The 56,429-nt window shown below is 72.3% G+C and carries 50 protein-coding genes and 2 pseudogenes (1 of these 52 running past the window's edge); 34 read left to right on the top strand and 18 right to left on the bottom strand.

Annotated elements, in window-relative coordinates; genetic code table 11:
- The 6 genes from ACZ4Z3_RS27315 to ACZ4Z3_RS27340 all read left to right on the top strand — a co-directional run.
- A partial coding sequence (locus tag ACZ4Z3_RS27315) for an SDR family oxidoreductase (RefSeq protein WP_319667028.1) occupies positions 1–90 on the top strand: 90 nt, incomplete at its 5' end.
- On the top strand, positions 87–719 hold the full coding sequence (locus tag ACZ4Z3_RS27320; protein ID WP_468503494.1) for a bifunctional 4-hydroxy-2-oxoglutarate aldolase/2-dehydro-3-deoxy-phosphogluconate aldolase: 633 nt from the start codon (positions 87–89) through the stop codon (positions 717–719). The genes ACZ4Z3_RS27315 and ACZ4Z3_RS27320, both read left to right, overlap by 4 nt.
- The gene (locus tag ACZ4Z3_RS27325; protein WP_468503495.1) at positions 716–1,753 is read left to right on the top strand and encodes a PfkB family carbohydrate kinase; all 1,038 of its coding nucleotides are present in this window, start codon (positions 716–718) and stop codon (positions 1,751–1,753) included. The genes ACZ4Z3_RS27320 and ACZ4Z3_RS27325 overlap by 4 nt, the downstream gene beginning before the upstream one ends.
- Before the next feature lie 43 nt (positions 1,754–1,796).
- Positions 1,797–2,843 (top strand): aldo/keto reductase, encoded by a 1,047-nt coding sequence (locus ACZ4Z3_RS27330; protein WP_468503496.1) that lies wholly within the window; start codon positions 1,797–1,799, stop codon positions 2,841–2,843.
- The gene (locus ACZ4Z3_RS27335; protein ID WP_468503497.1) at positions 2,818–3,549 is read left to right on the top strand and encodes a FadR/GntR family transcriptional regulator; all 732 of its coding nucleotides are present in this window, start codon (positions 2,818–2,820) and stop codon (positions 3,547–3,549) included. Before ACZ4Z3_RS27330 ends, ACZ4Z3_RS27335 begins: the two co-directional genes overlap by 26 nt.
- A gap of 316 nt (positions 3,550–3,865) precedes the next feature.
- Positions 3,866–6,145 (top strand): M4 family metallopeptidase, encoded by a 2,280-nt coding sequence (locus ACZ4Z3_RS27340; RefSeq protein ID WP_468503498.1) that lies wholly within the window; start codon positions 3,866–3,868, stop codon positions 6,143–6,145.
- Between the two features lie 31 nt (positions 6,146–6,176).
- On the opposite strand, the gene ACZ4Z3_RS27345 is transcribed toward ACZ4Z3_RS27340, so the two are convergent.
- Positions 6,177–8,483, bottom strand: a complete 2,307-nt coding sequence (locus ACZ4Z3_RS27345) for an MMPL family transporter (RefSeq protein WP_468503499.1) — start codon at positions 8,481–8,483, stop codon at positions 6,177–6,179.
- 143 nt (positions 8,484–8,626) lie between these two features.
- Between ACZ4Z3_RS27345 and ACZ4Z3_RS27350 the strand changes: the two genes are divergently transcribed.
- Positions 8,627–8,992, top strand: a complete 366-nt coding sequence (locus ACZ4Z3_RS27350) for a cupin domain-containing protein (RefSeq protein WP_055541631.1) — start codon at positions 8,627–8,629, stop codon at positions 8,990–8,992.
- 72 nt (positions 8,993–9,064) lie between these two features.
- On the opposite strand, the gene ACZ4Z3_RS27355 is transcribed toward ACZ4Z3_RS27350, so the two are convergent.
- On the bottom strand, positions 9,065–10,021 hold the full coding sequence (locus ACZ4Z3_RS27355) for a hypothetical protein (RefSeq protein ID WP_468503500.1): 957 nt from the start codon (positions 10,019–10,021) through the stop codon (positions 9,065–9,067).
- Positions 10,022–10,118: 97 nt separating this feature from the next.
- Between ACZ4Z3_RS27355 and ACZ4Z3_RS27360 the strand changes: the two genes are divergently transcribed.
- Entirely contained in the window at positions 10,119–10,583 is a 465-nt protein-coding gene (locus tag ACZ4Z3_RS27360; protein ID WP_468503501.1) for an SRPBCC family protein, read from the top strand.
- A 49-nt stretch (positions 10,584–10,632) separates the two neighbouring features.
- Here ACZ4Z3_RS27360 and ACZ4Z3_RS27365 read toward each other — a convergent pair whose 3' ends face one another.
- Positions 10,633–12,222: a hypothetical protein gene (locus ACZ4Z3_RS27365; RefSeq protein ID WP_468503502.1), complete on the bottom strand. Its 1,590-nt coding sequence runs from the start codon at positions 12,220–12,222 to the stop codon at positions 10,633–10,635.
- A 446-nt stretch (positions 12,223–12,668) separates the two neighbouring features.
- Complete coding sequence (locus tag ACZ4Z3_RS27370; RefSeq protein WP_468503503.1) at positions 12,669–14,891, bottom strand: DUF1996 domain-containing protein; 2,223 nt, start codon at positions 14,889–14,891, stop codon at positions 12,669–12,671.
- Positions 14,892–15,128: 237 nt separating this feature from the next.
- Between ACZ4Z3_RS27370 and ACZ4Z3_RS27375 the strand changes: the two genes are divergently transcribed.
- The 3 genes from ACZ4Z3_RS27375 to ACZ4Z3_RS27385 all read left to right on the top strand — a co-directional run bounded on the left by ACZ4Z3_RS27375 (position 15,129) and on the right by ACZ4Z3_RS27385 (position 19,786).
- Positions 15,129–17,894, top strand: a complete 2,766-nt coding sequence (locus ACZ4Z3_RS27375) for a SpoIIE family protein phosphatase (protein WP_468503504.1) — start codon at positions 15,129–15,131, stop codon at positions 17,892–17,894.
- 84 nt (positions 17,895–17,978) lie between these two features.
- Entirely contained in the window at positions 17,979–18,866 is an 888-nt protein-coding gene (locus ACZ4Z3_RS27380) for a Gfo/Idh/MocA family protein (protein ID WP_468503505.1), read from the top strand.
- Between the two features lie 131 nt (positions 18,867–18,997).
- The gene (locus ACZ4Z3_RS27385; protein WP_468503506.1) at positions 18,998–19,786 is read left to right on the top strand and encodes a hypothetical protein; all 789 of its coding nucleotides are present in this window, start codon (positions 18,998–19,000) and stop codon (positions 19,784–19,786) included.
- A gap of 58 nt (positions 19,787–19,844) precedes the next feature.
- Here ACZ4Z3_RS27385 and ACZ4Z3_RS27390 read toward each other — a convergent pair whose 3' ends face one another.
- On the bottom strand, positions 19,845–20,627 hold the full coding sequence (locus tag ACZ4Z3_RS27390; protein WP_468503507.1) for an alpha/beta fold hydrolase: 783 nt from the start codon (positions 20,625–20,627) through the stop codon (positions 19,845–19,847).
- A 536-nt stretch (positions 20,628–21,163) separates the two neighbouring features.
- Between ACZ4Z3_RS27390 and ACZ4Z3_RS27395 the strand changes: the two genes are divergently transcribed.
- Together ACZ4Z3_RS27395 and ACZ4Z3_RS27400 are read left to right on the top strand one after the other, a co-directional pair.
- Positions 21,164–21,307 (top strand): hypothetical protein, encoded by a 144-nt coding sequence (locus ACZ4Z3_RS27395; protein ID WP_468503508.1) that lies wholly within the window; start codon positions 21,164–21,166, stop codon positions 21,305–21,307.
- Positions 21,308–21,336: 29 nt separating this feature from the next.
- Positions 21,337–22,320, top strand: coding sequence for an aldo/keto reductase (locus ACZ4Z3_RS27400; RefSeq protein WP_468503509.1), 984 nt, complete (start codon positions 21,337–21,339; stop codon positions 22,318–22,320).
- A gap of 107 nt (positions 22,321–22,427) precedes the next feature.
- Here the strand turns inward: ACZ4Z3_RS27400 and ACZ4Z3_RS27405 are convergent, their stop codons facing one another.
- The gene (locus ACZ4Z3_RS27405) at positions 22,428–22,892 is read right to left on the bottom strand and encodes a hypothetical protein (protein ID WP_468503510.1); all 465 of its coding nucleotides are present in this window, start codon (positions 22,890–22,892) and stop codon (positions 22,428–22,430) included.
- A 206-nt stretch (positions 22,893–23,098) separates the two neighbouring features.
- On the opposite strand from ACZ4Z3_RS27405, the gene ACZ4Z3_RS27410 reads away from it, so the two are divergent.
- From ACZ4Z3_RS27410 to ACZ4Z3_RS27420, 3 genes are all read left to right on the top strand, one after another.
- Positions 23,099–24,463 (top strand): FAD-dependent oxidoreductase, encoded by a 1,365-nt coding sequence (locus tag ACZ4Z3_RS27410; protein WP_468503511.1) that lies wholly within the window; start codon positions 23,099–23,101, stop codon positions 24,461–24,463.
- Between the two features lie 226 nt (positions 24,464–24,689).
- Complete coding sequence (locus ACZ4Z3_RS27415; protein ID WP_468503805.1) at positions 24,690–25,151, top strand: GNAT family N-acetyltransferase; 462 nt, start codon at positions 24,690–24,692, stop codon at positions 25,149–25,151.
- A 29-nt stretch (positions 25,152–25,180) separates the two neighbouring features.
- Entirely contained in the window at positions 25,181–25,801 is a 621-nt protein-coding gene (locus ACZ4Z3_RS27420) for an L-threonylcarbamoyladenylate synthase (protein WP_468503512.1), read from the top strand.
- A 36-nt stretch (positions 25,802–25,837) separates the two neighbouring features.
- Here ACZ4Z3_RS27420 and ACZ4Z3_RS27425 read toward each other — a convergent pair whose 3' ends face one another.
- Positions 25,838–26,947 (bottom strand): DUF6745 domain-containing protein, encoded by a 1,110-nt coding sequence (locus ACZ4Z3_RS27425; protein WP_468503513.1) that lies wholly within the window; start codon positions 26,945–26,947, stop codon positions 25,838–25,840.
- Between the two features lie 46 nt (positions 26,948–26,993).
- The gene (locus tag ACZ4Z3_RS27430) at positions 26,994–27,320 is read right to left on the bottom strand and encodes a hypothetical protein (protein ID WP_468503514.1); all 327 of its coding nucleotides are present in this window, start codon (positions 27,318–27,320) and stop codon (positions 26,994–26,996) included.
- A gap of 285 nt (positions 27,321–27,605) precedes the next feature.
- Here ACZ4Z3_RS27430 and ACZ4Z3_RS27435 point away from each other — a divergent pair, with 285 nt between their 5' ends.
- From ACZ4Z3_RS27435 to ACZ4Z3_RS27460, 6 genes are all read left to right on the top strand, one after another.
- Positions 27,606–28,820, top strand: coding sequence for an IS110 family RNA-guided transposase (locus ACZ4Z3_RS27435; protein WP_468503515.1), 1,215 nt, complete (start codon positions 27,606–27,608; stop codon positions 28,818–28,820).
- A gap of 216 nt (positions 28,821–29,036) precedes the next feature.
- Positions 29,037–30,005 (top strand): STM4015 family protein, encoded by a 969-nt coding sequence (locus ACZ4Z3_RS27440; RefSeq protein WP_468503516.1) that lies wholly within the window; start codon positions 29,037–29,039, stop codon positions 30,003–30,005.
- 47 nt (positions 30,006–30,052) lie between these two features.
- On the top strand, positions 30,053–31,219 hold the full coding sequence (locus ACZ4Z3_RS27445) for an STM4014 family protein (protein WP_468503517.1): 1,167 nt from the start codon (positions 30,053–30,055) through the stop codon (positions 31,217–31,219).
- A gap of 82 nt (positions 31,220–31,301) precedes the next feature.
- Positions 31,302–32,108, top strand: a complete 807-nt coding sequence (locus tag ACZ4Z3_RS27450; protein WP_468503806.1) for an STM4013/SEN3800 family hydrolase — start codon at positions 31,302–31,304, stop codon at positions 32,106–32,108.
- On the top strand, positions 32,105–33,445 hold the full coding sequence (locus ACZ4Z3_RS27455; RefSeq protein WP_468503518.1) for an STM4012 family radical SAM protein: 1,341 nt from the start codon (positions 32,105–32,107) through the stop codon (positions 33,443–33,445). Before ACZ4Z3_RS27450 ends, ACZ4Z3_RS27455 begins: the two co-directional genes overlap by 4 nt.
- A gap of 8 nt (positions 33,446–33,453) precedes the next feature.
- Positions 33,454–34,314, top strand: coding sequence for an STM4011 family radical SAM protein (locus ACZ4Z3_RS27460; RefSeq protein ID WP_468503519.1), 861 nt, complete (start codon positions 33,454–33,456; stop codon positions 34,312–34,314).
- A gap of 80 nt (positions 34,315–34,394) precedes the next feature.
- Here the strand turns inward: ACZ4Z3_RS27460 and ACZ4Z3_RS27465 are convergent.
- Together ACZ4Z3_RS27465 and ACZ4Z3_RS27470 are read right to left on the bottom strand one after the other, a co-directional pair.
- Positions 34,395–34,785 (bottom strand): annotated as a pseudogene (locus ACZ4Z3_RS27465) (response regulator); the annotation flags it as partial.
- A gap of 42 nt (positions 34,786–34,827) precedes the next feature.
- The gene (locus ACZ4Z3_RS27470) at positions 34,828–35,352 is read right to left on the bottom strand and encodes a hypothetical protein (protein WP_055710778.1); all 525 of its coding nucleotides are present in this window, start codon (positions 35,350–35,352) and stop codon (positions 34,828–34,830) included.
- Positions 35,353–35,695: 343 nt separating this feature from the next.
- On the opposite strand from ACZ4Z3_RS27470, the gene ACZ4Z3_RS27475 reads away from it, so the two are divergent.
- Complete coding sequence (locus ACZ4Z3_RS27475; RefSeq protein ID WP_468503520.1) at positions 35,696–37,612, top strand: AMP-dependent synthetase/ligase; 1,917 nt, start codon at positions 35,696–35,698, stop codon at positions 37,610–37,612.
- Between the two features lie 134 nt (positions 37,613–37,746).
- A complete protein-coding gene (locus ACZ4Z3_RS27480) occupies positions 37,747–38,994 on the top strand; it encodes a DUF4032 domain-containing protein (RefSeq protein WP_468503521.1) in 1,248 nt (415 codons plus the stop codon).
- A 10-nt stretch (positions 38,995–39,004) separates the two neighbouring features.
- On the opposite strand, the gene ACZ4Z3_RS27485 is transcribed toward ACZ4Z3_RS27480, so the two are convergent.
- Positions 39,005–39,892: a universal stress protein gene (locus tag ACZ4Z3_RS27485; RefSeq protein WP_468503522.1), complete on the bottom strand. Its 888-nt coding sequence runs from the start codon at positions 39,890–39,892 to the stop codon at positions 39,005–39,007.
- A gap of 58 nt (positions 39,893–39,950) precedes the next feature.
- On the opposite strand from ACZ4Z3_RS27485, the gene ACZ4Z3_RS27490 reads away from it, so the two are divergent.
- The 4 genes from ACZ4Z3_RS27490 (at position 39,951) to ACZ4Z3_RS27505 (ending at position 43,977) form a co-directional block, all read left to right on the top strand.
- A complete protein-coding gene (locus ACZ4Z3_RS27490) occupies positions 39,951–40,304 on the top strand; it encodes a VOC family protein (protein ID WP_468503523.1) in 354 nt (117 codons plus the stop codon).
- 97 nt (positions 40,305–40,401) lie between these two features.
- A complete protein-coding gene (locus ACZ4Z3_RS27495) occupies positions 40,402–42,078 on the top strand; it encodes an NAD(P)/FAD-dependent oxidoreductase (RefSeq protein ID WP_468503524.1) in 1,677 nt (558 codons plus the stop codon).
- Between the two features lie 28 nt (positions 42,079–42,106).
- The gene (locus ACZ4Z3_RS27500; protein WP_468503525.1) at positions 42,107–43,630 is read left to right on the top strand and encodes an ATP-binding protein; all 1,524 of its coding nucleotides are present in this window, start codon (positions 42,107–42,109) and stop codon (positions 43,628–43,630) included.
- Positions 43,627–43,977 (top strand): UBP-type zinc finger domain-containing protein, encoded by a 351-nt coding sequence (locus ACZ4Z3_RS27505; RefSeq protein WP_468503526.1) that lies wholly within the window; start codon positions 43,627–43,629, stop codon positions 43,975–43,977. Before ACZ4Z3_RS27500 ends, ACZ4Z3_RS27505 begins: the two co-directional genes overlap by 4 nt.
- 24 nt (positions 43,978–44,001) lie before the next feature.
- Here ACZ4Z3_RS27505 and ACZ4Z3_RS27510 read toward each other — a convergent pair whose 3' ends face one another.
- Entirely contained in the window at positions 44,002–45,120 is a 1,119-nt protein-coding gene (locus tag ACZ4Z3_RS27510; protein WP_468503527.1) for a sensor histidine kinase, read from the bottom strand.
- Positions 45,117–45,785, bottom strand: a complete 669-nt coding sequence (locus ACZ4Z3_RS27515; RefSeq protein WP_468503528.1) for a response regulator — start codon at positions 45,783–45,785, stop codon at positions 45,117–45,119. The genes ACZ4Z3_RS27510 and ACZ4Z3_RS27515 overlap by 4 nt, the downstream gene beginning before the upstream one ends.
- 499 nt (positions 45,786–46,284) lie before the next feature.
- On the opposite strand from ACZ4Z3_RS27515, the gene ACZ4Z3_RS27520 reads away from it, so the two are divergent.
- Entirely contained in the window at positions 46,285–47,553 is a 1,269-nt protein-coding gene (locus ACZ4Z3_RS27520) for a DUF418 domain-containing protein (RefSeq protein ID WP_468503529.1), read from the top strand.
- A gap of 79 nt (positions 47,554–47,632) precedes the next feature.
- On the opposite strand, the gene ACZ4Z3_RS27525 is transcribed toward ACZ4Z3_RS27520, so the two are convergent.
- On the bottom strand, positions 47,633–47,926 hold the full coding sequence (locus tag ACZ4Z3_RS27525; protein ID WP_468503530.1) for a DUF4291 family protein: 294 nt from the start codon (positions 47,924–47,926) through the stop codon (positions 47,633–47,635).
- Positions 47,927–48,138: 212 nt separating this feature from the next.
- On the opposite strand from ACZ4Z3_RS27525, the gene ACZ4Z3_RS27530 reads away from it, so the two are divergent.
- A complete protein-coding gene (locus ACZ4Z3_RS27530; RefSeq protein WP_468503807.1) occupies positions 48,139–49,122 on the top strand; it encodes a pyridoxal-phosphate dependent enzyme in 984 nt (327 codons plus the stop codon).
- 80 nt (positions 49,123–49,202) lie between these two features.
- Here ACZ4Z3_RS27530 and ACZ4Z3_RS27535 read toward each other — a convergent pair whose 3' ends face one another.
- On the bottom strand, positions 49,203–52,406 hold the full coding sequence (locus ACZ4Z3_RS27535; RefSeq protein ID WP_468503531.1) for an amidohydrolase family protein: 3,204 nt from the start codon (positions 52,404–52,406) through the stop codon (positions 49,203–49,205).
- A 65-nt stretch (positions 52,407–52,471) separates the two neighbouring features.
- Entirely contained in the window at positions 52,472–52,972 is a 501-nt protein-coding gene (locus ACZ4Z3_RS27540) for a DUF6328 family protein (protein ID WP_468503532.1), read from the bottom strand.
- Positions 52,973–53,266: 294 nt separating this feature from the next.
- Here ACZ4Z3_RS27540 and ACZ4Z3_RS27545 point away from each other — a divergent pair, with 294 nt between their 5' ends.
- Together ACZ4Z3_RS27545 and ACZ4Z3_RS27550 are read left to right on the top strand one after the other, a co-directional pair.
- The gene (locus ACZ4Z3_RS27545; RefSeq protein ID WP_468503533.1) at positions 53,267–53,422 is read left to right on the top strand and encodes a hypothetical protein; all 156 of its coding nucleotides are present in this window, start codon (positions 53,267–53,269) and stop codon (positions 53,420–53,422) included.
- Positions 53,377–53,712 (top strand): annotated as a pseudogene (locus tag ACZ4Z3_RS27550) (cholesterol oxidase substrate-binding domain-containing protein); the annotation flags it as partial. The gene ACZ4Z3_RS27545 and the pseudogene ACZ4Z3_RS27550, both read left to right, overlap by 46 nt.
- Positions 53,713–53,747: 35 nt before the next feature.
- Here the strand turns inward: ACZ4Z3_RS27550 and ACZ4Z3_RS27555 are convergent.
- Together ACZ4Z3_RS27555 and ACZ4Z3_RS27560 are read right to left on the bottom strand one after the other, a co-directional pair.
- Positions 53,748–54,578 (bottom strand): DUF1206 domain-containing protein, encoded by an 831-nt coding sequence (locus ACZ4Z3_RS27555; protein WP_468503534.1) that lies wholly within the window; start codon positions 54,576–54,578, stop codon positions 53,748–53,750.
- The gene (locus ACZ4Z3_RS27560) at positions 54,578–54,961 is read right to left on the bottom strand and encodes a hypothetical protein (protein ID WP_107467551.1); all 384 of its coding nucleotides are present in this window, start codon (positions 54,959–54,961) and stop codon (positions 54,578–54,580) included. The genes ACZ4Z3_RS27555 and ACZ4Z3_RS27560 overlap by 1 nt, the downstream gene beginning before the upstream one ends.
- 219 nt (positions 54,962–55,180) lie before the next feature.
- Here ACZ4Z3_RS27560 and ACZ4Z3_RS27565 point away from each other — a divergent pair, with 219 nt between their 5' ends.
- Together ACZ4Z3_RS27565 and ACZ4Z3_RS27570 are read left to right on the top strand one after the other, a co-directional pair.
- Entirely contained in the window at positions 55,181–56,104 is a 924-nt protein-coding gene (locus tag ACZ4Z3_RS27565) for a MurR/RpiR family transcriptional regulator (protein WP_055522164.1), read from the top strand.
- Between the two features lie 268 nt (positions 56,105–56,372).
- Positions 56,373–56,429: the beginning of a hypothetical protein gene (locus ACZ4Z3_RS27570; protein WP_468503535.1), read on the top strand. 327 nt of this gene lie beyond the right edge of the window; 57 of the gene's 384 nt are visible here — the first part of the coding sequence; the start codon lies at positions 56,373–56,375; its stop codon lies beyond the right edge, outside the window.

The following is a 56,429-nucleotide window of genomic DNA, read 5'->3' on the forward strand; positions in this document are numbered from 1 at the left end:
GCCGGCGCCACCGTCTTCCTCGCCTCCGACGCCGCCGCCTACATCCACGGCACCACCCTGCCCGTCGACGGCGGATGGCTCGGCCGATGACCGGCACCGACCTCGCGGGCGTGCTCGACGGCTGCCGCATCCTTCCGGTGCTGACCGTGCCCGACCCCGGCACGGCCGCCCCGCTCGCCGACGCGCTCGCCGCGGGCGGCGCGCGGTGCGCGGAGGTCACCTTCCGCACGCCGGACGCCGCGCAGGTCCTGAAGACCATGGCCGCGCACGGTGGCCTGGTCGTCGGTGCCGGGACCGTGCTCACCGCCGAGCAGGCGGAACGGGCGGTGGCGGCGGGCGCACGCTTCGTCGTCTCCCCCGGCTACGACGGGGACGTCGTCGCGCGCTGCCGCGAGCTGGGGGTGCCCGTCGTGCCGGGCATCGCCACCGCGACCGAGCTGATGCGCGCCCTCGCGGCGGGCCTCGACACCGTCAAGCTCTTCCCCGCGGAGCCGCTCGGCGGAGGCGCACTGCTGCGGGCGCTGGCCGCACCCTTCGCCAGGGCGCGTTTCGTGCCGACCGGCGGCATCGGCCTCGACCGGATGCCCGGCTATCTCGCCCATCCGGCGGTCCTCGCCGTCGGCGGCAGTTGGATGGCCACGCCGGGCCATCTGGAGCGCGGCGACTTCGCCGGGATCCGCCGACTGACCGCCGAGGCCGTGGAGAGGAGTGCCCGGTGATCGACGTGCTGGCCCTGGGTGAGGTGATGCTCCGCTTCGACCCTGGTGAGGGGCGCATCCGCACCACCCGCACCTTCCAGGTGTGGGAGGGCGGCGGCGAGTACAACGTCGTACGCGGACTGCGCCGCTGCTTCGGACTGCGTACGGCCGTCGTCACCGCCCTCGCCGACAACGCGGTGGGCCGGCTCGTCGAGGACCTGATCCTCCAGGGCGGCGTCGACACCTCGCTGATCCGCTGGGTGCCCGACGACGGCATCGGCCGCACCGCCCGCAACGGCCTGAACTTCGTCGAGCGCGGCTACGGCATCCGCGGCGCCCTCGGCGTCAGCGACCGCGCGCACACCGCCGTCTCCCAGCTGCGCAAGGGCGACATCGACTGGGACACGCTGTTCGCGCCCGGGACCCGCTGGTTCCACACCGGGGGCATCTTCGCCGGCCTGTCCGACACCACCGTCGACGTCGCCGACGAGGCCATGGCCGCCGCCCGCCGCCACGGCGTCACCGTCTCCTACGACCCCAACTACCGCCCGAGCCTCTGGGCCGGCCGAGGCGGTGCCGACCGGGCCCGCGAGGTCGACCTGCGGCTCGCCCGGCACGCCGACGTCGTAGTGGGCGCCCTCGGCCTGGCCGGACCGTATCCGGGAGCGGTGCGGGTCGGCCGGGACGAGGTGCCCGACGCGCTCGCCGAGGTCGCCGGCCTGCTGCCGTCGGCGCGGGTGCTGGCGACGACGCTGCGCGCGGTGCCGTCTGCGGGCGTGAACGACTGGTCCTCGGCGGCCTGGTCGCCGTCGGACGGTTTCCTCGCGGGCCCCGACCTCCCCGGACTGCAGGTCCTGGACCGCATCGGCTCCGGCGACGCGTTCGCCGCCGGTCTCATCCACGGGCTGCTCACCGGTACCGGCCTCAAGCGCGCCCTCGCCTACGGCACGGCGCACGGGGCGCTCGCCATGACCACACCGGGCGACGTCTCCATGGCGTCGCTCGCGGAGGTCGAGGCGCTCGTGGCCGGTGGCTCGGCCGCCGTCCGGCGCTGACCGGCGCCCCGTCCCCTCCGCAACCCCGCCCCAGGAGCACGTCGTGCGCAACCGCAAGATCGCGAACACCTCCGTCGAGGTCACCGAGCTGGGCTTCGGTGCCTCCGTCATCGGCAACCTCTACCGGGTCACGCCGGTCCAGGACGCGGCGGCCGCCGTCGAGACCGCCCTGGACGCGGGCCTCCGCTACTTCGACACCGCGCCCCACTACGGGCTCGGACTGTCCGAGCGGCGCCTGGGCGCCGCTCTGCGGGACCTGCCCCGCGAGCGGTACGTCGTCTCCTCCAAGGTCGGCCGCCTCCTCGTGCCCAACGAGCGGCCGCGGGGTGTCGACACCGAGGGGTTCGTCGTCCGGGACGACCTGCGCCGCGAGTGGGACTTCAGCCGCGACGGCGTCCTGCGCTCCATCGACGCCACCCTGGAGCGGACCGGCCTCGACCGGCTCGACATCGTCTACCTCCACGACCCCGACGACCACTGGCGCCAGGCCGCCGAGGAGGCCATGCCCGCCCTCGCCGACCTGCGCGACCAGGGAGTCGTCGGAGCGATCGGCGCCGGTATGAACCAGTCGGCCATGCTCGCCCGCTTCCTGCGCGAGACCGCCGCCGACGTGGTGATGCTCGCCGGCCGCTACACGCTCCTCGACCAGTCCGCCCTCGACGACGTCCTGCCCGCCGCCGTCGACCACGGCAGGAGCGTGGTCGCCGTCGGCGTGTTCAACTCGGGTCTGCTGTCACGGGACCGCCCGGCCCCCGGCATGAAGTACGACTACGCGGACGCCCCGCCGCACCTCGTCGACCGGGCGCGGGAGATCGCCGAGGTCTGTGAACGCCACGGGACGACCCTGCCCGCCGCAGCGATCGCCTTCCCCTTCAGCCATCCCAGTATCATCAACGTCACCCTGGGAATGAGGAACGAGCAGCAGGTCAGGCGGAATGTGGACCTGTACCGTCGGGGGGTGCCCGAAGACCTCTGGGACGACCTTCGTACCAGGGGGCTGATCAGACCGGACGTACCCACGCGGAACAGCGCGGAGCACACTCCGGAGACGGAAGGGGTGGGCGTTGTCTCTGACGGACCGGGCCATTGAGCAGATCCGCGAGCTGATCCGCACCGGCGCGCTGCCGCCGGGCTCCAAGCTCCCGCCGGAACCTGAGCTGGCCGCGCAGCTGGGCCTGTCGCGCAACCTGGCGCGCGAGGCCGTCAAGGCGCTCGCCGTCGCCCGTGTCCTGGAGGTGCGGCGGGGCGACGGCACCTATGTGACCAGCCTCCAGCCCAGCCTGCTGCTCGAAGGTCTCGGTGGCGCGGTGGAGCTGCTGCAGGGCGACACGGTGGCGTTGCTGGACCTGATGGAAGTGCGCCGGCTCCTCGAACCGGTCGCCACCTCCCTCGCCGCCACCCGGATCACCGACGAGCAACTGGCGGAGGTGAAGCGGCATCTGGACGCCATGCGCGGGGCGCGCGACGACGTCGAGCAGCTGAACGCGCACGACGCCGCGTTCCACCGTGCCGTCGTCACGGCCACGGGCAACGAGACGCTGCTCACCCTGCTGGAGGGCATCTCGGGCCGTACGCTGCGCGCCCGTATCTGGCGCGGCCTGGTGGACGACCAGGCCTCGGGGCGCACCCTCGCGGAGCACGAGGCGATCTTCGACGCCCTGTCGTCGCGTGACGCCGTCCTCAGTCACGCCGCCGCGCTGATGCATGTGAACCACACCGAGCAGTGGCTGCGCGACCACCTCAGGAACGCCGACTCCCTGGAGGACGGCCCGCAGGCGCCTCCCGTCCACCACTGACGCTGTCGGACCCTCGGGGGCGCACCGTCGGCACTCAGGGTCGCACCGTCCGCTCCTCGAACGCCGCGTGGGCCGACTCCGGGTCCGCCGTGGTCAGCCCGTCGACGACCACTCGATAATCGAACAGTTTCCGGCCAAAGACTTGATATGCCCCTGACATAAGCGGCTCACGTCTGTCACTCTGTGCCCACTCCGTCTCACGACGGAGCACGCGCACCCGCAACGCAGCTCTCCCTGCACCACCCGGCGCCCCATCCGTGCACCGGGTCCTTCGTACGGCCGTTCGTCCAACGTCGGCCGCAGCAAAGGAGTTCGCGTGAGATCCACCCCCCACAGACGTACCACGGCCATGGCCACGCTCGTCGTCGCGGCAGCGATGCTCGCGGTGGCGGTACCGGGCGGCTCGGCCAGCGCCCGCGGTGACGGCGGCGAAGGCACCGCCCGTCCCGTGGCCGCCAAGCCCGACCGCGGGTCCCTGCCCGCGAAGCTGAGCCCCGCTCAGCGCGAGACCCTCATCCGCAAGGCCGAGAAGGCCACGGACAGCACCGCCGACCGCCTCGACCTGGGCGGCAAGGAGGAGCTGCGGGTCCGTGACGTCGTCAAGGACGCCGACGGCACCCTGCACACCCGCTACGAGCGCACCTACGCCGGACTTCCCGTCCTCGGCGGCGACCTCGTCGTCCACGCCTCGAAGTCCGGCGCGGTCGAGAGCGTCACCCGCTCCTACAAGCCGCGGCTGAAGGTGTCGGACCTCAGCGCCGCGGTCAGCAGGGCCACGGCGGAGAAGCAGGCGCTCAAGGCGGCCAAGGACGAGGGCTCGGCCAAGACCGAGGCGGACAGCGTCCGCAAGGTCGTCTGGGCCGCGAAGGGCACGCCCACCCTCGCCTACGAGACCGTCGTCAGCGGGTTCCAGCACGACGACACCCCGAGCGAGCTGCACGTCATCACCGACGCGCAGACCGGCAAGAAGCTGTTCGAGTACGAGGGTGTGCACACCGGCACGGGCAACACCCGCTACAGCGGCACGGTCACCCTCGGCACGAGCCAGTCCGGCTCGTCGTACTCGCTGACCGACGCCGACCGGGGCAACCACCGCACGTACAACCTCAACCGCGGCTCGTCCGGCACCGGCACCCTGTTCAGCGGCTCCGACGACATCTGGGGCGACGGGACCACCGGCAACCTGGAGACGGCCGGCGCGGACGCCCACTACGGCGCGGCGCTGACCTGGGACTACTACAAGAACGTGCACGGCAGGAACGGGCTGCGCAACGACGGTGTCGCCCCGTACAGCCGCGTGCACTACGGCAACAACTACGTCAACGCGTTCTGGCAGGACGCCTGCTTCTGCATGACGTACGGCGACGGGTCGGGCAACGCCAACCCGCTCACCTCGATCGACGTGGCCGCGCACGAGATGACGCACGGTCTCACCTCGGTCACCGCCAACCTCAACTACAGCGGTGAGTCCGGCGGGTTGAACGAGGCGACCTCCGACATCTTCGCCGCCGCCGTCGAGTTCGCCGCCGGCAACCCCGAGGACGTCGGGGACTACCTGGTCGGCGAGAAGATCAACATCAACGGCAACGGCACGCCGCTGCGGTACATGGACAAGCCCAGCAAGGACGGCGCCTCGCGCGACTACTGGTCCTCCTCGCTCGGCTCCATCGACGTCCACTACTCCTCCGGTCCGGCCAACCACTGGTTCTACCTGGCCTCCGAGGGCAGCGGCGCCAAGGTCGTCAACGGGGTCTCCTACGACTCCCCGACGTTCGACAACCTGCCGGTGACGCCGATAGGCCGCGAGGCCGCCGAGAAGATCTGGTTCCGGGCGCTGACCACGTACATGACGTCCACGACCAACTACGCGGGTGCCCGCACCGCCACCCTGCAGGCCGCCGCCGACCTGTACGGGCTCGGCTCGGTGACCTACAACAACACCGCCAACGCCTGGGCCGCGATCAACGTCGGTGCCCGGATCCTCGACGGTGTGACCGTCGTCCCGCCGGCGGCCCAGTACTCCCTGGTCGGTCAGGCCGTCACGCTGGACGTCCAGGCGTCCTCCACCAACCCCGGCGCCCTGTCGTACGCGGCGACCGGTCTGCCGGACGGGCTGTCCATCGACGCCTCCACGGGCCGGATCTCGGGTACGCCGACCACGGCCGGCAACTCGACGCCGACCATCACGGTGACGGACGCCGCCGGGGAGACCGGTACGGCGAGCTTCGCCTGGCGGGTGGACGAGGAGGGCAACCAGTCGGTCTTCGAGAACACCGCCGACTACCAGATCCCCGACAACTCCACCGTCGAGTCACCGATCAACGTCAACCGGGCGGGGGCCGCGTCCAACCCGCTCACCGTGGACGTGAACATCGTCCACACCTGGCGCGGTGACCTGGTCATCGACCTCGTCGCCCCGGACGGCACGGCGTACCGGCTGAAGAACTCCGCGTCCTCCGACTCGGCGGACAACGTGGTCGAGACGTACACGGTGGACGCGTCCGCGGAGACCGCCGCGGGCACCTGGAAGCTGCGCGTCCAGGACGTGGCGAGCCTCGACACCGGTTACATCAACAGCTGGAAGCTGACCTTCTGACAGAGCGACACCTCGCTCTGCGACAGACCGGTCAGGCGGTCGGTCCCTGCTTCACTGGGGCCGGCCGCTCCGCCGTCTCCCCCTCCGCGTCGATGTGCGGCAGCACGCGGTCCAGCCACCGCGGGGTCCACCAGGCGTGGCTGCCGAGCAGGGTCATCACCGCGGGGACCATCAGCAGGCGGACCACCGTCGCGTCGATCAGGACGCTCACGGCGAGGCCGAGGCCGAGCATCTTCACCACGATGTTGTCGCTCACGATGAACGCGGCGAACACGCTGACCATGATGAGCGCGGCACAGGTGATGACGCGCGCGGTGATCTCCAGGGCGTGGGCGACGGAGGCGCGGGCGTCCCCGGTGCGCTGCCAGGCCTCGTGGACACGGGAGAGGAGGAAGATCTCGTAGTCCATGCTGAGGCCGAAGATGATGGCGAACATCATCATCGGGACGTAGCTCTCGATGGGGACCTTGCCGTTGACGCCGAGTGCCGGGCCGCCCCAGCCCCACTGGAAGACGGCGACGACCACCCCGTACGAGGCGCCGATGGACAGGACGTTGAGGACCGCGGCCTTCAGCGCGACGAGCGGACCGCGGAAGACGGCGAGGATGATCAGGAAGGCGAGGGCGACGACCACGGCGATGATGACGGCCAGCCGACTCGCCACGATGTCGCGGAAGTCGACCTGGGACGCGGTGGTGCCGGTGACATAGCCCTCGGCCTTGGTACCGGAGACCGCGCCGGGCAGGGTGTCGTCGACGAGGCGGTTCACCAGGTCCGTGGTGTCGGCGTTCTGCGGGGACTGAGTGGAGTAGACCGTGCCGACCAGGACGTCCCCGTCCTGTGTGGGGGTCAGCGGGGTGACCGCGTACGCGCCCTTCACGTCGTCGAGGTCCTTCTGCACGGTGCTCTGCAGGGACTGCCGGTCGGAGGACGGGACGGACGTCTGGTCGACGACGATCGTGAGGGGCCCGTTGGAGCCGGGCCCGAAGGCGTCCGTCATCAGGTCGTAGGCGCGCCGGTCGGTGAAGGAGGTGGGGTCGGCGCCGTCACCGATGTGGCCGAGCTGCATGGAGAAGACGGGGATCGCGAGGATCGCCACGGTCACCACACCGGCCGACAGGAACCACCACGGGTGGTGCTCCACGCGCTGCGCGTAGCGGTGCCAGGTCCCGGTGATCTCCTCGCCCTCCTGGACGCCGGTCTCCGCGACGGGACGGCGCACGTGGTAGCGGTCGATGCGTCGGCCGATGAGACCGAGCAGGGCCGGGAGCAGGGTGAGGGCTCCGGCGATCGCGGAGACGACGGTCGTCGCGGCGGCGAGCCCCAGCTTGCCGATGAAGCTCACCCCGGACGCGTACAGCCCGCCGAGGGCGACGATCACCGTGCAGCCGGAGACGAGGACGGCGTGCCCGCTGGTTGAGGCGGCCCGGCCGGCGGCCCGCACCGGGTCGGCGCCGTCCATGAGGGCCTGCCGGTGACGGGTGATCAGGAACAGGGCGTAGTCGATACCGACGCCGATACCGATCATGGTGGCCAGGGTCGGGGAGACGGTGGCGAAGGCGAACGCGGCGGCCAGCAGACCGAGGCAGGCCAGACCGCCGATCACGCTGAGCAGCGCGGTCACCAGGGGCAGACCGGCCGCGATGACACTGCCGAAGCCGATCAGCAGGACGACGATCGCCACTCCGAAGCCGATGAGTTCGCTGACCCGGTCGTCGGCGGCGGGCCGGGCCAGCTCGCCGAGCGGACCGCCGTACTCGACCTCGGCGCCCGCCGACCGCAGCGGCTGCACCGCGTCGTCGACGCCGTGGAGGTAGCTGTCCTGGAGGGTGGACGGCTGTACGTCGAAGCGGATGGTGATGTACGCGGTCTTCTGGTCGGAGGACAGCGGGCCGACGTTCGGCTGCTTCGACTGGTCGGACTGGCTGGACTGGCCGGACTGGTCCGACGACTGGGAGGAGGCCGTGGTGAGCGGGTTCTGCGCCGACAGCACGTGTGACAGCTTCTGCAGGTCGTCGACCGTCTCGGACATCTGGGAGCCGAGCTGGGTCAGCGGCTTGTCCTTGTCGTGGACGACGATCTGGCTGCTGTAGCCGCCGACCTGCGGATCGTGTGCCTTCAGGACGTCCAGGCCCTTCTGGGACTGCACGCCGGGCAGGGTGAAGTTGTCCGAGTAGTCGCCGCCGAACGAGCGGTTGAGGACCTGGAGAGCCGCCAGCACCACCAGCCAGGTGACGATCACGATCACGAAGTGCCGGGCGCACCATTCGCCGAGTGCGCGCAGCCCTCCGGTGCCGCTCCTGCCGCCGCCCTTGCCGCGGGAACGCCGTGCGCTCATCTTTCTCCCTGGGGACGATCTCCGACCCTCATTAGACGGTCCTCACGGCACCCCGGCATCTCCTGCGCCGCCGGTCCCCCGGATGGCGGCACCGGCTTGACGGGCGGACGATGGGGAGGTGGGACGGAACGGAAGGAGCCGCCATGCTGGAGATCAAGACGGTCGAGAAGCCGGACGAACGCCGGGACTTCCCGCGGGGGCACCTCGAAGCCGTCCACCTCACGGGGCTCGACTTCGCCGTGGGTGTCTTCGAACCGGGATGGCGCTGGTCGGAGTCGGTCGCACCGATCGCGGGCACGGACAGCTGCGAGGTCCACCACAACGGCTACATCGCGCAGGGGCGCATGCACATCCGCATGGACGACGGCGGTGAGGGCGAGCTGGGACCGGGCGATGTCTTCGTGTGTCCGCCGGGCCACGACGCGTGGGTCGTCGGCGACGAGCAGTGCGTCGTCTACGACTTCGCCGGGCAGATGGCCAAGGACTACGCCAAGGCCGCCGGTGACTGAACCGGGTGAGGGTGAGAGGGAAGGAGGCGGGGGCGTTCGCGCCCCCGCCTCCGCCGTGCTCCGCCGTTCGCGCTACACCCCGTCGATCTCCTTGAGGTTCTCCAGCGTCGCGGTGGTGTCGGTCTTGAGCCAGTCGGTGACCTCCGCCACCTCCGGAAGACTGGCCGCGTCGTCGTCGTAGGACGACGCGTACGCGCTCCAGCTCATCTCGTACGTCACCCAGCCGTCGCGCACCGCGAGCGTGGCGGAGCGGCTGCCGCTGTCGCCCCCGGAGGTGGTGTCCTCCGTGACCAGGTACGCCTCGTCGCCGAAGCCGCTGATCTTCTCCACCTCGTAGTCGTCGTAGCGCTGGTCGTACTCGGCCCAGCGGGCGGTGAACTCGGGGCCGGGGTCGGTCTTCTTGTGCAGTTCCAGTTCCACGGAGAAGTAGGCGTCGGAGAGGGTGGAGGTCGAGGACTTCTTCAGGGAGAGGCTGCAGTAGCTCTGGTCGAGGGCCTCGTGCTCCAGGGACTGGTTCACGGGGCTCGAGTCCTCCTCCGGGTACTCGTCGTCGAACGAGGAGTGCTCCACCTCCCGGCAGAGCTCGGACTTGGCCTCGTAACCGCGCAGGTCAGCCTCGTCGTCGCGGCCGAGGAGGAAGACGCCTCCGGCCCACGCGGCGGAGGCCAGCACCGCGCCCAGCACGGCCCAGAGCACGGCGCGTCCGGCGCCGCCCGATCCGGGGACGGCGGGGGCCGTGGGGTAGCCGGCGGGCGGGTAGCCGCCGGGCTGCGGCTGCCCGTAGGGGTTGTGCTGCGTGGGCAGGGAGGCGGCCGGGGGGCCGAATCCGGCGGGCGACTGGGGGTTGGGGTACGGGTAGGCGCTCGGCGACGCCGGGAGCTGGGCCTGGGTCGGCGTCTGCGGCTGAGCGGCCGGCTGGGGCTGCGCGGGGTGCGTGGGACCGGGCTGCCCGGGCGAGCCGGGCGGGGTCGCGGACGGCTGGTCCTGCGGCTGGGGCTGGGCCGGGGCACCCTCGGGACGTTCGGTCATCGGCTTCTCCTCATTTCGGGGGTAGGGGGTGCTCCGGACGGGGGCGCCGGGCGTCGTCCTGGGGCGGTTGTCCGGGCCCGGTGCTTTCATGGGAATCATGACCAGCGCGAGTGTCGTCGTGGAGCGGCGTGTCGCCGCCTCCCAGGGGCGGGTGTGGGAGGCCCTGACGGACCTCGCCCGCATGGAGCGGATGCTGAGCGGCGTCGTCAGGGTGGAGGTCCTCACCGGCGGGGTGTTCGGGGTGGGCACGCGGTGGCGGGAGACCCGCCGCATGTTCGGCAAGAACGCCACCGAGGAGATGGGCGTGACCGTGAGCGAACCGCCCGAGCGCTATGTGGTGGAGGCCGAGTCCCATGGTTCCCACTACGTCTCCGAATGGGAGCTGCGGCCCGACGGCCCCGCGTCGACGACCATCCGGATGACGTTCACGGCGGTGCCGACCGGTGCCCTCTCCGGTCTGCTGGCCAAGGTGCTCGGCGGGGTCGGTGCCCGTGCGGTGCGCAGGGCCGTCGCGAAGGACCTCGACGACGTGGCCGGGTGGCTGGAGGGCCGCAGGGGCTGAGTCCGCCCCTGCCGGCCGTCCGGTCCGCCGCCCGACCGCGCTCGTCGTCTCACGAGTTGATGCCGAGACCCGTGGTCACGTAGGCGCACTCGGTGTAGATGTAGCCGGACTGCAGCTTGGCGGTGTCCGAGGCGGGGCTGGAGGAGGTGCCGCCCTTCGGCTTGTGCAGGAAGTACGTGGTGCCGACCGGGAGGGTGATCGTGCGCTGCGGGTACTTCTTGCCGCCGCTGCACGGCTTGAAGTTGCGGTCGAGGGTGCGGCTCCAGTCGTAGCTGGTGCAGCCGCCGCAGCCCTTCAGGGTGAAGGTGCCGGTGACCGGGCCGGTGTACATGACCTGGATCTCGTCGGGGCTGTCGTTCTTGACCGTGACGGTGATGCTGCCGCCCGTACGGGTCGTGGGCAGCTTCTTGCCCGCCGCCGGCACCTCCTGCGCGATCTCGGCGGCGATCGCGATCTTCTTCGCTCGGGGTGCGTTCTTGTGCTTCTTGTTGGCCTTGACGAAGTCGTTCATCGAGGTCACCGCGTCGGCGAACTCGCCGTCCTCGTACTGGGACACGCCGCAGGTGTAGACGCCGGTGGAGGCGGACCGGTCGGCGCGGGCGGCGTCGTCGGCGAGGGCCTTGTCGATGCCCGCCTTCTCGCCGGGCAGGCCCTTGACCTGGAGGCTGAGGGACTCCAGCTGCTGCACGGCGTTGCACGGGTCGTCGCCGCCGACGGCCTTGATCGCCTTGTCGACGGCCCTCTTGACGTCGGGCTCGACCTTCGCCGCCTGCTCGGAGTCGGGGAACTCGTTCAGCAGGTCGCGGAAGTGGTCGGTCCAGTCGCCCGTGCCGCTCGCGAGGGTGCCGGAGGCGCACTCGTACAGGGACGTCGCGAGCCGGTCATCGGGCCAGGTGGCCAGCGAGCCGACGTCCTTCTTGCTCAGGGTCTGCGGGACCGTGCGCAGGTACTCGAGCGGGGCGATCGCGTCGCAGTACTCCTGCTCCTCGTAGGGCGCGCCGACCGTCGTGTAGAACGTCTTCAGCCGGTCCGGGACCTTCTCGGCCGCCCGCGAGTCGGGGTGGTCGGTGCTGAGGTCGTCGTAGGCGCTCAGGGCCCTGCGGTACTCGGACTGGGTGGTGCTGAAGGACTCGCCGGAGGCCTTGCGCACGAGGTCGTCGGCGGTGTCGAGGCGGTCCAGGAGCATCTGCTCGGTGGCCTCGTCCCGCGCGCTCTCGTACAGCAGGGAGCCGGCGACGGGGACACCGAGGAGCAGGACGCCGAGCGCGATCGCGAGCGGGGACCGCGCGGGCCACACCAGCCGGTTGCGCAGGCCGACCATGGCGCCGTGGACGGCGGTGAGGACGACGAACAGGCCGTAGACGACGAGGGTCGTGCCGGACACGCCGTCGGGGTCGGCCGGCAGCACCGTGAAGAGCAGGATGCCGGTGGCCACCCAGCACAGCAGCGTCAGCAGGGGCCGGCGCACGAGGGCGTAACCGAGGCCGAGACCACTGAGGTTCAGCAGCCCCACACCGATGGCGCGCCAGGGGTCGGCCGGGCCGGGCGGCGGCGCGGACGGCATCGGTGGCACCACATAGCTGTGGCTCCAGCCGTCCTGGTCTCTCGTTCCGTATGGCCCGTACTGGTCTCCGGACATGTCGGATCCCCCCGTCAACTACACCCGCATGCCTACGAATTGTCAGTGTACGGCTGAAACCAGATGGCGCGACAGCCGATTCCGGTCGCTCGGCGAAGATCGATGACCTTTCGTGACCACCGGCGGGCAACGCTCCGGGGTGATCGCCCGTCGCGACCCCGTCAGCCCGGTGGCCTGCCGGAGGGTTCCGGGAGCGGGCCGCCGAGCGGAGTCGCCACGGGGTCGGGCACCTGGCCGGGGGCCCCGTGGACGACGGCCACGGTCGCCGCCGCGCAGGTCAGAAGGGCGCCGCAGGACATGAGGGCCCGCATGGGGCCGGGACCGCGGCTGCATGGCTGCCGCCGCCCGTGTCGCCCGGCGGCGGCCGCCGGGCCCACCCCTCCGCCCGACTTGGGGACTGTGTCCGGATGGCGGAGGGGTGGCGGTACGTCAGCGGCTCCGCGGCTTCAGCGGATCGCTCCGCGCCGCACACGGCGCAGCAGGACGACACCGCAGAGCGCGAGGACACCACCGAGTGCGGCCGGCCACATCTCGGCACCGGTGTCGGCGAGGTCGCCCGCGGCCGACTGGGAGCCCGTGGATCCCTCGGAACTCTGGGAGCCGGCCTGGCCCGCGCCCGCCGCCGAGGGGATGTTCCCGGCCGGGGTCTGGTCGGCGGCCCCGTCGTCCTTGCCGTCGTCCTTGCCGTCGTCCCCGCTCTGCCCGGCGTCCTGCCCGGCGTCCTTGTCACGCCCGCGCTGGGTCGCCTTGGGCGAGGCGAAGGTCTTGGGCGTGTCGGCCTTGTCCGTGGGCTCGCCCGCGTCCCCGTCCTCGCCCTGGTTCTGACCCTCCTGCCCCTTGCCCTGCCCCTTGTCCTGGCCCTGGTTCTGGTCCTGGTTATGGCCGTCCTGGTCGCCCGGCCGCTCCTGGCCCTGGTTCTGGTCCTGGTTATGGCCGTCCTGGTCGCCCGGCCGCTCCTGGCCCTGGTCCTGGTCCTGGTCCTGGCCGTCCTGGTCGCCCGGCTGCTCCTGACCCTGGTCCTGGCCACCGTCCTGGTTCTGGTCGCCGCCGTCGCCCTGGTCACCGCCAGGCTGCTCCTGATCCTGACCCTGGTCACCGCCAGGCTGCTCCTGATCCTGACCCTGGTCACCGCCGCCATTGCCCTGGTCGCCGCCGAGGTCCGCCGCGTCGCACTCGCGGCCCTCGTTGATGCAGTCGACCATCTCGCGCATCAGGCCCTCGTCGAAGACGTTGATGAAGTCGCCGTGGTCGGTGATCGGCTTGTGGACCTGCTCGGGGAAGGAGTCCACCGCGAACAGCGGGGTCGTACGGCCGCCGTCCTGGAGGCTCGGCGCGTCGACGTCGTAGACGATGCGCTGGACGAGCTGCGGAATGGCCCGGAAACCACCGGGGCAGCTGCCGTCGGCGGCGGCGAAGGCCACGTGCGTGCGGTGGTTGGCGCTGTCGATGTTGCGGCCGTCCCAGCAGCTCTGGAACTTGAAGGTGCGCACGACGTCGCTGCCGTCGGGGCAGAGCGGGTACTTGTCCTTCAGCTGCCGGTCCTCGAACCCGGTGCAGCTCCACGAGGCGTTGGCGTTGGCCGGGCCGTTGACGAACGCCTTGGCGTCACCGGTGATGATGCGCAGCAGCCGCGGCATCTCGGCGACCTCGCCCCGCGGGCTGCCCACGAAGGTCATGGTGACCTGCTTGGGGGTCACGATCTCACCGGCGTTGCCCTCGATGCCGCCGCCGGGCGAGTTGGCGTCCTGCTCGACGGTGCCGTTCTGCAGACGCAGCACCGGCCAGAAGTAGGACGACTTGTCGTCCTGGTTCTCGCAGCTGGTCTCGGCGGCCGCGAGTTCCTCGTCGCTGGCGAAGGCGTTGTTGGCCTGGTTGCCGACGTAGTCGTGGAAGTGGTGGGCGCCGTTGCTGACGCCGGGGGCGACGATGACGTTGTCCGAGTTGAACACACCGTTCGCGTTCACCCCGCAGGCGGTGGTGAAGGAGCCGCGGGAGGCGTTCTGCCCCTGGACCCGGCCCTGGTCGCCCGGCTGCACGGAGGTGATGTCGGCGAAGTCCGCGGCCACCGGACCGTTGCCGGCCTGACCACCGTTGCCCTGCTGACCCTGCTGACCCTGCTGTCCCTGCTGACCGTCCTGACCCTGCTGGTCGTCCTGGTCCTGGCCGGCGCCGTCGCCGTTCTGGTCGCCCCCGTTGTCGTTGCCGGTCTCACGCAACGTGCACGAGGCGAGCGAGTCGAGCCCCTCGGGGCGGTCACCGACGCGGTCGAGGGCGATCGCGATGCGCTCGATCGTCGCGGCCCGCTTCTCCTTCAGCGGGTTCATGATGGCGTTCTCCGCGAACCCGCCGTCCTGCTGCTGGGCCTGCGCGGAGTTCTGCAGCCGCTGGTAGGCCTCGGCTATCTGCCGGTCGAGCGCGGCGAGTTCGTTGTCCACCTCCCCCCGCGCACCCTCGGGCACGTCGGTCAGCTCACTGCCGACATCCGGGCAGTCGATCGTCGCGGCAGCGGAGTTGGCCCACTGGCCGGACTCCTCGCCACCGCCGTCCTCGGTGGCCGACGCGTAGACGTTCGCGGCCACGAGCCCGCCTCCGCCCAAGATCAGCGCGATCGCGGCGGAGGTCGCGCGCCGTGCTCCTGTCGGGCGTCTGCGCCTTGTGGTGCGTCCCACGGTGACTCCTACAACGTCGTGGTCGGTCCGGGCATATAAAACCCCGGCCTTATACGGAGCCGGAGGCCAGGGTGTTCAAGCGACTCACGGATTCACAGGAAACTCATGGGAATCGGCGTGGCGGAGGCGTTCGGGGCCCCATGGGGCGCCTTCCCGGCCGTACGGGCGGCGGCACCTCCTGTCACAGTGCGTGACCCCCTCTCGCCTCCGGGCGCGGGGCAGTGTAGACATGGGCACATGGTCCGTCTCCTGGGTCGATCCCGTGCTCAGTCGACCCGCCGCCCCCATGGTCAGCGCGAGCAGGGCCGGGACGACGGCGCCCGGCGCGTACCGCACGGATCCGCCGCCGACGGGCAGGGACCCCGCTGGCGGCCTCTCGCGGGGCTGCGGTCGGCGCTGAGCGGGCGCAGTGTCGCCGGGCAGGTGTTCCTGCTGCAGGTCGTGATCGTGCTGGTGCTGGTCGTGTCGGCCGTGGTGGCGCTGGTCCTCCAGGTACGGCACGACAGCACCAAGGAAGCCAAGAACCGTTCGCTCGCCGTCGCCGAGACGTTCGCCAACGCCCCGGGCACCCGGGAGGCGCTGAGTTCCGGCGATCCGACGGCGGTGCTCCAGCCGAGGGCGGAGGCCGCCCGGATCCAGTCCGGGGTGGACTTCATCGTCGTGATGAACACCGACGGGATCCGCTACACCCATCCGAAGCCGGACCGTATCGGCAAGCAGTTCGTCGGCACCCTGGAACCGGCGCTGGACGGCGATTCCTTCACGGAGGAGATCACGGGGACCCTCGGGCCGCTCGTCCAGGCCGTCGTGCCGGTCAAGGACCCGGACGGGAAGGTCGTGGGCCTGGTCTCGGCCGGGATCACCACGGAGAAGGTGGGCGGGGTCGCCGAGCAGCAGCTGCCGCTCGTGCTGGCCGCCGCGGCCGCCGCGCTCGCCCTCGCCACGGCGGGCACGGCGCTGGTCAGCAAGCGGCTGCTGCGGCAGACCCATGGCCTCGGCCCCTCCGAGATGACCCGCATGTACGAGCACCACGACGCCGTGCTGCACGCCGTGCGGGAGGGCGTCATGATCGTCGGCGACGGGGGCCGGCTGCTCCTCGCCAACGACGAGGCGCACCGCCTGCTGGGACTGCCGGAGAACGCGGAGGGGCAGGACGTCTCGGCCCTGGGCCTGGAGGCGCCCATGGCGGATCTGCTGGCCTCGGGTCGGATCGCCAACGACGAGGTGCATCTGGTGGGCGACCGGCTGCTCGCGGTCAACCAGCGGCCCACCGATCTCCAGGGCGGGCCGACGGGCAGTGTCGCCACGCTCCGGGACTCCACCGAGCTGCGCGCCCTGTCGGGCCGGGCGGAGTCCGCGCGGGGCCGACTGAAGCTGCTGTACGACGCCGGGGTGGGCGTCGGCACCAGCCTGGACGTGACCCGTACCGCCGAGGAGCTGGCCGAGGTGGCCGTCCCCCGGTTCGCGGACTTCGTGACGGTGGACCTGGCCCCCGAGGCCCTCAGTGGTGAGGAACCGGAGACGGTCACCACCCTGCGGCGCACGGCGCTCAGCGGGATCCGCAAGGACGCGCCCCTGTACAAGGTGGGAGAGAAGATCGACCTGGTCGCGTCCTCCCCGCAGGCCCTCAGCATCCAGAGCGGCCGATCGATCCTGGAGGCCGACCTCAGCAGGTCGCCCGGCTGGCAGGCACAGGACCTGGAGCGGTCGGCGCAGGTCGTCGAGTACGGCATCCACTCGCTGATCACCGTGCCGCTGCGCGTGGGCCACCTGGTGATGGGCGTCGCCAACTTCTGGCGCTCGCAGAAGCCGGAGCCGTTCGACCAGGAGGAGCTGGCCCTCGCCGAGGAGCTCGTCGCCCGGGCGGCGGTCTCGATCGACAACGCGCGGCGCTACACCCGCGAACACACCATGGCCGTGACGTTGCAGCGGAGCCTATTGCCGCGCAGCCTGCCCGAGCAGAGCGCGCTGGAGGTCGCCTACCGGTATCTGCCCGCGCAGGCCGGGGTGGGCGGCGACTGGTTCGACGTGCTGCCGCTGTCGGGCAGCCGGGTCGCGGTCGTCGTCGGTGACGTCGTCGGGCACGGGCTGCACGCGGCGGCCACGATGGGGCGGCTGCGGACCGCCGTGCACAACTTCTCCGCGCTGGACCTGCCGCCCGACGAAATCCTCGGGCTGCTCGACGAGATGGTCAGCCGCATCGACCAGGACGAGGCGGAGGACGGCTCGGCCCCGATCACCGGCGCCACCTGTCTGTACGCGATCTACGACCCGGTGTCGCGGTGCTGCACCGTCGCCCGGGCCGGTCACCCGCCGCTCGCGGTGGCCCGGCCCGACGGCCGCGTCGAATTCCCGGACGTACCGGCCGGTCCCCCGCTCGGGCTCGGCGGTCTGCCGTTCGAGACGGCCGAGCTGGACCTCGCCGAGGGCAGCCGGCTGGTGCTGTACACCGACGGGCTGGTCGAGGACCGGGGCCGGGACATCGACGACGGCCTGGAGCTGCTGCGCACCGCGCTGACCGGCGCCGACACCTCCCCGCAGGGCACGTGCCGGGCCGTGCTCGACGCGCTGCCGCCCAGCCGGGCGAGCGACGACATCGCGCTGATCGTCGCCCGGACGCGGGCACTGGACACCGGCCGGGTCGTCGAGTGGGAGGTGCCCGCCGAGCCGGCGGCCGTCGGCCGGTGCCGCGCGGACGCCACGCGGAAGCTCGCCGAATGGGGGCTGGACGACCTGGTGTTCACCACGGAGCTGATCCTCAGCGAACTGGTCACCAACGCCATCCGGTACGGCAGCGGCCCCATCCGCGTCCGGCTGATCCACGACCGCAACCTGATCTGCGAGGTCACGGACGGCAGTCACACCTCCCCGCACCTGCGGTACGCGGCGACGACCGACGAGGGCGGACGCGGCCTCTATCTGATCGCCCAGCTCACCCAGCGCTGGGGCACCCGCTACTCCCCCACCGGCAAGACCATCTGGACCGAGCAGGCACTGCCCTGAACGCTCCGGAGCACCGGCCTGAACGCTCCGGGGCACCGGGCGGTCGGGGGCACGGATCACATCGCGTCGAGGAGAGACAACGGCATGCGTATCGGACTGCTCGGAACAGGCCCGTGGGCGGAGATGGCGTACGCCCCCGCGCTGAGCGCGCACACGGAGCTGGACTTCGCCGGGGTGTGGGGCCGGCGCCCCGAGGCGGCCAAGGCGCTCGCCGACCGGCACGGCGCGCTGCCGGTGTACGAGGACGTGGACGCGCTGTTCGCCGATGTGGACGCGGTCGCCGTCGCCCTGCCGCCATCGGTCCAGGCGCCGCTGGCGGTGCGGGCCGCGCGGGCGGGCTGTCATCTGCTGCTCGACAAGCCGCTCGCCACGGACGTCGCCGAGGGGCGGGCCGTCGTCGAGGCCGTCGAGCGGGCCCAGGTGGCCTCGGTGGTCTTCTTCACCGCCCGCTTCCAGACCGCGATCGAGGCGTGGATCACCGAACAGGCCGGTATCGGCGGCTGGTTCACGGGCCGCGCGGAGTGGCTGGGCTCGCTGTTCGACGGCGACAGCGACAGCCCGTTCGCGGCGTCGCCGTGGCGGCGGGAGAAGGGCGCCCTGTGGGACGTGGGCCCGCACGCCCTGTCGGTGCTGCTGCCCGTGCTCGGGGACGTGGAGGAGGTCACCGCCGTGCGCGGGACGAAGGACACGGTCCATCTCGTCCTCGCCCACACCGGTGGGGCTTCGAGCACGGTGACGCTCAGTCTGTCCGCGCCACCCGCGGCGTCGGGGGCGACCGCCGAGTTCCGGGGCCGGGCCGGGACGACCGTCCTGCCGCCGTCGGACGAGGGGGGTGTCGTACCGGCTCTGGTGCGGGCCGGTGACGCCCTGCTGGCCGCGGCGCGTGGCGGCCGGCCGCATCCGTGCGACGCGGCGTTCGGTCTGCGGGTGACGGAGGTACTGGCCGCCGCCGAGGGGCGGTTGGCCCCCTGAGGGAACCTCACCTGAGGGAGCCTCACTCACCGACCGCGTTCGGGTTTATGTTCGACGACTTCCGGTCATCGTCCGGGGGCGGGCGTCTCGGGCACACCTTCGCCTGGCGCGTTTCGGTGAGGAGGTGCTCGGTGAGCACGGACGGAACCGTCACCGTGACCCTGCGGGACAGGGCGGCGACAGCACAGCGGGATCAGGACGCGCGCACGGTCATGCGGCTGCGCCTGGGGGTCGGGATCATCGGTGTCCTGCTGCCCCTGGCGCTGCCGCTCGGCAACGCGATCGCCGCGCTGCTCGACGGCCGTACCGGGGACGACGTGTGGCCCGGTTCGATGAGCGGCGCGTACCACACGAGTACCCGGGACGTCTTCGTCGGCAGTCTCTGCGCCCTCGGAACCTTCCTGATCATCTACCGCTTCAACCGGATGAACGATGTGATGGGGACGGTCGCCGGGTGCTGCGCACTCGGTGTCGCCCTCTTCCCGACGGCACCCGGTTCCGGAGCGGACTCCGGACAGCTGACGGTCTCGGTGTTCCATCTGGTGTTCGCCGTCGGGCTGTTGACCTCGATGGCCGGGTTCTGCCTGCTGATGTACTGGGCGCCCGGCATCAAGGACCGGTCGTACGTCCGGCGGCCCTATCTGGTGGCCGGTGTGCTGATCCTCCTCTTCATGGCGTTCGCGGGCGTGGCGGCCGCCACCGGGGTCGGCGAAGACTGGCCGGTCACGCCCCTCTACCTGTGCGAGTGGCTGTCGGTGTGGTCCTTCGGCTTCGCGTGGACGGGGGCGGCGCTGTCCCTCGCCGAGGACATCGGCCGGCTGTCGAGGACGAGGGCCGTGGTCGGTGCCGTACTGCGGTGGCTGCGGTCGCTCGGCGGCCTGCTGGGCCGGAGGCCGTCGCCGTCCCGTCCGGCCCTCTGAGCCCGGCCGCATGTGTGGCGGGCCTCGCCGCCCGGGGTGCGGACGGCGAGGTGCTGTGTCAGACGCGGGCGCCGGTGAGGAAGCGGTCCAGCGTGGCGGTCAGTTCGGCCGGCTTCTCGACGGGGAGCTCGTGGCCGGCGTCCAGGATGCGCACCTCGGCGTCCGGGTAGGCCTTCGCCATGCGCAGCATCTGGGAGACGGGCAGCTGGATGTCGTGGTAGCCGTGGACGAGGAGGGTGGGGACGCGGATCTCGCCGAGCCGGTCCAGGACGTCGAAGGCGCGCATGGCGCCGTACAGGGTCATGACGACCTCGCGCGGGGTCGCCGAGGATGCGCGGATGTACTCGCGGATCTCCTCGCGCGGGTAGCCGGGGGCGAAGGCGCGCTGGATGTTGGCGGCCACGAACAGCTTGAACGGCACCCTCGTCGAGACGGCCATGAGCAGGCCCCGGCCGCGGCTGTAGGTCATCCTGCTGATGGAGTTGACCAGCACCAGGCGCTCCACGCGGTCGGGATGGGCGAGGGCGATGGTCTGGGAGATCATTCCGCCCATGGAGTGGCCGACGAGGACGAACCGCTCGACGTCCAGGTGGTCGAGGAGCGCGAGGACGTCGTCGGCGAGTTCCGCGATGGTACGCACCCCGGCGCCGGTGCTGTCGCCGTGCCCGCGCAGGTCGAGCCGGATCACCCGGCGCTTCTCGGAGAAGTGGGCGAGCTGGTGGTCCCAGCGGTGGCGGTTCGCCGTCCAGCCGTGGATGAACACCAGGGGCACCCCCTCGCCGTCGCGGGGGCCCTCGTCGTCGTACGTCAGGCTCGCTCCGGCGACTTCGAGCTGCGGCATGGTGCCTCCTGGATGCGCTCCGGTTACTGCCCGGTACGGTAACCGGAGGTGCGGCCCTTCGTCACCGTCGTTCGCGGGGGAATTCCGAGGTCCGGGGTTCACCGCCGCCATCCGGCCGCCGACCGCCGTGACCGGCCGCCGGTAAATCCCGGGCCCCGGGGTTGGTGGCCCTGCCGGCTTCCCCCGGCGTTCTCCCTCCACGACCGCGCACCCTTCACCCGCCCGCGCGACGCCCGGCGTGTCCTCAGCGCCGGCGCGGCGGCGGTTTCGACGTCTACGCCGGTCCGCCGCCGACCCTCGCCCCGCGCTCGGCGGGCAAGGAGGTCCACCTCGCCACCCTCTCGTTCGCCGATCTCTTCGGCCTCGACCTGGACGTCCGGGTGGAGCAGGACGTCGCCGCCATCGGGCCCGACACCGCCTCCCGCGCGACTACTTGGCGACTTCGGGGACGTCCGCTTCACCGCGCGGACCCTTGACAGCGAACTGTTCGCCGATCCGCTGACGGCCCTGTACTTCTGTGTGGACGCGACTTCTGTGTGGACGCGGTCGGCCTCGGCCGCCGCAACCCGTATCTCGACCGGCTGGGGAAGACCGTCCTCACCCGGCAGATCGGCTCCGTCGTCGAGCGGTTCCGGGACGAACCGCCCCGGCAGCGCCGACCGCGTGCCTTCCCGCACTGAACAGGGGGAACGGATGACACACTGGCCGCATGGAAGAACGCGCATTCGGTAGGTCGGGTCAGCACGCGTCCGTGGTCGGGCTCGGTACATGGCAGCTGGGCGCCGACTGGGGAGACGTCGACGACAAGGAGGCCCTGTCGGTCCTGGAGGCCGCGGCCGAGGCGGGGGTGACCTTCTTCGACACCGCCGACGTCTACGGCGACGGGCGCAGCGAGCAGACCATCGCCACGTTCCTGCGCAGCCGGCAGGACCTCCATGTGTTCGTCGCGACGAAGATGGGCCGTCGTGTCGACCAGATCCCCGAGAACTACGTCCTCGACAACTTCCGGGCCTGGAACGACCGCTCCCGCCGCAACCTCGGCGTGGACCGTCTCGACCTGGTGCAGCTGCACTGCCCGCCCACGCCGGTCTACTCCTCCGACGAGGTGTTCGACGCGCTCGACACCCTCGTGGAGGAGGAGCGCGTCGCCGCGTACGGCGTGAGCGTGGAGACCTGCGCGGAGGCGCTGACGGCGATCGCCCGGCCGAACGTGGCGAGCGTGCAGATCATCCTCAACCCGTTCCGGATGAAGCCGCTCCTGGAGGTCCTCCCGGCCGCCGAGAAGGCGGGCGTCGCCATCATCGCCCGGGTGCCGCTGGCCTCGGGGCTGCTGTCGGGCAAGTACACCAAGGACACGGTCTTCGCGGAGAACGACCACCGCACCTACAACCGGCACGGCGAGTCCTTCGACCAGGGCGAGACCTTCTCCGGCGTCGACTACGAGACGGGCGTCGAGGCCGCGGTGGAGTTCGCCGGGCTGGCGCCCGAGGGATTCACCCCGGCCCAGCTGGCGCTGCGCTGGATCATCCAACTGCCGGGGGTCACCACCGTGATCCCGGGCGCCCGCACGCCCGAGCAGGCGCGGGCCAACGCGGCCGCCGCCGCGCTGCCGGCGCTCTCGGACGAGACGCTCACCGCGATCCGGGACCTGTACGACCGGCGGATCAAGGACCAGGTCGAGGGCCGCTGGTAGGTCCGACCGCGCGGCGCCGCGGGACAGTCACCCCGCGGGACAGTCACGCAGGCAGACGCCCGGGAGGCGGCGCTCTCGCCGCCTCCCGGGCGTCGTGCGGGTGGACGTCAGATGCGTCCGCCGGTGAGCCGGGTCAGCGGGCCGTGCACATGGCGTTCCGACCGGCGTCCGGCCAGGTAGGAGGCGGCGGTCAGCGCGGTCAGCCCCGCGCCCACACCCGCGGCGACGAGCTTGCGCTGAGCGAGGACGGTCACCGCCGTCTTGGCGGTGGCGGCCACCTGACCGGAGGCCTGGACGACCGCCTGGCGGCCCACCTCGACACCCTTGACCGCGCTGTGCACGGCGCTGTTCGCGGTGTCGGCCGCACGTCCGGCCCCGTTCTTGGCGGCTGACGCGGTGTCACCCGCCTTGTCGGCGGCCTTCTTGGCGGTCCCGGAGGCCGGGGCGGTCGCCTTGTCGGCGGTCCGGCGCGCCTTGGCGGCGGCCGTCTCGGCGGACGAGGTGCTCTCGTTGGTGTCGTTGTTGGTTCGGCTCATGGAATCCGCGTTGCCGTTCACCGCGCGGGCAAACACATCGCGTCCACATCCATGGCCAACGCCTCGGCCGGGTGCGGGCCCCGCCGACCGCCCCGCCGTCCGCCGGGGGCGCCTCCCAAGGGCGCCTGCATGCCATAAGATCAGCTTATGAGGTCATAGACCCGACCCGCGTACCAGGTAAGGGTTGCCTTAGTTTAGGGTTGCCGTCGAGTCGCTTGTCTCCGCTCGAAGGGAACCTCACCATGCCCCGCCCTCTGCGGGTAGCCATTGTCGGAGCCGGCCCGGCCGGTATCTACGCCGCCGACGCGCTGCTGAAGTCCGACGTTGCCGCCGAGCCCGGTGTCTCCATCGACCTCTTCGAGCGGATGCCCGCCCCGTTCGGACTGATCCGCTACGGCGTGGCCCCCGACCACCCCCGCATCAAGGGCATCATCACCGCCCTGCACCAGGTGCTCGACAAGCCGCAGATCCGCCTCTTCGGCAATGTCGACTACCCGTCGGACATCAACCTCGACGACCTGCGTGCCTTCTACGACGCGGTGATCTTCTCCACGGGCGCCACGGCCGACCGGGCGCTCGACATCCCCGGCATCGACCTCGACGGCTCGTACGGCGCGGCCGACTTCGTCTCCTGGTACGACGGCCACCCGGACGTGCCGCGCACCTGGCCGCTGGAGGCCGAGAAGGTCGCCGTCCTCGGCGTCGGCAACGTCGCGCTCGACGTGGCCCGCGTCCTCGCCAAGACCGCCGACGAGCTGCTGCCGACGGAGATCCCGCCGAACGTCTACGACGGTCTGAAGGCCAACAAGGCGCTGGAGGTCCACGTCTTCGGCCGACGCGGCCCCGCGCAGGCCAAGTTCTCCCCGATGGAGCTGCGGGAGCTGGACCACTCCCCCAACATCGAGGTCATCGTCGACCCCGAGGACATCGACTACGACGAGGGCTCGATCGCGACCCGGCGCGGCAACAAGCAGGCCGACATGGTCGCCAAGACCCTGGAGAACTGGGCGATCCGCGACACCGGCGACCGCCCGCACAAGCTGTTCCTGCACTTCTTCGAGTCCCCCACCGAGATCCTCGGCGAGGACGGCAAGGTCGTCGGCCTGCGCACCGAGCGCACCGCCCTCGACGGCACCGGCAACGTCAAGGGCACCGGCGAGTTCAAGGACTGGGACGTCACCGCGGTCTACCGCGCGGTCGGTTACCTCTCCGACAAGCTGCCCAAGCTGCCCTGGGACCTGGAGTCGGGCACCGTCCCGGACGCCGGCGGCAGGGTGGTCCAGGAGACCGGCGAGCACCTGTCGTCGACGTATGTCACCGGCTGGATCCGGCGCGGCCCCGTCGGCCTCATCGGGCACACCAAGGGTGACGCCAACGAGACGGTCGCCAACCTGCTGGACGACTTCGCCAACGGCCGTCTGCAGGAGCCCTCCGCCCCGGCGCCCGAGGCCGTGGACGCGTTCCTCGCGGAGCGCGAGGTGCGCTTCACGACGTGGGAGGGCTGGTACAAGCTGGACGCCGCCGAGAAGGCGCTGGGCGAGCCGCAGGGCCGCGAGCGCGTGAAGATCGTCGAGCGTGAGGACATGCTGCGGGAGAGCGGCGCGTAGGGCTCCGCCGGGGGCCTCAGGGGGACTGTGCGTCGTGGGTCGGCTGCGGGTGCTCCGTGGCTGGTCGCGCAGTTCCCCGCGCCCCCAGGAAGCGGTCGGCAGCCCTTGGTGAAAACGGTGCGCGGCGGTGAAGCGCGAGTGTCTAGGCTTCCGTGGTGTGGACGACTTGACTGACGATCTGCGGATACGGCCGGGCGCCCTCACCGACGCGCCGGCCGTGCTGGACATGCTCGACGGGGCCGTGGCCTGGATGAACGCCCGGGGCAATACCGAGCAGTGGGGCACGATCCCGTACTCGCGGCGGCCCGACGGGGTGGAGCGGATCGAGCGGTACATGACGGAGAACGCCCCGCACGTCGCGGAGCGGGACGGCACCCCGGTCGGCGCGCTGGTCCTGGACTCCGGGCCCAGCCCGCAGATGCCGATCGCCCCGGCCGACGAGCCCGAGGTGTACGTCCGGCTGCTGATCTCCGACCGGCGCCGGGCCGGACAGGGCATCGGGGCGGCCCTGCTCGCCCACGCCGTCGAGGAGACCCGGCGGGCCGGTGTGGAGCTGCTGCGGGTCGACTGCTGGGCGGGCGGCGGAGGCGAACTCGTCGCGTTCTACGAGCGCAACGGCTTCACACCGACCGACCGCTTCCTGTCCGGCACCTGGCCGGGACAGGTACTGGCCCGGCGGGTCCGCTGACGGTCCCCGCGGAGGCATAAGCTCGGAAGATGGCCAAGTACATCGACGTGCACCCCGACAACCCCCAACCGCGCGCCATCGGACAGGTGGCCGAGAGCATCCGTCAGGGTGGGCTCATCGTCTATCCGACGGACTCGTGTTTCGCGCTGGGCTGCCAGCTGGGCAGTCGTGACGGCATCGAGCGGATCCGTACGATCCGCCGGCTCGACGACCGCCACCACTTCACCCTCGTGTGCCAGAACTTCGCGCAGCTGGGCCAGTTCGTGCACGTCGACAACGACGTGTTCCGCGCCGTCAAGGCGTCGACGCCCGGCAGCTACACGTTCATCCTCCCCGCCACCCGGGAGGTGCCGCGCAAGCTGCTCCACCCGAAGAAACGAACCGTCGGAGTGCGCATCCCCGACCACCGGGTGGCCCAGGCCCTGCTCGCGGAGCTGGGTGAGCCGCTGGTCTCCAGCACCCTGCTCCTCCCTGACGAGGAGGAGCCGCTGACGCAGGGCTGGGAGATCAAGGAACGGCTCGATCACCAGGTCGACGCCGTGGTGGACTCCGGGGACTGCGGTACGGAGCCCACGACCGTGATCGACTTCTCCAGCGGCGAGGCCGAGATCATCCGCAAGGGCGCGGGCGACATCTCCCGGTTCGAATGACGGGAGCGCCGGCGGCGGGCACCGCGCGGCGATGGCTCAGGTCTGGCGCAGCGGCTCGTACTCCTCGGCGCTGAGCCCGAACGTCCAGGCCACTCCCTCGCGGGCCGTCCGCGTCGTCGGGGGCACCCGGAGCCAGTAGGTGCGGCTCGTGCCGTCGGGTTCGGGCGTGGAGTTGACGACCTCCACCATCACCACGTCCTCGTCGCCGGGCAGTTCCACGCGCCAGAGCACGCCCGTCTCGTCCCGGTCCACCGGCTTGGCGCCCGACTCGTCCAGGTAGCGGTCGTAGCCGTAGTGCTCCAGCATGACGCGGCGCAGTTCGGCGTTCTCCTCCTCGCGGATGCGCGTGGGCGTCAGCGTGGCCAGGGAGTCGAGGAACTCTCCGGGCACGGGCAGTCCGCGCCAGGCGTGCAGGGCGAAGCCGTCGGAGTAGGCGAGGGCGGGGCCGTCACCCCGGTCCAGTCGGCCCGCCTCGTCCCGGTGCAGCTCGGTGGGGCGCTCGGCGACGACCGCCACGGTCTCGTAGGGCCACCACCAGCCCGCCGTGCGGGCGACCTCGGCCAGTCCGTCGAGGCCCGGTGACGCGTCGGCCGTGTCGGGCCCGGCGCTGGTGTCGGAGGCGGGCGCGGTGCCGGTGGCGTCCAGGTCGTCGAAGGCGGCGAGCCAGGCCGCGTCGTGCTGCCCGAGGACCGCGTCCAGGAGGAGGAGCCGCACACGGGTCTCCTCCTTGCGGTCGTCCGGGGCCAGGGCCTCGACCACGCCGGCGCGGACCCGGTCGACGAGCGGCCGGGTGGTCTCCCACAGGTCCGCGCCGGTCGACCGCCAGTGGTCGCTCCAGCCCGCCGGGCCCAGTCGGGTGTGCAGCCGGCCGCGCGCGGCGGCGACCGGGCGGTTGCGGACGGCGTCACGGACGCTCGCCCCGGTGCCGGTCACCGCCTCGCCGCCCTCGGTCGGTGTCCCCGACAGCAGACGCACCGCCTCCAGCGGCGAGCGGACCCATACGATCCGCTCGGGCTCCGGCAGCCCGGCCCGCCGGTAGGCGAGCCGTACGCCCGCCTCTGTCCGTGCCCTGTCACCGGTCCCCGTGGCCGCCGCCACCGCACGCCAACTCGTCCGCTCCGTCACGCCGTTCCTCCTGGATGTCATGTCCGATCCCGATGTCCTGTGCCCTGCCCCCCTCGGCCGCCGCGGTTCAGTCCGCGACGATGCGCACCGAACCCGGCACGTACTCGCGCTGGCGCACCACCCGGTACCAGCCCTTCGGCAGGGAGATGGGAGCGTGCTCCTCGTGGACGACCCGCGCGCCCTCCGGGACGTGCAGCAGCATCGGGCCGAAGGCGTCCGTCTCGCGGATGAGGCGGCCGGGGCCGACGACGGCGTGGGCGTGTCCGGTGACCTCGCCGAGGGCGAGGACGAGCCGGCCCCGTCCGTCGCGCGCCTCCGACGCGGCGTCACGCGCCGTGTCGGGCACGGCGGTCTCCGCGATCGGCGCGATGAGGACGTCTCCTTGCCGGTACATGGGTCTCCCTCCCGTCGGGGCACTCGCTGTGCTCCGCATGGAAGGGACCGTAGAGGCAGGCACTGACATTGATGCTGATACTCAGGTTCCGGTGGCCGTGACTCGGGCACTGACTGACGTCCTGCTGGGCTGTCCTGCGGCTGTTCTGTCCGGCTGCCGGGACCTGTTCTCATGGCTCCGGCCGGGCGGAACATGACCTGATAGGAGCTTGGTCAGAAGCCCCTTCAATGTCCTGTCTGCGCCACCCGGCCGGTGCCCACCTCCGGCAAGGAAGGCACCATCAGCATGACATCGGCGGCGGCACCAGACACAGCGGACCAAGAGGTGTTCGGCGGGGTCGACTCCCATGCCGACACCGTCCACGCCGCGGTCATCAGAGACAACGGCGGCCACCTCGCGGACGCCGAGTTCACCACCACCGCCGCCGGCTACGCCGCGGCCCTGGCCTTCCTGAACGCCCACGGCCACGTGATCGCGATCGGCGTGGAAGGAACCTCCTCCTACGGAGCCGGCTTCACCCGTGCCGCGATCTCACATGGACAGCACGTCGTCGAGGTCAACCGGCCCGACCGGGCCGAACGCCGCCGCATAGGCAAGTCCGACCCCATCGACGCCTACGCCGCCGCCCGCGCCGCCCTGTCCGGACGGGCCTCCAGCGCCCCCAAGGACGGCACCGTCGCCGGCATACGCGCCCTGCACAACGCCGCCCGCTCCGCGGTCAAGGCCCGCACCGCGGCCCTGAACCAGATCGGCAGCATCCTCATCACCGCGCCCGAGACCATCCGCGCCAAGTACGGCCGGCTCAAAGGAACGGACCGCACCGACACCCTGGCCCGGCTGCGGCCGGCCGGTGACGCGGTCCACACTGCGGTCCTGGCCGCGCTCAAAAGCCTCGCCCGACGCGTCAAAGAGCTGACCGCCGAGCACGAGGCACTGACCCGGGCCCTGGACGACGAGGTCACCGTCCACAACCCCGGCCTGCGGGCCGCCTACGGAGTCGGCCCCGACACCGCGGCCCAGCTGCTGGTCACTGCCGGGGGCAACCCTGAACGCATGCGGAGCGAAGCGTCCTTCGCCGCCCTCTGCGGAGCCGCCCCGGTCCCCGCCTCCAGCGGCCGGACCAACCGCCACCGCCTCTCACGCGGCGGCGACCGGCAGGCCAACGCGGCCCTCTACCGCATCGCCCTGGTCCGCATGTCCAGCGACTCCCGCACCCGCGAAAACGTGGCGCGCCAGACCACCGCGGGCCGGACGAAGAAGGAGATCATCCGGCTGTTGAAACGGGCCATCGCCCGGGAGATCTTCCGCTGCCTGCCCACCACCGTCACCGTCCCCGGCATCGCCGACCTGCGGCCCCTGAGACAGTCCAAGAACCTCACCCTCACCGCCGCGGCCCGGCACTTCGGAGTCTGGCCGGCCACCATCTCCACCCTCGAACGCGGCATCCGCCGAGACGACGACCTCGCCCACGCCTACCGCGACTGGCTCCAAGCCGCTTGACAGGCAATAGGAGCATCAATCGCCCCGGACGCGGTGTCTTCAGCCCCTGTTCACGGGGTCTGTCCACAAGGAACGGGGTCCGCTGTCCGCGTTGTCAGAGGGGCTTGGTAGAACTCCCCTACCCGACGGCGCCGTGCGCGCCCCGGGGAGCAACGGGGGGATCCGCGCACGGGCTCGGGTCCCGCCCACCGACATGGAACGAAGGGGCGGGCACACATGACCATCGGAAGCCACTTGCGGGAGTTCCACGACCTGCCCGTCGTCCGGTTCCCCGACTCGGTGAAGGGACCCGAGGGCACCGGTCATCTGCCCGCTCCGGGCGAGGTGGCGTGGTCCGTGGCCGTGGACGCGTACGACAGCGAGGAGGCGTGGACGGACGCGTTCGCGCGGTTCCTGTCCGCGATCGACACCACGAGAGTGCGGGCGCTGGTCGTGGGCGCGTGGAACGAAGCCTACGACAACGGGCCGGAGCGTGTGATCGAGGCCCTGGTGGCGGCGAAGGACCGGTTGCCCGCACTGCGCGCACTGTTCCTCGGCGACATCGTCATGGAGGAGTGCGAGATCTCCTGGATCAACCAGGGCGATGTCGGCCCGCTGCTCACGGCCTTCACGGAGCTGGAGGAGTTCGGTGTGCGCGGCGGTCAGGGACTCGTGTTCCCGGCGTTGCGACACGAGCGGCTGCGGAAGCTGACCGTCGAGACGGGCGGCATGCCCGCCGAGGCGGTGCGCGGTGTGGCGGCGAGTGATCTGCCGGCCCTCGTCCACCTCGACCTGTGGCTGGGCACCTCCGAGTACGGCGGTGACTCCGAGGTCGCCGACCTGGCGCCGATCCTGGCGGGCGCCCGGCTGCCCTCCCTCAGGCATCTGGCGCTGCGCAACAGCGAGATACAGGACGACATCTGCACGGCGCTGGCCTCCGCCCCTGTGGTGGCCCGCCTCGAGGTCCTCGACGTGTCGATGGGCGTCCTCACCGACGACGGAGCGACCGCGCTGCTGACCGGGCAGCCGCTCACCCACCTCACGACGCTGGACCTGCACCACAACTACCTCAGCCCGGCGATACGCGACCGTCTGCGGGACTCCCTGGAGGCCGAGGGGGTCCAGGTCGACGTCGACCCGGACGACGCGGACTCCGACGAGGACGACGACGGCACGGTCTGGCGCTTCGTCGCGGTCGGCGAGTAGCGGGCGCGGCACAGGGTTTCGGGGGGTACGAGGTGAGGGGGGTCGGTGTGTCCGGTCGGACCGGCGCGGGTGGGGGCCCGTTCAGGTGGGCGGTCGTCGGCAACGGCGAGAACCGCCGGGTCGGGCTGTTCGTCGCGGCGGCCGAGGCCGCGGGCGTGGGGACGCCGCGGGTCGTCGAGTGGCGGGACGTCCTGCGCGACGGCGGCCACGAGTTCGCCGACGACGAGGTCGTGCGGCTGGACTCGCCGGGCGAGAACGCCGAGGTGGACCGGCTGCTGCGCGGCGTCGACGATCCGACGCGCGTGGAGGGCTCGGCCACCTGGTACGGGCGTTTCCTGGACGCGGTCGGGTCGTTGCGGGGCGGGATTCGGCTGGACGAACCGGCGGACCTGGCGGTGCTGTTCGACAAGCGGCTCTGCCACGCCCGGCTCGACGCGGCGGGCGTCCCGGTGCCGCCCTCCCCCACCTCGGGGGGCCGTACGGCGGTGCGCGGCTGGGACGACGTACGGGCACTGATGCGGGAGCACGGCATGCCGCGTGCCTTCGTGAAGCCCGCGCACGGCTCCTCCGCCTCCGGAGTGCTGGCCGTCGAGTCGTCGGCGAGCGGCCGGATCCGGGCCACCACCTCGGTGGAGGCGGCGGCGGACGGCCGGCTGCGCACCCCGCTCCGGCTGCACAACTCGCTGCGGGTGCGCAGGTACACCGACGAACGCGAGATCGCCGGCATCGTCGACGCCCTGGCACCGGACGGGCTGCACATCGAGCGGTGGCTGCCGAAGGCGTCCGCCCAGGGCAGGTCCGCGGACCTGCGGGTGGTGGTCGTGGGGGGCCGGGCCACCCACGCCGTGGTCCGCACCAGCCGCTTCCCGATGACCAATCTCCATCTCGGCGGCGCGCGGGGCGATCTGACATCGGTCGTCGACGCGGCGGGCGACCGCTGGCGCCAGGCCCTCGACATCTGTGAGCGGGCGGCCGCGTGCTTCCCGGACACCCTGAGCGTCGGGGTGGATCTCCTCCCCGCCATCGGCTGGCGCCGGTTCGCCGTCGGCGAGGTCAACGCCTTCGGCGATCTGCTGCCCCGGCTGACCGGCCTGCCCGGCGGCCCCGCGGAGGGCCTGGACACCTACACGGCGCAGATCGCGGCCGTACGGGACGGGTTGCCGTCGGCGCTCTCGCACCACCCTCAGGCAAGGAAAGACCATGCACCCTTCTGACACGGCCCTCCGGCCGCCCGCGGCCGACGCCGCTCCCGCGCCCACGCCCACGCCCGCGCCCGCGCCCGCGCCCGCGCCCGACATGAACGAAGTGGTGGGCCGGGACGACCTGTTGCTGCTCACCCTCGACACCCTGCGGTACGACGTGGCTATGGAGCTGGCCGCGGCCGGGCGGCTGCCGAACCTGGCGGCCCGTCTGCCCGGCGGTGCCTGGGAGAAGCGGCACGCGCCCGGCAGCTTCACCTATGCCTCGCACCAGGCGATGTTCGCGGGATTCCTGCCGACCCCGGCGGCCCCGGGGCCGCATCCCCGGCTGTTCGCGAGCCGGTTCGCGGGCAGTGAGACCACTGCGGGCCGCACCTTCGTGTTCGACACCCCCGACCTGGTGTCGGCGCTCGCCGAGCGCGGCTACCGCACGGTGTGCGTCGGCGGTGTCGGGTTCTTCAACAAGCAGGGGGCGCTCGGCAGCGTCCTGCCGGGCCTGTTCCAGGAGAGCCACTGGCAGCCGGAGTTCTCCGTCGCGTCCCCGACGTCCTTCGAGGCGCAGGTGGCCCGCGCCGAGGAGGTGGTGGCCGCACTGCCCGCCGAGCAGCGGCTGTTCCTGTTCCTCAACGCCTCGGCACTGCACCAGCCGAACTGGTTCCATCTGCCGGGCGCCACCCGTGAGGCGGGCGACAGCCTCGCCACGCACGCGGCGGCCCTGGAGTACATCGACCGGCACATCGGGCGGCTGTTCGCCGCGATGAGCGCGCGGCGCCGCTGCTTCGCCGTCGTCTGCTCCGACCACGGGACGACCTACGGCGACGACGGCTACACCGGGCACCGGCTGGGCCACGAGGCCGTGTGGACCGTCCCCTACAGCCACTTCTTCCTGGAGCCGTCCGCATGACCGTGACCGCGCCCCCCGTTCGCCCGTACCAGCACTACGTGTACGCCTATCCGCACAAGACGGCGTACCGCAGGCTGCCGGAGCGGCCGCGCCTCGCCGACCTGTGGGCGGGCGAGTCGAAGGCGGCCCTGTCGCTGTACGCGCACATACCGTTCTGCGAGGTGCGCTGCGGGTTCTGCAACCTGTTCACGCGGATCGGCGCCCCGGACGGGCTGACCGGGCGCTACCTCGACGCCCTGGAGCGGCAGGCGATCGCCGTCCGGGAGGCGCTCGGCGACACGGAGCCGGTGCGGTTCGCGAACGCCGCGTTCGGCGGTGGCACCCCGACGTTCCTGGAGGCCGCCGAGCTGGAGCGGCTCTGCGACATCGCGGAGCGGCACATGGGCGCGGACCTGCGGGCGATCCCGCTGTCGGTGGAGGCGTCCCCCGCCACGGCGACGGCCGACCGGCTGTCCGTGCTGGCCGCGCGGGGCACGACACGGCTGAGCCTCGGTGTGCAGAGCTTCGTGGAGGAGGAGGCGCGCGCGGCCGTACGGCCGCAGCGGCGTGCCGATGTGGAGGCGGCGCTGTCCCGTATCCGCGACACCGGCATCCCCGTCCTCAACATCGACCTGATCTACGGCATCGACGGGCAGACGGCGGCCAGTTGGCGGCTCTCCCTGGACGCGGCCCTCGCCTGGCGGCCCGAGGAGATCTACCTGTACCCGCTGTACGTGCGGCCGTTGACGGGGCTGGGCCGGCACGCCGACCCCGCGACGGCGGACCGCGACTGGGACGAGGCCCGGCTGCGCCGCTACCGGGAGGGCCGCGACCATCTGCTCGCCCGGGGCTACGAGCAGGTGTCCATGCGGATGTTCCGCCGCGCGGACGCGCCGCCGCAGGGCCCGGACGACTACGCCTGCCAGACCGACGGCATGATCGGCCTGGGCTGCGGCGCCCGTTCGTACACCTCGCGGCTGCACTACTCCTTCGACTACGCGGTGGCCATGCGGGAGATCCGGGGCATCATCGACGACTACACCGCCACCGAGGACTTCGGGCGGGCCGTGCACGGCCGCGAGGTCGACGAGGACGAGGCGCGCCGCCGTCATCTGCTGCAGTCGCTGCTCCAGGCGCGGGGGATGCCGGTGGCCGACTACCGGCGGCGGTTCGGCACCCACCCGTACGACGACTTCCCGGCGGAGCTGGAGCGGCTGGCCGCACGGGGCTGGCTCGCCGGGGCGGGCAGGGAGGTGCTGAAGCTGTCCGACGAGGGGTTGGCGCACTCGGACGCCATCGGGCCCGACTTCTTCTCCCCCGCCGTTCGGGCCGCGATGGCCGACTACGAGCTGAAGTGACGGCCGACATGGATCTGACGCTTCTGTACCGCGGCCCGCTGGCGTCGTGCGACTACGACTGCCCCTACTGCCCGTTCGCCAAGCGCCGTGACTCGACGGAGCAGTTGCGGGCCGACCGGGCGGCGCTTGACCGGTTCACGGGCTGGGCGCGGTCGTCGACCGGCGACCGGCTGTCGGTGCTGTTCACGCCGTGGGGCGAGGGGCTGACGCGGTCCTGGTACCGGCGGGCTCTGGTCGAGCTGTCGCACGAGCCGCACATCGACCGGGTGGCGATCCAGACGAACCTCAGCTGCCGCACGGAGTGGCTGGCGGAGGCCGACCGGGACACGGTGGCGCTGTGGTGCACGTACCACCCGGGCCAGACCCCGTACGAACGGTTCCTCGGCAAGACCCGGCGGCTCGCCGCGATAGGGGTCCGCTTCAGCGTGGGCGTCGTGGGTCTGCCGGAACATCTGGAGGAGGCCCGCCGGCTGCGCGCGGAGCTGCCCGAGGAGGTGTACCTGTGGGTGAACGCCGCCGAGGGGCACACGTACACGGACGAGGAGGCGTCGGCGTGGACCGCGTTGGATCCGCTGTTCCCGTTCAGCCGCCACCCGCACCGGTCGGCGGGCCGCGCGTGCCGCACCGGCTCGACGGTGGTGTCCGTCGACGGTGACGGCACCGTCAGACGCTGCCACTTCGTCCGGGACGAACTCGGCAACCTCTACGACGGCTCCTTCCGTACGGCGCTCGCGCCCCGCGTCTGCCCGCTGGCCGTCTGCGACTGCCACATCGGGTACGTCCATCTGGAGACCCTGCCGCTGTACGACGTGTTCGCGGGCGGCGTCCTCGAACGGATACCGACGGCCCGGGCCCGCCTCGGGATGTAGCGCCCGAGAGCGCTCCGTGTCCTGCACACCCCCCAGGTGTACCGGCGCTTCACACCCGCCTGTTGCACCGGCGCTTCACACCGCCAGGTGTACCGGCGCTCCGGGCGTCCCGCCACGCCGTAGCGGAGGGAGACGTCCGCGGCGCCGGTGGCGTGGAAGTACCGCGGTGAGCGGCCGGCCCCGCTGGGCGGCGTACCGCTGGAGCCGGGAGCGCAGTTCCTCGAACTCGAACGGCTTGAGGAGGTGGTCGACGACACCGTGGCGGACCGCGCCGCGCACGGTGTCGGCCTTCCGCGCGGCGCTGATGACCATGACGTCGCAGTCGTGGCCGGCCGTGCGCAGCCGGGGTATGACGTCGAGGCCGAAGACGTCGGGCAGGTACAGGTCGAGCAGGACGAGATCGGGGCGCGGTTCGTCGACGGCTGCGGCCGCCTGAGGCTCGTGGCCCGCGCCCGCACCGCCCGCGCCGCGTGGACCCGGCGCGATTCGGCCCGCGCACGGGGGGCGGCGGGTTCAGCCCGCGCCCCGCTCCGCCTCCTCGTGGAGGAACGCGCTGATCTGCCCGGCGAGGCTCTCCCGGACGGTGCCGGACGCCGGGTCGAGGAGTTCCTCGTCGACGCCGATGCCGCCGGACCACAGATGGCGGTCGGTCCACTCCTCGTCGGCCCGGAGCTGGACCTGGATGTCGAGCTGGAGGAGCTGGGCCTCGGGCGCGGCGGCGTACAGGACGGCCGTGGCGCGGCGCAGCGGGTAGAGGTCGAAGCCCTCGATGAACTTGGAGTTGCGCCAGTCCAGGAAGGCGCTCTCGCCGTCGGGGCCGGTGCGGATGTCGAGCTGCCCGTCCTCCAGGTGGAGGCCGACGTGGCCGGTGCCGCGGTTCTCCACGGTCACCCGGAACCGGAAATAGGTCAGGCCCTCGGCGGCGTCGTCACCGCCGCGCGGCGGTTCGGCGCGTTCCAGGCCGTGGACGCGCACACGCAGGCCGGCCAGGTCGCCGTCGTACTCCTGCCAGTCCCCGATCACGTTGGGCTCGCGCACCGTCCACCTCTCCACGTCGGCGGGACGACTCCCGCGCTCGCGCGCACCACAGTGCCACACCCGTCGGGGGTGCCGGATTCCCCCATCGCCGCCGGTCAGACGTGATCAAGCCGTGTGCAGCGACGATTCCCGCCAAGGGGCCCGGGAGGCGATCCCCCACGTGCCGTACATCACGTCGGCCGCCCGCTGTGCGGATATGTGAGGGGGCCCCGCCGGTTCCGCCATAAGGCGACGACTTCCCCATTCCGTGCGCGCCTGTCGGCGCCGTACGCTACGTTCGATCACCGCCGGTGGCCGCGCCGTCGGCGAGATCGCGCGCAGGGGAAGGTCTGGGGAGCAGCGCATGAGCACGTTCGGCATTGCTCCGTCGGCGGCCCGGGTCATGACCGGGGGACTCGCCGACTCGCTGTTCGAGACGGCGCAGCGCGATCCCGCACTGCCGCAGATCGCCCGCCGCGAGGCCGGCAGCCCGGACACCTGGACGTCGCTCGGCGCGGCCGAGGTGCGGGACGAGGTGGTGAGCCTGGCCAAGGGGCTGGTCGCCTCCGGGATCCGGCCGGGCAACCGGGTGGCCGTGATGGCGCGGACCCGTTACGAGTGGACGGTGCTCGGGGTCGCGCTGTGGTCGGTGGGCGCGGAGATCGTGCCGATCTATCCCACGTCGTCACGCGACCAGGTGGAGTGGATCCTGCGGGACGCGGCCTGTGTGGGTGTCGTCGTCGAGGACGAACAGGGCGTGATGACGGTCGGCTCGGTCTGCGCCAAGCTGCCGCTGCTGAGCCATGTGTGGCAGCTGGACGCCGGTGCCCTGCCGCAGCTGGTCGAGGCCGGCCGGGACGTGCCGGACGCGACGGTGGACTCGTTGCGCCGCATCGTGATGCCCGACTCCACGGCGGTGATCGCGTACACGTCCGGCACGACCGGTCACCCCAAGGGCTGCGCGCTGTCCCACCGCAGTCTCGCCAGTCCGTGCGACGTGCTGCTCGCCGGGTGGCGGCACACCGCGGCGGCGCCCGGGGAGCAGCCGGCGATCCTCGCGTTCCTGCCGTTCTCCCATGTCTACGGCCTGATGATCCAGGGGATGTGCCTGCGGGGCGGGCTGCTGCTCGGCCATGAGCCGGAGCTGACCGAGGAGGCGCTGTCGGCGGCCCTGCTGTCGTTCCGGCCCACGTTCCTGTACGGCGTGCCCTACGTCTTCGAGAAGATCTACAAGAACTTCCTGCGCAAGGCGCAGCAGGCGGGCCGTGGCGCCGTGTTCGAGCGTGCGGTGCGCACCGCGCAGGACTACGCGCTCGCCGCCGAACGGCACCGCCTCGACTCCGGTCCGGGCCCCGGCATGGATCTGAGGCTCCAGCACGCCTTCTACGACAGGACGGTGTACCGCAAGCTGCGTGCCGCGCTCGGCGGCCGGGTGCGCGGCGGCTGTTCCGGCGGCTCGCCCCTCAACCGCGACCTCGCGCTGTTCTACGCCGGGATCGGGATCCTCGTCCACGACGGGTACGGCCTGACCGAGACCGCGGGCGGCATCACGGCGCAGCCCGTGGGCCGGGAGAAGTTCGGCACCGTGGGCCGGCCGCTGCCGGGCACCGAGATCCGAGTGGCGCGGGACGGGGAGCTGCTGGTCAGCGGGCCTTCGGTGTTCCAGGGGTACATCAACGACGAGGCGGGCACCCGGGCCGCTCTGCAGGACGGCTGGCTGGCCACGGGGGACCTCGGGCGGCTGGACTCCGAGGGCTATCTGTCGATCACCGGGCGCAAGAAGGACATCATCATCACCAGCGGCGGCAAGGGCGTGGCACCGGCACCGCTGGAGGAGCAGCTGCGGATGCACCCGCTGATCCACCAGGCGGTGGTCGTGGGCGACAACCGGCCCTGCGTGGGCGCGCTGATCACGCTGGACCCGGAGTTCCTCGCGCACTGGCGGGGCGCGCTCGGCCCCGCGAACGAGCTGATGGGCCCGGAGGCACGGGAGGAGAACGCGCTGCGCCAGGAGGTGCTGCGGGCGATCGCCGCCGCGAACAGCACGGTGTCGCGCTCGGAGTCCATCCGGGTCTTCCGCATCCTCCCCGAGCCGTTCGACCTCGCCAACGGCCTGCTGACCCCGTCGATGAAGCTGCGCCGTGACACGATCGTGCAGCGGTACGCGGCGGAGATCGAGGCGATGTACGCGACGTCCGCGCGGGCCGCCCGCCGCTCCGTGACGGAGGACTTCCCCGGCTGGGACGACGCCGACGACGTCTTCCGCCGTCCGCGCCCGTGACACCCGCCCTGACCTACCTGTCCGGTTCACCTTCTGTTGACGAAACGGTCCTTCAAATGCGGAGATGCTTCAGCGGGGCGGTGTGCCGCGCCCGCGAGCACCCCGTTCGACCGTGAGACGAAGGCAGAGGACCCATGGCACTGCAGATCAGCGCCACCAACCCGGAACACCCCGCGCTGCTCCTCGAACTGCCGTGGCACCTGCCCCTGGAGGAGTGGCCCGAGCACCACCTCGTACCGCTCCCCCGCGGAATCTCCCGGCACGTCGTGCGCTACGCCCGCGCCGGCGACGAGGTGATCGCCGTCAAGGAACTCGCCGAGCGGCCCGCGCTGCGCGAGTACGGGCTGCTGCGCGACCTGGACCGGCTGGGCATCCCGGCGGTGGACGCCCTCGGCGTGGTCACCGGCCGCACCGACGACGCCGGCGATCCGCTGGAGCCGGTGCTGATCACCCGGCACCTCGGCGGTTCGATGCCGTACCGCTCGATGTTCGAGACCACCATGCGTCCGGCGACGATGCACCGGCTGATGGACGCGCTGGCCGTGCTGCTGGTGCGGCTGCATCTCACGGGGTTCGCGTGGGGTGACTGCTCGCTGTCCAACACCCTGTTCCGGCGGGACGCGGGCGCGTACGCCGCGTATCTGGTGGACGCCGAGACCGGTGATCTGCACGCACAGCTGAGCACCGGGCAGCGGGAGTACGACCTCGACCTGGCCCGGGTGAACATCAGCGGGGAGCTGCTGGATCTGGAGGCGTCCGGGGCGCTGCACCCGTCGGTGGACCCGGTCGACTTCGGCAACGAGATCTGCTCCCGCTACCGTCGGCTGTGGCAGGAGCTGACGCGTACGTCGGTGTACCCGGCAGGGAAGTACCACTACATCGAGCGCCGTATCCGCCGGCTCAACGAGCTGGGCTTCGACGTGGCCGAGATGCAGATCGAGCACTCCTCCAACGGCGACACGGTCACCTTCGTGCCGAAGGTGGTGGACGCGGGCCACCACCAGCGGCAGCTGCTGCGGCTGACGGGACTGGACACCGAGGAGAACCAGGCCCGCCGGCTGCTGAACGACCTGGAGAGCTGGATGGCCACCCAGGACGACTACGCCCCGGGTGACCCCCTCGGCGCCCGCCCGGAAGTGCTGGCGCACCGCTGGGTCCGTGAGGTGTTCCGGCCGACCGTGCGGGCCGTGCCGCCGGAGCTGCGCGGCACGATGGACCCTGCGGAGATCTACCACCAGTTGCTGGAGCACCGCTGGTATCTGTCGGAGCGGGCGCAGCACGACATCGGCCTGGACATCGCCGTGAAGGACTACATCGACAACGTCCTGCCGAAGGCGCGCGCGGCGCTGCCGCCGCCGATCGACGACGTCACCGCGATGTGAGAGCAGGGGCTCACGCCTCGCCGCTCGCTCCGGGCGGGACGACCGCCACCGGGCACGGCGCGTGGTGGAGGACGCCGTGGGCCACCGAGCCGATGCGGGCGCCGACGGCCGTACGGCGGGCACGCCGGCCGACGACCATCAGCTGGGCGTGCCCGGCGACGGACAGCAGGACCTGACCGGCGCTGCCGATCTCCACGTGTTCGGTGACCGGTACCTCGGGGAAGCGTTCCCGCCACGGCTGGAGCGCGGCGGCCAGCGCCTTCTTCTCGTACGGTTCGAGGCCGCCCGCCTCGTCGAGCAGCTTCAGCGAACCGGGGCTGTACGCGTACAGCGGCGGCAGCGTCCACGCGCGGACGGCCCGCAGGGCGGCACCCCGGGCGGCCGCGGTCTCGAAGGCGAACCGCAGAGCGGCGGCGCTGTCCTCCGGTGTGCCGTCCTGACCGACGACGACCTCGCGTCCGGCGGCCTCGGCGGAGGCCTCGTCACCGGCGCGGACGAACACGACGGGACGTGGGGAGTCGACGAGGACCTGCTGTCCGACGGAGCCGAGGAGGAAGCCCACCACCGCTCCGTGGCCGCGCGAGCCGAGCACCAGGGTCTCGGCGTGCTCCGCCGCGGCGGCCAGGGACTCCACCGGCGGCCCCTCGACCAGGTCCGTCGAGACCTCCAGGCCCGGGTGCCGCTCGGTGACGCCGCGGACGGCCTCGGCGAGCGCGTCCCGCGCCCATCCGGCCTGTCCGTCCCGGTCCACGGTGATCGCCTCGTGCGGCTGCCACTGCCAGGCGTGCACCACCCGCAGCGGTACGTCCCGGCGTACGGCCTCCCGGCCGGCCCACGCCAGTGCGGCGAGGCTCTCGGGCGTACCGTCCACTGCGGCGGTGATCGGGCGCGTCGACATCGGCCACCTTTCTTCGTCTCATCAGGCTGACGGGCCCAGTCTTCACTACCCTCGCGCCATGGACCTGAACTGGGAGCAGGTAGTGGTGGACGCCGCCGATCCGGTGGCTCTCGGGCGCTGGTGGGCCGAGGCGCTCGGGTGGGTGGTCGTGAACGACGCGCCGGAGGAGTACGAGATCCGCCCGGAGCCGGACCGCGTGCCCGGCCTGCTGTTCACTCCGGTCCCCGAGGCCAAGACCGTGAAGAACCGGCTGCACCTCGACTTCCGTCCGGTGGATCAGGCGGCGGAGGTGTCCCGGCTCCTCGCTCTCGGCGCCCGCCACGCGGACGTCGGGCAGGGGGACGAGTCATGGGTGGTGCTCATGGACCCCGAGGGCAACGAGTTCTGCGTCCTCTCCGGACGCCACGGCTGACCGGTCGCTCGGCACGGGTCGGGGCGGAGACTCCGAAGCCGAGCGAACCCGAACGTCCGAACATACGATGAGCACATTGGTTCGGGGTGGGAGGCATATGACTCAGGCGGTCGGTCCGGCGCGGAACGTGATCCTCACCGTGGATGACGATCCGGGGGTGTCTCGTGCGGTGGCCCGGGATCTGCGACGGCGCTACGGCGAGTCGTACCGGATCGTGCGGGCCGAGTCAGGCGAGGCGGCCCTGGAGGCGCTGCGGGAGCTGAAGCTGCGCGGCGACCAGGTGGCGGTCGTGCTGGCCGACTACCGGATGCCGCAGATGAACGGCATCGAGTTCCTCGAACAGGCGTTGGACGTCTATCCGGGGGCGCGCCGGGTGCTGCTCACGGCGTACGCCGACACCAACGCGGCCATCGACGCGATCAATGTGATCGACCTCGACCACTATCTGCTGAAGCCGTGGGACCCGCCGGAGGAGAAGCTCTACCCGGTCCTGGACGATCTGCTGCAGGCATGGCGGGCGGCCGACCGGACCCGTGTCGGAACGACGAAGGTGGTCGGGCACCGCTGGTCGGCCCGGTCCTCGGACGTCCGGGAGTTCCTGGCCCGCAACCAGGTGCCCTACCGCTGGTTCTCGTCCGACGAGCCGGAGGGCCGGCGGCTGCTCGCCGCGGCCGGCGCGGACGGGCAACGGCTGCCGCTCGTGGTCACCCCGGACGGTACGCCGCTGGTGGCCCCGGAGGACCCGGAGCTCGCGGAGCGGGTGGGACTGGCGACGACACCGGCCGAGGAGTTCTACGACCTGGTCGTCATCGGCGGCGGCCCGGCCGGGCTGGGCGCGGCCGTCTACGGGGCCTCCGAGGGGCTGCGGACGCTGCTCGTCGAGCGGTCGGCGACCGGCGGCCAGGCGGGGCAGAGCTCACGCATCGAGAACTACCTCGGGTTCCCCGACGGGGTGTCCGGCGCGCAGCTCACGGACCGGGCCCGGCGGCAGGCCACCAAGTTCGGGGCGGAGATCCTCACCGCCCGCGAGGTCAGCGGTCTGGAGGTGAACGGGGCGGCGCGGACCATCCGCTTCTCGGACGGTTCGGCGGTCGCCGCGCACAGCGTGATCCTGGCGACCGGCGTGTCCTACCGGCAGCTGGACGCGCCGGGCTGTTCCGACCTCAACGGCTGCGGGGTGTTCTACGGCTCGGCGCTCACCGAGGCCGCCGCATGCCAGGGGCACGACGTGTACATCGTGGGCGGCGCGAACTCGGCCGGGCAGGCAGCGATGTACCTGTCCCGCGGCGCCAAGTCGGTGACGCTCCTCGTACGCGGGGAGTCGCTGGCGGCGTCCATGTCGCACTACCTGATCCAGCAGCTCGCGGAGACGCCCAACATCGTCGTGCGCACCGGCACGGTCGTGGAGGCCGCGCACGGCACCAACCAGTTGGAGCGGCTCACGCTGAAGGACGTCGCGAGCGGGCACGAGGAGCTGGTGGACGCGCAGTGGATGTTCGTGTTCATCGGCGCCGAGCCGCTGACGGACTGGCTGGACGGCACCGTGCTGCGCGACGAACGCGGCTTCATCCTGGCCGGGCCCGACATGACCGTCGACGGGAGTCCGCCGCCGGGCTGGGAGCTGGACCGGCCGCCGTACCACCTGGAGACCAATGTCCCCGGCGTGTTCGTCGCCGGGGACGCCCGGTACGAGTCCGCGAAGCGGGTCGCGTCCGCCGTGGGAGAGGGAGCGATGGCCGTCATGCTCGTGCACCGCTATCTGGAGCAGTCATGAGAACCGCGCGGGCCTTCGGAGCGGTGTCGTGAGCGGGCAGCCGCTCGCCTGCGACCGGGCGGAACTCGCCACGCTGTTCCTGTTCGAGAAGCTGTCGCCCGAGCAGTTGGACCGGCTGTGCCGTGAGGGCCGCGTCGAGCGCTTCGAACCGGGCTGGGTCTACCGCGAGGGCGAACCGGCGACCTGCTTCTTCGTGCTCCTCCAGGGCACGCTGGTGATGTCGCGGCAGGTCGGCGACGACGACGTGGAGCTGAACCGCACCTCGCAGCGCGGGGTGTACGCGGGCGCGTTCCAGGCGTATCTGGGCGACCAGGCGGACCAGGCCCGCTACAAGGGCTCGATGCGGGTCATCGAGCCGTCGCGGTTCTTCATCCTGCCGTCGGCCTCGTTCGCGGAGATCATGCGCGAGTGGTTCCCGATGGCCGTGCATCTGCTGGAGGGGCTGTTCTTCGGCAGCCAGAACACCCAGCGGACCATCGGTCAGCGGGAGCGGCTGCTGGCGCTCGGCTCGCTGTCGGCGGGCCTCACCCACGAGCTGAACAACCCGGCCGCGGCAGCCGTGCGGGCCACCTCCGCGCTGCGGGAGCGGGTGGCCGGGATGCGGCACAAGCTGGGTGCGATCGCCTCCGGTCCGTTCCGGCGGGAGACACTGGAGTCGCTGGTCGAGCTCCAGGAGCGGACCGCCGAGCAGGTCGCCAAGGCGACACCCCTCAGCCCGCTGGAGGCGGCCGACCGGGAGGACGAGCTGACGGACTGGCTCGACGAGCACGGCATCGCCGGCGGCTGGCAGCTCGCCCCGAACTTCGTGCAGGCCGGGCTCGACACCGCGTGGCTGGACCGGGTCGCGGCGGCCGTCGACGAGCACACCCTCGAAGGGGCGGTGCGCTGGCTCAACTACACGGTCGAGACCGAGCTGCTGATGAACGAGATCGAGGACTCGACGACCCGCATCAGCCAGCTCGTCGACGCGGCGAAGCAGTACTCGCAGCTGGACCGGGCCCCCTACCAGAACGCCGATGTGCACGAACTCCTCGACAGCACCCTGCTGATGCTGTCGGGGAAGATCGGGGAGCGCATCCGGGTGGTGAAGGAGTACGACCGCACCCTGCCGAGGATCCCCGCCTACCCGGGCGAGCTGAACCAGGTGTGGACCAACCTCATCGACAACGCGGTCGCGGCGATCAACGACACCGGCGGCGAGGGCACGCTGACGGTACGTACGGCCCGGGACGAGCGCGACCAGCTGCTCGTCGAGTTCCGGGACACGGGACCGGGCATCCCGGCCGCCATCCGCGGCCGTATCTTCGACCCGTTCTTCACCACCAAGCCCGTCGGGCAGGGCACCGGGCTGGGCCTCGACATCTCCTGGCGGATCGTCGTCAACAAGCACCACGGGCACATCGAGGTCCACTCGGTACCCGGCGACACCCGCTTCCAGGTCCTGCTGCCGCTGACGGCGCCCGCACCGGACCTGGACCTCACCCTCGCCCCCGAACCCGACGCGCGAGAATCCGACGCGCCCGAATCCGACGCGCCCGAGGAGACCCCATGAGCCTGCCCGCCGGAATCGATCCCGCCGTGCCGCCGAGCGGGGCCGGCTGCGTGGAGTGCGACGCAGTCGGCGGCTGGTGGTTCCATCTGCGGCGCTGCGCCCAGTGCGGACACATCGGCTGCTGCGACTCCTCCCCCGCCAAGCACGCCACCGCGCACGCGACGGCCGCCGGGCACCCCTTCGTCCAGAGCTACGAGCCCGGCGAGACGTGGTTCTGGAACTACGAGACGTCCGAGATGTACGAGTCGGGCCCCGACCTGGCGCCACCCCACCACCACCCCGAGGACCAGCCGGCCCCGGGGCCCGCGGGCCGCGTGCCGCCGGACTGGGCGCAGCGCCTGGGGTGAGCCGGGTGCCCGGTGGCCCGTGGGTCAGTCGGCGCTGAGGGGGACCCGTAGTCGTACGCGGTAGCCGCCCTCGGTGGTGGGGCCCGCGTTCAGGGTGCCGCGCAGGATGTCGGCCCGTTCCCGCAGTCCGACGAGGCCCTGCTGCGATCCGGGGAGGGCGAGGGAGGGCCGTGTGGGCGGGGTGTTGGTGACGGTCACGCCGACGTGGTCGCCGTCCTGCCACAGTTCGACGCGTGCGGTCGCGCCGGGGGCGTGTTTGCGGACGTTGGTGAGGGCTTCCTGGACGGTGCGGTAGAGAGCGCGTTGGGCGGGTGTGCCCACGGTGGGCGGCAGTTCGCCCGTCAGCCGGGCGTGGGTCCCGCTGGACTCCACGAGTCTGTGCAGGTCGGCGAGGGTGGGCTGGGGGGTGAGTTCGGTGGTGTCGCCGCCGGAGGCGCGGAGCAGGGTGACCATGGTGCGGAGTTCGTCGAGGGTGGTGACGCTCAGCGAGCGGATGGTGCGGGCGGCCTCTTTGGCGTCCTCGTCCCGTGCGGCGACCTGCAATGCGCCGGCTTGTACGGCGATGAGGCTGACCTGGTGGGAGACGACGTCGTGCATCTCGCGGGCGAGTTGGGCGCGTTCGCGGGCGAGTACGGCTTGGGCGTGCAGGGCGCGTTCGTGTTCTCGGGCTTCCTCGATCTCGACCAGTCGCCGGGCCAGGTCCCGGTGGGCCTGGAGGAGTTGTCCGAAGAGGACGGGGGCGGCGGCGGTCGCCAGGCCGTAGACGAAGACGACCAGCGTCATGGTCTGACCTATGGACATGAGGCTCACCCCGGGCCACGGGATGCTGTTGGCGATGCCCGTAAGGGCGACGCACCCGGCGAGGAGGAGGCGGTTGCGGGTCCGTTCGGCCAGGGTGAACAGCGCCACGATCGGAGCGACGGCGACGGGCTGCGTCAGCGAGGCGGGCAGGGTGAGCAGGAAGACCACGAGCGGGAACCCGCGCCGGAAGGCCAGCGCGACGCAGCCGAGCAAGGCCAGCCCTACGCCGAGCGGTGAGTCGTCCCACAGGTTCACCCACACGTCGACGGCTGCCGCCACCACCAGGAGGAGGTCGACAACGGGCGCGGGGACCCGCTGCCACAGGGCGCGTGCGCGGGTCATCGGGCGGCGTCCCGCGTGCGCTCGTCGAGCAGGCCGGCCCGCTGCGCCAGCAGCGCCGCCTGTACCCGGCTGGTCACGCGGAGCTTGGTCAGGATGGCGCTGACGTGGTCCTTGACCGTGCCGGCCCCCAGATGGATACGCGCCCCGATGTCCGCGTTCGACAGCCCCTCCGCCACCAGGACGAGGACATCACGCTCGCGTGCGGTGAGCAGCCGGACCCGTGCGGCGTCCTCGTCCACCGCCGCCCCGGCGCCGGGATGGCTGTGCAGCAAGGTCCGCGACGCCTTCGGGGAGAGCACCACACCACCGGCGGCCAGGGTCCGCACCAGATGGGCGAGTTGCTCCGGCTCGGTGTCCTTCAGCAGGAAACCGGCCGCGCCTGAGTGCAGCGCGGTCAGGATGTACTCGTCCGCGTCGAACGTCGTCAGCATCGCCACGACCGGCGCGTCCGGCGCCGCGCGCAGTTCGCGCAGCACGGTGAGCCCGTCGACGTCCGGCATCCGGATGTCCAGCAGCACCACGTCCGGCCGCACCCGGCGGACCGTCTCGACCGCCTCACCGCCACTCGCGGTCGCGACGACCTCGATGTCCTCGGCCGCGCCCAGGATCAGCCCGAACCCCGACCGCACCAGAGCCTCGTCGTCCACCACCACAACCCGGATCACGCGCGCTCCGCCTCACCTTCATCCCCACCATCCGACACCTGCCGACCCGACCCTACGGCCCCGATGACTCCCCGTAACACCTCCGGCCGCAGCTCCAGCCACACGGCGGGGGAGCACCCACCGGTCGGCAGGGGCACCGCCCCGATGATCCGCTTCTAAGTGAACGCGCCCGGCTGTCCCGGCCGCCCTGCCCCATCAGCCACTCCAGCGGCCCCCGCTGGAAGAAACGGGACCAGAGGGTGGCGAGGACCGTCACGGACGCGATGAAGCCGAGCAGGACGTAGAAGGGCTGGACCGTCACTCGCCCGGTGTCCAGGACCGTAGCCGGCGACGGCGAGCGCGGCACCGGAGAGGGCCAGGCGTACGCGGACCGCCGTGGCCGTACCGCGGGCCGCCGGGAGGCTCCGCCGGTCGGCAGGGTGATACCCGCCGACCGGCAGGGCCGGTCCCGAAGCCTGCCGGATGGTCTGCCCGCCGGGCGCCACGCGACGGTCTCCGTATGACACGAACACAGCCACCACAGGAGACGCCGGTTCAGCCGGAGGACGCACCTCCGCAGCACCGGCCCTCCCCCGAGTCCGCCGTACCTGCCCCGGACAGCCCCTCGATGGGACGCCTCGTCGGGGTGGACCTGGCCCGAGCGCTGGCGGTGTTCGGCATGTACATCGTGCACATCGGCCCCCCGCTGTCCGCCACGCACGGCCCCGCCAGCTGGATCCGGTACATGGCGGACGGCCACTCCTCGGTCCTCTTCGCCACCCTCGCCGGGTTCTCACTGATGCTGCTCGCCGGCCGCCGCCGGCCCAAGACCGGCCTGGCCGGCCGGCAGGCGAAGGCCCGCATCGCGATCCGCGCCGTGGTCCTGCTGGCCCTGGGCACCGTCATGGCCATGGAGTACGGGGGCGTGATCATCCTCGGCTTCTACGGTGTCTACTTCCTCCTCGCCCTGCCCCTGGTGCGACTGAGCGCCAAGGCCCTCGCCATCATCGCGGCCGCGTTCGCCCTGGTCACGCCACAACTGGCGTTCTTCCTGACCTCGCTGCTGACTCCCTCGGTCCAGGAGGGCATCAACTCCTACGACCCGCTCCGCCGGCTCAGTGAGGTCGGCGTCCTCGATCTGCTGCTCACGGGCTTCTACCCGGCGCTCACGTGGATGTCGTTCGTGATCGCGGGCATGGCACTGGGCCGCCTCGACCTGTCCTCCGGCACGGTCCAGCGGCGCCTGGCCGTGTTCGGTGCCGCCCTCACCGCGGCCGCCTACGGCATGTCCCTGCTGCTGGCCGGCCCGGGAGCGTTGCGGAGCCTCGCGGAGGACGGATCCTCGTCCAGCGGCTCCGGTTCGATGCCACTCGACAGCGCTTCGATGCCTTCTGGCGGCGGCTCGTTCCCCGATATGCCGGCGTCGATGCTGCTCACCGCCGGTCCGCACAGCGGCACCACGTTCGACATCGTCGGCAGCGTGGGCGTCGCGATCCTCGTGATCGTCGGCGCGACGGTGGCGATGGACCGGCTGCCGCGGCTGCGCCGCCTGGCCAAACCGGTCATCGCTGTCGGCACCATGTCCCTGACCGCCTACGTCGGCCACTTCCTCGCCCAGTCAGCGCTGTCCGTGCCCGCCGGGACCGGCACCCAGACGTCCTGGCTGCCCCTGCTCATGTTCATCCTCGGAGCCACCGTGTTCGCCGCCGTCTGGTCCCGCTTCTTCCGCCGAGGCCCCCTGGAGTACCTGCTCAACGCCGCCACCAAACCGGCGCGGCACATCCGCTGAGACCCGGCCGGGGTGGGACGCCTCCACGTCCCACCCCGGCCTTCGACGCGGCCGCCCTTCGCCGAGGTCGCTGGTCGTGTCATGCGCCCGGCGACAGGAGGCTCGCCAGCTCCTGGGGGAGCGGATACGCCCGCTCCGCGGGAAGCAGCCGCTGAGCCTGGGCGGTATGGCCGGTTCGGGTCAGTGCCGCCGCCTTGCGGACCCGGGGGGTGAGGTCGGCGCGGCTCACGATCCAGTCGTCGGTGAAGGTGCGGATCAGATCGCGGCCGATGCCGACCTGGATGCTGTAGTGGTTCAGCGCGGCTCGGCGTCGTGGTCCGCGCGGACCTGGTACTGGGATGCCATGCGCCGCACCCTGCCATCCGGTGCGCACGCGCCGCGAAGGAGTTTCCTCGCCCCGAACGACACGGCGGCCTCCCCCGGCCTTGGCGCGACGCCCGCCCCCGCCCCCGCCCTACTGATCCACTGTCAGCTCACGGACCGGTGCCCGACGCCGCTTGACCACGGCGCCATTCTGGATCAAGGTCGGGGAAGTACGTCGGCCCGGCCGGCGTGGCGACGGCTTCGTGGAGCGGGGTGGGTGAGTTGATCGGGATCTCCGAGATCCGGGCGGCGGCCGAGCGGATCGCGGATCACGTCGTGCGGACACCGACGGTGCGGAGCCCGGGGCTCAGCGCGTTCCTCGGCGTGCCGGTCACCGCCAAGCTGGAGCTGTTGCAGCGCACCGGCTCCTTCAAGGCCCGCGGCGCCACCGCGAAGCTGCTGTCGCTGACCGAGGCGGAGCGGGCCGCCGGCGTGGTCGCGGTGAGCGGTGGCAACCACGGCATCGCCCTGGCCCACATGGCGGCGGCCCTGCACATCAAGGCGACCGTGGTGATGTCCCGGACCGCGCCCAAGCGCTCCACCGACCTCGTCGAGGCGTCCGGCGCCTCGTTGCGGCTCACCGACGGCATGGCGGAGGCGTTCGCGCTCACGGAGCGGTTGCGGGCCGAGGGCCTCACCCTCGTCCACCCGTTCGACGACGAGGTGGTGATCGCAGGTCAGGGCACCGTCGGCCTGGAGTTCGCCGAGGACGCCGGGGCCGCCGGCGCCGCGCGGGACGCCGGGGAGGTGACGGACGTGCTCGTCAGCATCGGTGGCGGCGGTCTGATCTCCGGTGTCGCCACCGCGTTCAAAGCGCTGCGGCCGGAGGTGCGTGTCTGGGGCGTGGAGACCGAGGGTGCCACCTGCATGAGCGAGGCCCTGGCGGCGGGCGGTCCCGTCACCGTCGACCTGTCCTCGATCGTCACCACGCTCAGCGCGCCCTCCGCCTCCCGCCTCACCTACGACCATGTGTCCGCGCTCGTCGAGGACGTCCTGGTGGTGCCGGACGCGGAGGCGGTCCGCGGTGTCCTCGACCTGGCCGAGCACGCCAAGGTGTGGGCGGAACCCGCCGCCGGCTGTCTGCTGCCCGCCGCCCGGCGGGTCGCGGAACGGGTCGGCGAAGGGGCCCGGCTCGGCCTGGTGGTGTGCGGCGGCAACACGACCCCGGCGGACATCACGGAGTGGACGCGGCGCTTCGGGTTGTGACACCGACCGTCGCCGTGTCCGTCAACGGGATCCGGTCGGGGGCGGCGAAGGCCAGGCTGCGTGTCCGTCACCGTGGTCGCTCAGTGGGCGTCGCAGCAACCGTCCCTGCGCATCAGTCGGCCCACCTCCAGCCAGTGCTCCTCGCTCTCGGCGGCCCTCGCCCGGCGTGCGGTCGGCCGGTACGCGGCCACCAGGTCCTCGGTGGTGTAGTGGGTGCCGCCGCGGAGGACACCCACCGTCCGCACGAGGCTGTCGAAGTCGGTGAAGGGGTCGCCGTCGACGACGGTCAGATCGGCGAGCCTGCCCGGTTCGACGGTGCCGAGGTGGTCGTCGAGACCGAACAGCCGGGCCGGCATGACGGTCGCCGTGCGCAGGGTCTCGGCGGGGCTGAGGCCCACGGCGTGCAGGGCGCGCAGCGCGAGGTGGAGGAAGAGACCGACGGGGCCGAGCGGCTGGTCGGTGCCGAGGGCCACCAGGCCGCCGGCTGCGAGTATCCGCCGGTACACGTCGGTCTCGGTGCGCAGCGCGGCCAGTTGGGCGGGCGTCGGCGGGGTGCTCGCGGACAGCCGTACGGAGAGGGCGTCCCACGGGGGCATCACGACGGTGACCCGCGGGTCGTCGGCGAGGGCGGGGTCCGCGCCGAGGAGCGGGGCGGCGGTGAAGGGCGTGGCGATGAGGGAGAAGCCGACGCCGTGGGCGCTGTAGACCTCCTCCACGTCCTGGTGGGCGCGCCCGGTGGTGGTGATGGCGTGCCCGAACTCGGCGCGCTGGGTGGCCTGGAGATGGGTGGTGAGGTCCTGGCCGAGCTGGACGCCGGGGGACAGCAGATGGCTTCCGGTGCGCACGCCGAGCCGTTCGTGGGCGAAGCGCGCCGCCTCGCTCATCACCCAGCCGGGCGCCCGGACGTAGGTCTTGACGAAGTCCCAGTCGAGCGCGGCGCCCCGCTCCAGCGAGCGCCTCAGGCCCGCCCTGGTCCGGTGGGCGCGTCCCATGCTGTACGCGACGCGCGACCCGTCGAGGAGTTCCCCGGTGGTGAGCAGCCGGGGCCCGGCGAGGCGGCCCGCGGCGACCTCCTCGCGGATGCGGACCTGTTCGTAGGCGAAGCCGCCGAGGGAGACGGCGGTGGTGACGCCGTAGGTGAGCTGCCCTGTGGCCTGGCGGCTGCCGTAGGTGCTGTGCCAGGGGTGGGTGTGGGTGTCCCACAGGCCGGGGAGCACGGTGTGCGTGGAGGCGTCGATCCGGCGGAGGGCGGCCCGGCGGCCGGCCCGGTGGGGTTCCACGGCGGTGACGCGGCCGCCGCGGACGACGATGTCGACGTCCTCGCGGACGGTGTCGCCGGTGCCGTCCCAGAGCCGCCCGGCGTGGACGACGGTGTCGGCGGGGGTGGTCCGGGAGCGGTCGAGGGGCACGTGGACGGTGCGGGTGCGGCCGTCGGCGATGTCGAGGAGGCGGAGCCGGGTGCCTGACAGGTGCAGGAGGGTCCTGGAGTCGCCGGACCAGGTGGGATGGTCGGCGGGTTCGGTGGTGAGGGTGCGGAGTTCGCCGCGCGGCGTGCCGTCGGGGGCGACGGGCAGCAGGCACAGCGCGGACTCGACGATCACGGCCATCCAGCGGCCGTCGGGCGACCAGACGGGCCCGGAGTCGTAGCGGTCGGCGACGGAGGCATGCGGGGCGACGGCGTGCAGCCGGTCGGCGCCGGTCGTGGTGTCGACGACGCGGATGAGGTTGTAGCCCTCCCTGAATCGGGCGCCGAGACGGTTGCGGTCGCACAGGGCGAGGTACCTGCCGTCGGGCGACCAGGACGGCCTGCCGGGCAGCCCGCCACCGCCGAGGGGGGTGGCCAGGACGCGTTCCTCGCCGCTGGCGAGGTCGCGGACGACGAGGCGTCCGGTCAGGTCGAGGCAGGCCAGCCGGCGCCCGTCGGGTGAGAGGGCGGGCATGACGCGGCCGCCGGTCGCGAGGGCGGTCTCCTCGCCGGTGGCGAGATCGTGCCGGTACACGCCGAGCAGGCCGTCGCGGTCGTCGGCGTAGACGAGGGAGCGCCCGTCACGGGACCAGGAGGGCGCGAGGAGGTAGCGGGTCGGCGGGGACGTCCGCAGCCGCTTCGGGGGGCGTCCGCCCGAGGTGCCGGCCAGCCAGAGCGCGTTGAGGGCGGCGAACGCGACGCTCCGCCCGTCGGGCGACAGTGCGGGCAGGTGGATGCCGCGCACGGGCCGGACCCGGGCCTCCCCGAGGTCGTACTCCTTGACCCGGTAGCGTGGCCGGTCGACGGGGAGGACACCCTCGAAGGGGATGGTGTCGGGCTCGTCGGGGTGGTCGGGGCGCAGCAGGGTGAACTGTCCTTCCAGGGTGATCAGCAGGGCCCCGTCGGGCGTCCAGCGCGGCGGCACGGGAGCGATGTCGCCGCCGGCGTGGACCGGCTCGCCGTCGACGACGAGGGTGCACGAGCCGCCCGGTGAGGCGGTGGTGCGCAGGTAGGCGAGGCGGCGGCCGTCGGGGGCGAGGGCGGGCGTCATGACCTGCGCGGCCTCGGTCTCGGTGTGCTCGACGGTGACCGGGCCGGTGCCGTCGGCGGCCACGGCGGCGACGGTCCGGGACTCGACGCCGGTGCCCGCGGCGGAGGTGACGACCCTGGCCCGGACGAACAGCAGGCGGCGGCCGTCGGGTGACCAGGTGGGGTCGAAGTCCTCCCACGCGCCGTCCTGGAGGGGGCCGTCCTGGCCGGGGAGACCGGTGACGCGGGTGATGTCCCCCGTGGCCAGGTCCAGGACGTGGATCCGGTACGGGCTGCCCGTGACGGGGTCGCCGCCGCGTTCGGAGCCGAAGGCGATCCGGGTGCCGTCGGGCGACCAGGCCGGGCCCCGGTCGTCCCAGGGGCCGTCGGTGCGCTGCCGCAGGCCGGAGCCGTCGGGGCGCATGGTCCACAGGTGGAAGCCGCCGTCCCGGTAGGCGCAGAATGCGACGAGGGAGCCGTCCGGGGAGTACGTGGGCCGGTTGGGTTCCAGTCCCGCCGGGGTGAGGGGGACCGCCTTGCCGCCGGCTCGGGGCAGGGACCACAGCCCGCTCTGGACCTCGGCGATCAGAGTGTCTCCGCCGGGTGCGAGGGTGGCCGAGCCGTTGGTGGCCCGGGTGAAGGTGAGGGCGGTGGCGGCGGCCGCCGCGCGGTCACGGGCCTCGGCCGGGGTCGTCGTGGCGGCGGCGCCGAGGACCGCTGCGGCGCCGCCCGCGGCGAGGAGTTGACGGCGAGTCAGGGACGGGCTGGGGCTGCTGTGGTCAGGGTCCATGACATGTCACGCTGGCGCACCACGCGCCCCAGCGGCAACACCACCATTCGCGCCAGTCACGGATGTCACCCGCCGGAATGACGGCGGCGGATCCAGGCCGGCAGCGCGAACCAGCACAGCAGGTACCAGACGAGCACACACGCCACCAGCCAGGGCACATAGCCGTCGTCGGTGGCCACGCGCAGGATCAGCAGCAGTGCGGCGGTCGTCGTGGCGAGCAGCAGGATCAGGCCGACCACGGTCAGTCGGGCCGCCCACAGCACGGCGGCCGGTTTGATGCGGCGGCCGGCGACGATCCGGTGGAAGGAGACGGGGCCGATGAGGGCGCCGGTGGCGGCGGCGCCGAGGACGACGGTCACGATGTAGATGGTCTGCTCGGTCTGTTCCAGCTGTGCGTAGCGGGGGGTGAACACGACGGTGAGCAGGAAACCGAAGAGGATCTGCACGCCGGTCTGGGCGACCCGGACCTCCTGGATGAGTTCGCCCCAGCGGCGGTCGGCGCGCTCGTCCGCCGTCTCGTCGCGGCCCCGCTCGGGAGTGGCGTATCCGTTGTCGGTGCCGGGCACGGCGTCCTCCAGGCTCGGTCGGTGTCCCCCCTTCCTGGATGGCGCCCCGCCCGGCTCCGACAAGCGGGAAGAACCACCGCTTCACTCGCACGAGTGCATCCACTGAACCGATCGGTCGTATGTGCGCCCCTCCCGCCTAGCGTGATCAGGTGACCACCGACAAGCCGGCCGACGCCCTCCCACCCGAGCCCGAGCGGCCCGCGCCATGGCCCGCGCCATGGTCCGCACCGTGGTCGCGCCGCGGTTCCTCCTCGGCGGCGCCGCATTCGCGCTGACGCCGCAGTTCGTCCGCAGGTGCCGGTCTCGGCGGCGGCCGAGCTGCCCGGCTTCCCCGAGGACGTGGAGCTGTACCGCTCCGCCTACCGCGACTGGGTCGGCGAGATCACCGCGTCCGGCCTGTGGGCGTGCGCGCCCGCCGACGGGGAGCAGGCGGTGGCGGTGGTCGACTGAGCCCGTCGGCACGGCTGGAGGATCCGCCCGCGGGGCCTCACCCCCGGCTGGTCGCCGCTGACCGTGACCGAGGGGACCGGTCGGACGGTGCCGCTGACCTCGCGGACCCGGTTGCAGCGTGTGGTCGCGGAGTTCACGTCCTTCTGCCGGGAGCCGCGTACGCGGAGCGCGGCGGCTTCCCCGTGAACGGCTCGGTCGAGATCCGGGTGACCGGCCTCGACGACGCGGCGGACGTCGGGGGGGCCGGCGCCCGGGCCCCGCTGCTGTCGGCACTGCGGCCGCGCGCCGACCGGCCCGAGCGGCCGGTTGTTCGCGTGAGCGAATCTCAGACCCGGCGCCAGCGCGCCATCGCGAACGAGAACAGCCCGAAGAGGACGAGGCCCGCCGCGACGCAGGCGAGGAGCACGGGGCCGGCGGGTGTGTCGGCGAAGGAGCGCAGGGTGTCGTCGAGGCCCTTGGCCTTGTCCGGCTCGTAGTCGATGGCGGCGCGGACGGCGAAGACGCCCGCCGCGGCGAAGACCAGGCCCCGTGCGAGCCCGCCGCCCACCCCGGTGACGTCGACGGCACGGCGGGTGCGGCGCGACATCTCACCGAGCCGCAGGTGCTTGTGGTACGAGCGCATCAGGGCCCGTACGGCGATCCAGACCCCCGCGACGATCACACCGACCCCGGCCGCGCCCACCAGCCACTGGCCGGCGGGGAGTTCCAGGGCGCGGGCCGTCACGTCCTTGGACTGCTCGTCGCTGGAGCCCCCTCCCCCGCCGCTCCCGCCGCCCGAGCCGGCCGCGAAGGTCAGCACCGAGTAGGCGACGAAGGTGTAGAAGACGAACCGGGCGGCCGAGGCGAGCCGCTTGGTCCACTTGCGGCCGTCCGGGCCCGCCGCGCCGAACACCGCCTCCGACAGCCGCCACAGGGCCATGCCGACCACGCCGATACCGAGGGCCCACAGCAGGACCGACCCCAGCGGCTTCTCCGATATCTCCTCCAGCGCGCCCTGCCGGTCCGCCTGCCGCCCGCCCTCACCGAAGGCGATCTGCAGGGCGAGCGCCCCGACGAGCAGGTAGATCACGCCGCGCGCCGTGAGCCCGGCCCGGGCGGCGCCCTCCGTCACGGAACCGCGGGCCGCGTGCCCGCTGCCCACCCCCACTGCCGTCATCAGCTCTCCTGTCGCCCTTCGAGCCGCAGTTGCAGGCTCACTTCCTGGTCACCGGCGTCCACACCCACCTGACGCACCGAGTAGCTCTCCTCCAGGGCCGCCCGCAGTGTCCGGACGGCGGGCGGACTGCCCTGCACGTCGACGGTGACGGGGCCGGACAGCCGTGCGGGAGGTTCCTCGGCGCCGGAGGGGACGGCCGCCGTGTCGTAGGTGCCGGTCCACATGGTGGGTCGGCCGCCCGCGGTCTCGTGCGGCGGGTCCTCGGGACGCCGGTCCGACTCGAAATGGGCGCACAGGCACGCGAAGACGCGCTCGGCGTCCTGTGCGGAGCAGTCGCAGAGCACGACCTCGACCTGTGACACGGGCAGACGGGGCAGAGTCACGAGCCTTCTCCCTGGTGTGGACGACAGGGTTGCGTGTACCCCCATGGTGGGCCCGAAACGGGGGTCCCGCAGGTCGCGCGGCGGCTGCCGTGCCGAAGTCGTTCGCACGCGCACCGGCCGCCCTGCCCCGAGCGGTTCGCTCGCGTGCCGGGACGCGCCCGTGACCGCGCTGACCGTGGGCTATGTTGAGTGGTCGTGGGAGACGAAGGAGGCGCGCGGGTGCCATCGCCGCAGCAGGCACGTGCGCAGGCATCAGCGATCACGTCCGGGCGGACCGCCGAGGAGACCGAGCCGTCGCCCACGGCCCGGCTCAGGGAGCTGTTCGACGGGCCCCGCCTCTCCCCCGGTCAGCGCCGCATCGCCCAGTACCTGATCGAGCACATCACCGAGGCCGCGTTCCTGTCGATCACGGACCTCGCGGACCGCGTCGGGGTCAGCCAGCCCTCGGTGACCCGGTTCGCCGCCGCCGTCGGCTTCAGCGGCTACCCCGCGCTGCGGGAGCGGCTCCAGGCCATCGCGCTCGCCACCCTCGGCAGCGCGCCGGGCACCCCCGCGCCGGACCGCAGCAACGAGCTCCAGGCCGCCGTGGACGCCGAGATCGAGAACCTGGAGAACCTCCGGCGCGACTTCGCGGACCCGGACCAGGTGATCGAGGTGGGCCGCGCCCTGTCCCGCTCGACCCCGCTGACCGTCCTCGGACTGCGGATCTCCGGCGCCCTCGCCGAGTACTTCGCCTACGCCGCCCGCCGTATTCACCCCGACGTCCGGCTCGTGACCAAGGGCGGCACGGTCGCCTACGACGCGCTGCTGCAGTCCCGTGAGGCGGGCGGCACCTGGCTGCTGGCGTTCTCCATGCCCCGGCACGCGCAGGAGACGCTCACCGCGCTGCGGGTCGCGCGCACGGCCGGGCTGAAGGTGGCCCTCGTGACCGACCTGGGGCTCGGGCCGCTGGCCGACGAGGCCGACGCCGTCTTCGCCACCGGCACCGGCTCACGCCTGGTGTTCGACTCCTACGCCGCCCCGGTGATGATGTCCTCGGCTCTCCTGCAGGCCATGACGGACGCCGACCCGGAACGGACCCAGGCCCGGCTGGAGGCGTACGAGCAGGTCTCCGAGCAGCATCAGTTCTTCCTCAGGGACTGAGTCCCCCACATCCCGGGAGCACGGGATTATTCAGAACTTTCCCGGCATGAATTTTTTCATGCCCTTGCAAACTCATCGGTATATATAAATACTGCTCCCGGATCGCGGCCCGGTGGGACTACGGGACGCGTCGTCCACCCGGGACCGTCCGCTCCTACCCGCCACGGCGCCCCGGGTGCGGCGGCCCCGGCCATCCCCTAGACCGGGGCCGCCCAGACTCCACCCGCAGGACTTCTTTTCGCGTCGATGCAAGACCGGAGCGTTGAACATGGCCCTCACCTCCTCGCCGATCCGCACGGACTGGCCGTGCCAGGTCAAGACACCC

The sequence above is a fragment of the Streptomyces sp. NPDC030296 genome, from assembly GCF_055572815.1.

Bases quoted from the DNA above. Each gene is read 5' to 3' on its own strand.
- ACZ4Z3_RS27320 (WP_468503494.1), top strand. From the start codon at position 87: ATGACCGGCACCGACCTCGCGGGCGTGCTCGACGGCTGCCGCATCCTT.
- ACZ4Z3_RS27345 (WP_468503499.1), bottom strand. From the start codon at position 8,483: ATGAGCGCACGGCGTTCCCGCGGCAAGGGCGGCGGCAGGAGCGGCACC.
- ACZ4Z3_RS27350 (WP_055541631.1), top strand. From the start codon at position 8,627: ATGCTGGAGATCAAGACGGTCGAGAAGCCGGACGAACGCCGGGACTTC.
- ACZ4Z3_RS27355 (WP_468503500.1), bottom strand. From the start codon at position 10,021: ATGACCGAACGTCCCGAGGGTGCCCCGGCCCAGCCCCAGCCGCAGGAC.
- ACZ4Z3_RS27360 (WP_468503501.1), top strand. From the start codon at position 10,119: ATGACCAGCGCGAGTGTCGTCGTGGAGCGGCGTGTCGCCGCCTCCCAG.
- ACZ4Z3_RS27365 (WP_468503502.1), bottom strand. From the start codon at position 12,222: ATGTCCGGAGACCAGTACGGGCCATACGGAACGAGAGACCAGGACGGC.
- ACZ4Z3_RS27375 (WP_468503504.1), top strand. From the start codon at position 15,129: ATGGTCCGTCTCCTGGGTCGATCCCGTGCTCAGTCGACCCGCCGCCCC.
- ACZ4Z3_RS27380 (WP_468503505.1), top strand. From the start codon at position 17,979: ATGCGTATCGGACTGCTCGGAACAGGCCCGTGGGCGGAGATGGCGTAC.
- ACZ4Z3_RS27390 (WP_468503507.1), bottom strand. From the start codon at position 20,627: ATGCCGCAGCTCGAAGTCGCCGGAGCGAGCCTGACGTACGACGACGAG.
- ACZ4Z3_RS27400 (WP_468503509.1), top strand. From the start codon at position 21,337: ATGGAAGAACGCGCATTCGGTAGGTCGGGTCAGCACGCGTCCGTGGTC.
- ACZ4Z3_RS27410 (WP_468503511.1), top strand. From the start codon at position 23,099: ATGCCCCGCCCTCTGCGGGTAGCCATTGTCGGAGCCGGCCCGGCCGGT.
- ACZ4Z3_RS27415 (WP_468503805.1), top strand. From the start codon at position 24,690: ATGCTCGACGGGGCCGTGGCCTGGATGAACGCCCGGGGCAATACCGAG.
- ACZ4Z3_RS27420 (WP_468503512.1), top strand. From the start codon at position 25,181: ATGGCCAAGTACATCGACGTGCACCCCGACAACCCCCAACCGCGCGCC.
- ACZ4Z3_RS27425 (WP_468503513.1), bottom strand. From the start codon at position 26,947: ATGACATCCAGGAGGAACGGCGTGACGGAGCGGACGAGTTGGCGTGCG.
- ACZ4Z3_RS27430 (WP_468503514.1), bottom strand. From the start codon at position 27,320: ATGTACCGGCAAGGAGACGTCCTCATCGCGCCGATCGCGGAGACCGCC.
- ACZ4Z3_RS27435 (WP_468503515.1), top strand. From the start codon at position 27,606: ATGACATCGGCGGCGGCACCAGACACAGCGGACCAAGAGGTGTTCGGC.
- ACZ4Z3_RS27440 (WP_468503516.1), top strand. From the start codon at position 29,037: ATGACCATCGGAAGCCACTTGCGGGAGTTCCACGACCTGCCCGTCGTC.
- ACZ4Z3_RS27450 (WP_468503806.1), top strand. From the start codon at position 31,302: ATGAACGAAGTGGTGGGCCGGGACGACCTGTTGCTGCTCACCCTCGAC.
- ACZ4Z3_RS27455 (WP_468503518.1), top strand. From the start codon at position 32,105: ATGACCGTGACCGCGCCCCCCGTTCGCCCGTACCAGCACTACGTGTAC.
- ACZ4Z3_RS27460 (WP_468503519.1), top strand. From the start codon at position 33,454: ATGGATCTGACGCTTCTGTACCGCGGCCCGCTGGCGTCGTGCGACTAC.
- ACZ4Z3_RS27475 (WP_468503520.1), top strand. From the start codon at position 35,696: ATGAGCACGTTCGGCATTGCTCCGTCGGCGGCCCGGGTCATGACCGGG.
- ACZ4Z3_RS27480 (WP_468503521.1), top strand. From the start codon at position 37,747: ATGGCACTGCAGATCAGCGCCACCAACCCGGAACACCCCGCGCTGCTC.
- ACZ4Z3_RS27485 (WP_468503522.1), bottom strand. From the start codon at position 39,892: ATGTCGACGCGCCCGATCACCGCCGCAGTGGACGGTACGCCCGAGAGC.
- ACZ4Z3_RS27490 (WP_468503523.1), top strand. From the start codon at position 39,951: ATGGACCTGAACTGGGAGCAGGTAGTGGTGGACGCCGCCGATCCGGTG.
- ACZ4Z3_RS27495 (WP_468503524.1), top strand. From the start codon at position 40,402: ATGACTCAGGCGGTCGGTCCGGCGCGGAACGTGATCCTCACCGTGGAT.
- ACZ4Z3_RS27505 (WP_468503526.1), top strand. From the start codon at position 43,627: ATGAGCCTGCCCGCCGGAATCGATCCCGCCGTGCCGCCGAGCGGGGCC.
- ACZ4Z3_RS27510 (WP_468503527.1), bottom strand. From the start codon at position 45,120: ATGACCCGCGCACGCGCCCTGTGGCAGCGGGTCCCCGCGCCCGTTGTC.
- ACZ4Z3_RS27520 (WP_468503529.1), top strand. From the start codon at position 46,285: ATGACACGAACACAGCCACCACAGGAGACGCCGGTTCAGCCGGAGGAC.
- ACZ4Z3_RS27535 (WP_468503531.1), bottom strand. From the start codon at position 52,406: ATGGACCCTGACCACAGCAGCCCCAGCCCGTCCCTGACTCGCCGTCAA.
- ACZ4Z3_RS27555 (WP_468503534.1), bottom strand. From the start codon at position 54,578: ATGACGGCAGTGGGGGTGGGCAGCGGGCACGCGGCCCGCGGTTCCGTG.